The sequence below is a fragment of the Alkanindiges illinoisensis DSM 15370 genome (genome assembly GCF_000619845.1).
Classification (GTDB): domain Bacteria; phylum Pseudomonadota; class Gammaproteobacteria; order Pseudomonadales; family Moraxellaceae; genus Alkanindiges; species Alkanindiges illinoisensis.
In genome coordinates this window covers 1373391-1431061 of the sequence record NZ_JHUX01000003.1, presented here as the reverse complement: position 1 = coordinate 1431061, position 57671 = coordinate 1373391, and the positions used below count along the sequence as shown (strand labels likewise).

The 57671-nt window shown below is 46.9% G+C and carries 53 protein-coding genes (2 of these 53 cut by a window edge); 32 read left to right on the top strand and 21 right to left on the bottom strand.

Features of this window, described 5'->3' with window-relative positions; genetic code table 11:
* Both Q337_RS0107185 and Q337_RS0107180 read left to right on the top strand, forming a co-directional pair.
* Positions 1–216: the 3' portion of an RnfH family protein gene (locus Q337_RS0107185; RefSeq protein WP_026471026.1), read on the top strand. 108 nt of this gene lie to the left of the window's left edge; only the last 216 of its 324 coding nucleotides appear in the window; its start codon lies beyond the left edge, outside the window; its stop codon occupies positions 214–216.
* 197 nt (positions 217–413) lie between these two features.
* The gene (locus Q337_RS0107180) at positions 414–1712 is read left to right on the top strand and encodes an FAD-dependent oxidoreductase (protein ID WP_026471025.1); all 1299 of its coding nucleotides are present in this window, start codon (positions 414–416) and stop codon (positions 1710–1712) included.
* Positions 1713–1802: 90 nt separating this feature from the next.
* On the opposite strand, the gene Q337_RS0107175 is transcribed toward Q337_RS0107180, so the two are convergent.
* Positions 1803–2201, bottom strand: a complete 399-nt coding sequence (locus Q337_RS0107175; protein ID WP_026471024.1) for an outer membrane protein assembly factor BamE — start codon at positions 2199–2201, stop codon at positions 1803–1805.
* Positions 2202–2317: 116 nt separating this feature from the next.
* Between Q337_RS0107175 and fur the strand changes: the two genes are divergently transcribed.
* Positions 2318–2755, top strand: a complete 438-nt coding sequence (gene fur / locus Q337_RS0107170; protein WP_026471023.1) for a ferric iron uptake transcriptional regulator — start codon at positions 2318–2320, stop codon at positions 2753–2755.
* A gap of 210 nt (positions 2756–2965) precedes the next feature.
* Here fur and Q337_RS0107165 read toward each other — a convergent pair whose 3' ends face one another.
* Positions 2966–3427: a winged helix-turn-helix transcriptional regulator gene (locus Q337_RS0107165; RefSeq protein ID WP_026471022.1), complete on the bottom strand. Its 462-nt coding sequence runs from the start codon at positions 3425–3427 to the stop codon at positions 2966–2968.
* 193 nt (positions 3428–3620) lie between these two features.
* Here Q337_RS0107165 and Q337_RS0107160 point away from each other — a divergent pair, with 193 nt between their 5' ends.
* Together Q337_RS0107160 and Q337_RS0107155 are read left to right on the top strand one after the other, a co-directional pair.
* On the top strand, positions 3621–4526 hold the full coding sequence (locus tag Q337_RS0107160; protein WP_084494781.1) for a metal-dependent hydrolase: 906 nt from the start codon (positions 3621–3623) through the stop codon (positions 4524–4526).
* 73 nt (positions 4527–4599) lie between these two features.
* A complete protein-coding gene (locus Q337_RS0107155) occupies positions 4600–5031 on the top strand; it encodes a PaaI family thioesterase (protein WP_026471020.1) in 432 nt (143 codons plus the stop codon).
* An 81-nt stretch (positions 5032–5112) separates the two neighbouring features.
* Here Q337_RS0107155 and Q337_RS0107150 read toward each other — a convergent pair whose 3' ends face one another.
* The gene (locus Q337_RS0107150; RefSeq protein WP_026471019.1) at positions 5113–6237 is read right to left on the bottom strand and encodes a PilT/PilU family type 4a pilus ATPase; all 1125 of its coding nucleotides are present in this window, start codon (positions 6235–6237) and stop codon (positions 5113–5115) included.
* A gap of 39 nt (positions 6238–6276) precedes the next feature.
* Complete coding sequence (locus tag Q337_RS0107145; RefSeq protein ID WP_026471018.1) at positions 6277–7314, bottom strand: type IV pilus twitching motility protein PilT; 1038 nt, start codon at positions 7312–7314, stop codon at positions 6277–6279.
* A gap of 123 nt (positions 7315–7437) precedes the next feature.
* On the opposite strand from Q337_RS0107145, the gene Q337_RS0107140 reads away from it, so the two are divergent.
* Positions 7438–8127, top strand: a complete 690-nt coding sequence (locus Q337_RS0107140) for a YggS family pyridoxal phosphate-dependent enzyme (protein WP_026471017.1) — start codon at positions 7438–7440, stop codon at positions 8125–8127.
* Between the two features lie 249 nt (positions 8128–8376).
* The gene (locus Q337_RS0107135; RefSeq protein WP_026471016.1) at positions 8377–8754 is read left to right on the top strand and encodes an endonuclease domain-containing protein; all 378 of its coding nucleotides are present in this window, start codon (positions 8377–8379) and stop codon (positions 8752–8754) included.
* 57 nt (positions 8755–8811) lie between these two features.
* Here Q337_RS0107135 and Q337_RS0107130 read toward each other — a convergent pair whose 3' ends face one another.
* The 4 genes from Q337_RS0107130 to Q337_RS17055 form a co-directional block, all read right to left on the bottom strand.
* Positions 8812–12429, bottom strand: a complete 3618-nt coding sequence (locus tag Q337_RS0107130) for an AAA family ATPase (protein WP_026471015.1) — start codon at positions 12427–12429, stop codon at positions 8812–8814.
* A 10-nt stretch (positions 12430–12439) separates the two neighbouring features.
* Positions 12440–13735 (bottom strand): exonuclease SbcCD subunit D, encoded by a 1296-nt coding sequence (locus Q337_RS0107125; protein WP_026471014.1) that lies wholly within the window; start codon positions 13733–13735, stop codon positions 12440–12442.
* Positions 13736–13978: 243 nt separating this feature from the next.
* The gene (locus tag Q337_RS17060) at positions 13979–14386 is read right to left on the bottom strand and encodes a hypothetical protein (RefSeq protein ID WP_156935720.1); all 408 of its coding nucleotides are present in this window, start codon (positions 14384–14386) and stop codon (positions 13979–13981) included.
* A 235-nt stretch (positions 14387–14621) separates the two neighbouring features.
* Positions 14622–15638, bottom strand: coding sequence for a TIGR04086 family membrane protein (locus Q337_RS17055; protein WP_051526640.1), 1017 nt, complete (start codon positions 15636–15638; stop codon positions 14622–14624).
* A 710-nt stretch (positions 15639–16348) separates the two neighbouring features.
* Here Q337_RS17055 and dsbD point away from each other — a divergent pair.
* Together dsbD and Q337_RS0107105 are read left to right on the top strand one after the other, a co-directional pair.
* On the top strand, positions 16349–18478 hold the full coding sequence (gene dsbD, locus Q337_RS17050) for a protein-disulfide reductase DsbD (RefSeq protein ID WP_169733744.1): 2130 nt from the start codon (positions 16349–16351) through the stop codon (positions 18476–18478).
* Positions 18479–18546: 68 nt separating this feature from the next.
* Entirely contained in the window at positions 18547–19170 is a 624-nt protein-coding gene (locus Q337_RS0107105) for a 2-hydroxychromene-2-carboxylate isomerase (RefSeq protein WP_026471013.1), read from the top strand.
* Between the two features lie 34 nt (positions 19171–19204).
* On the opposite strand, the gene thiO is transcribed toward Q337_RS0107105, so the two are convergent.
* The 3 genes from thiO to Q337_RS18790 form a co-directional block, all read right to left on the bottom strand.
* Complete coding sequence (thiO, locus tag Q337_RS0107100; RefSeq protein WP_026471012.1) at positions 19205–20323, bottom strand: glycine oxidase ThiO; 1119 nt, start codon at positions 20321–20323, stop codon at positions 19205–19207.
* Positions 20323–21348 carry a porphobilinogen synthase gene (gene hemB, locus Q337_RS0107095; RefSeq protein WP_026471011.1) on the bottom strand — a complete coding sequence of 342 codons (1026 nt, stop codon included), beginning with the start codon at positions 21346–21348 and terminating at the stop codon, positions 20323–20325. Before hemB ends, thiO begins: the two co-directional genes overlap by 1 nt.
* 257 nt (positions 21349–21605) lie before the next feature.
* Complete coding sequence (locus tag Q337_RS18790) at positions 21606–21776, bottom strand: hypothetical protein (protein ID WP_156935719.1); 171 nt, start codon at positions 21774–21776, stop codon at positions 21606–21608.
* Positions 21777–22102: 326 nt separating this feature from the next.
* Between Q337_RS18790 and Q337_RS0107085 the strand changes: the two genes are divergently transcribed.
* Positions 22103–22690 carry a BLUF domain-containing protein gene (locus Q337_RS0107085; RefSeq protein WP_026471010.1) on the top strand — a complete coding sequence of 196 codons (588 nt, stop codon included), beginning with the start codon at positions 22103–22105 and terminating at the stop codon, positions 22688–22690.
* 211 nt (positions 22691–22901) lie between these two features.
* On the opposite strand, the gene Q337_RS0107080 is transcribed toward Q337_RS0107085, so the two are convergent.
* Positions 22902–23207, bottom strand: coding sequence for a hypothetical protein (locus Q337_RS0107080; protein WP_026471009.1), 306 nt, complete (start codon positions 23205–23207; stop codon positions 22902–22904).
* 288 nt (positions 23208–23495) lie between these two features.
* Between Q337_RS0107080 and Q337_RS0107075 the strand changes: the two genes are divergently transcribed.
* From Q337_RS0107075 to Q337_RS19200, 3 genes are all read left to right on the top strand, one after another.
* The gene (locus Q337_RS0107075) at positions 23496–24068 is read left to right on the top strand and encodes a thioesterase family protein (protein WP_084494745.1); all 573 of its coding nucleotides are present in this window, start codon (positions 23496–23498) and stop codon (positions 24066–24068) included.
* 51 nt (positions 24069–24119) lie between these two features.
* Positions 24120–24380, top strand: a complete 261-nt coding sequence (locus Q337_RS0107070) for a YkgJ family cysteine cluster protein (RefSeq protein WP_026471007.1) — start codon at positions 24120–24122, stop codon at positions 24378–24380.
* Between the two features lie 194 nt (positions 24381–24574).
* The gene (locus Q337_RS19200) at positions 24575–25567 is read left to right on the top strand and encodes a carboxypeptidase regulatory-like domain-containing protein (RefSeq protein ID WP_228133091.1); all 993 of its coding nucleotides are present in this window, start codon (positions 24575–24577) and stop codon (positions 25565–25567) included.
* 86 nt (positions 25568–25653) lie between these two features.
* On the opposite strand, the gene Q337_RS0107055 is transcribed toward Q337_RS19200, so the two are convergent.
* The 3 genes from Q337_RS0107055 to Q337_RS0107045 all read right to left on the bottom strand — a co-directional run bounded on the left by Q337_RS0107055 (position 25654) and on the right by Q337_RS0107045 (position 27809).
* Positions 25654–26250, bottom strand: a complete 597-nt coding sequence (locus tag Q337_RS0107055; protein ID WP_026471006.1) for a DOMON domain-containing protein — start codon at positions 26248–26250, stop codon at positions 25654–25656.
* A 50-nt stretch (positions 26251–26300) separates the two neighbouring features.
* Positions 26301–26624 carry a ribosome assembly RNA-binding protein YhbY gene (gene yhbY / locus Q337_RS0107050; protein ID WP_026471005.1) on the bottom strand — a complete coding sequence of 108 codons (324 nt, stop codon included), beginning with the start codon at positions 26622–26624 and terminating at the stop codon, positions 26301–26303.
* A 162-nt stretch (positions 26625–26786) separates the two neighbouring features.
* Positions 26787–27809 carry a zinc-binding alcohol dehydrogenase family protein gene (locus Q337_RS0107045; protein WP_026471004.1) on the bottom strand — a complete coding sequence of 341 codons (1023 nt, stop codon included), beginning with the start codon at positions 27807–27809 and terminating at the stop codon, positions 26787–26789.
* A 265-nt stretch (positions 27810–28074) separates the two neighbouring features.
* On the opposite strand from Q337_RS0107045, the gene Q337_RS0107035 reads away from it, so the two are divergent.
* From Q337_RS0107035 to folP, 4 genes are all read left to right on the top strand, one after another.
* Positions 28075–28434 carry a winged helix-turn-helix transcriptional regulator gene (locus tag Q337_RS0107035; protein WP_026471003.1) on the top strand — a complete coding sequence of 120 codons (360 nt, stop codon included), beginning with the start codon at positions 28075–28077 and terminating at the stop codon, positions 28432–28434.
* Between the two features lie 110 nt (positions 28435–28544).
* Positions 28545–29192, top strand: a complete 648-nt coding sequence (gene rlmE / locus Q337_RS0107030) for a 23S rRNA (uridine(2552)-2'-O)-methyltransferase RlmE (protein ID WP_026471002.1) — start codon at positions 28545–28547, stop codon at positions 29190–29192.
* Positions 29193–29364: 172 nt separating this feature from the next.
* Positions 29365–31269: an ATP-dependent zinc metalloprotease FtsH gene (gene ftsH / locus Q337_RS0107025; RefSeq protein ID WP_026471001.1), complete on the top strand. Its 1905-nt coding sequence runs from the start codon at positions 29365–29367 to the stop codon at positions 31267–31269.
* A gap of 139 nt (positions 31270–31408) precedes the next feature.
* Entirely contained in the window at positions 31409–32266 is an 858-nt protein-coding gene (folP, locus tag Q337_RS0107020; RefSeq protein ID WP_026471000.1) for a dihydropteroate synthase, read from the top strand.
* An 11-nt stretch (positions 32267–32277) separates the two neighbouring features.
* Here the strand turns inward: folP and Q337_RS17040 are convergent, their stop codons facing one another.
* Positions 32278–32649 (bottom strand): hypothetical protein, encoded by a 372-nt coding sequence (locus Q337_RS17040; RefSeq protein ID WP_034279250.1) that lies wholly within the window; start codon positions 32647–32649, stop codon positions 32278–32280.
* A gap of 159 nt (positions 32650–32808) precedes the next feature.
* A complete protein-coding gene (gene rsmI / locus Q337_RS0107010; RefSeq protein ID WP_026470999.1) occupies positions 32809–33645 on the bottom strand; it encodes a 16S rRNA (cytidine(1402)-2'-O)-methyltransferase in 837 nt (278 codons plus the stop codon).
* A gap of 15 nt (positions 33646–33660) precedes the next feature.
* Here rsmI and Q337_RS0107005 point away from each other — a divergent pair, with 15 nt between their 5' ends.
* From Q337_RS0107005 to Q337_RS0106985, 5 genes are all read left to right on the top strand, one after another.
* Entirely contained in the window at positions 33661–34716 is a 1056-nt protein-coding gene (locus tag Q337_RS0107005; RefSeq protein ID WP_084494744.1) for a penicillin-binding protein activator, read from the top strand.
* Positions 34717–34770: 54 nt separating this feature from the next.
* A complete protein-coding gene (locus tag Q337_RS0107000) occupies positions 34771–35211 on the top strand; it encodes a YraN family protein (RefSeq protein WP_026470997.1) in 441 nt (146 codons plus the stop codon).
* A gap of 203 nt (positions 35212–35414) precedes the next feature.
* Entirely contained in the window at positions 35415–36203 is a 789-nt protein-coding gene (locus Q337_RS0106995; RefSeq protein ID WP_051526637.1) for a BON domain-containing protein, read from the top strand.
* Positions 36204–36275: 72 nt separating this feature from the next.
* Positions 36276–37295, top strand: coding sequence for an alpha/beta hydrolase (locus Q337_RS17035; RefSeq protein WP_211253594.1), 1020 nt, complete (start codon positions 36276–36278; stop codon positions 37293–37295).
* 279 nt (positions 37296–37574) lie between these two features.
* Positions 37575–38942, top strand: a complete 1368-nt coding sequence (locus Q337_RS0106985) for an erythromycin esterase family protein (RefSeq protein ID WP_034279249.1) — start codon at positions 37575–37577, stop codon at positions 38940–38942.
* A gap of 37 nt (positions 38943–38979) precedes the next feature.
* Here Q337_RS0106985 and nudC read toward each other — a convergent pair whose 3' ends face one another.
* The 3 genes from nudC to dnaQ form a co-directional block, all read right to left on the bottom strand.
* Positions 38980–39828, bottom strand: coding sequence for an NAD(+) diphosphatase (gene nudC, locus Q337_RS0106980; RefSeq protein ID WP_084494743.1), 849 nt, complete (start codon positions 39826–39828; stop codon positions 38980–38982).
* A 49-nt stretch (positions 39829–39877) separates the two neighbouring features.
* Positions 39878–41536, bottom strand: coding sequence for a hypothetical protein (locus Q337_RS0106975; protein ID WP_026470993.1), 1659 nt, complete (start codon positions 41534–41536; stop codon positions 39878–39880).
* 282 nt (positions 41537–41818) lie between these two features.
* Positions 41819–43255, bottom strand: coding sequence for a DNA polymerase III subunit epsilon (gene dnaQ, locus Q337_RS0106970; protein ID WP_026470992.1), 1437 nt, complete (start codon positions 43253–43255; stop codon positions 41819–41821).
* Between the two features lie 356 nt (positions 43256–43611).
* Here dnaQ and Q337_RS0106965 point away from each other — a divergent pair, with 356 nt between their 5' ends.
* The 10 genes from Q337_RS0106965 to dps all read left to right on the top strand — a co-directional run bounded on the left by Q337_RS0106965 (position 43612) and on the right by dps (position 56354).
* The gene (locus tag Q337_RS0106965) at positions 43612–46977 is read left to right on the top strand and encodes a LysM peptidoglycan-binding domain-containing protein (RefSeq protein WP_026470991.1); all 3366 of its coding nucleotides are present in this window, start codon (positions 43612–43614) and stop codon (positions 46975–46977) included.
* A 130-nt stretch (positions 46978–47107) separates the two neighbouring features.
* Positions 47108–48919 (top strand): extracellular solute-binding protein, encoded by a 1812-nt coding sequence (locus Q337_RS0106960; protein WP_156935755.1) that lies wholly within the window; start codon positions 47108–47110, stop codon positions 48917–48919.
* A gap of 41 nt (positions 48920–48960) precedes the next feature.
* Complete coding sequence (locus tag Q337_RS0106955; protein ID WP_026470989.1) at positions 48961–50034, top strand: microcin C ABC transporter permease YejB; 1074 nt, start codon at positions 48961–48963, stop codon at positions 50032–50034.
* The gene (locus Q337_RS0106950; protein WP_026470988.1) at positions 50034–51044 is read left to right on the top strand and encodes an ABC transporter permease; all 1011 of its coding nucleotides are present in this window, start codon (positions 50034–50036) and stop codon (positions 51042–51044) included. Before Q337_RS0106955 ends, Q337_RS0106950 begins: the two co-directional genes overlap by 1 nt.
* Positions 51022–52659: an ABC transporter ATP-binding protein gene (locus Q337_RS0106945; RefSeq protein WP_084494742.1), complete on the top strand. Its 1638-nt coding sequence runs from the start codon at positions 51022–51024 to the stop codon at positions 52657–52659. The genes Q337_RS0106950 and Q337_RS0106945 overlap by 23 nt, the downstream gene beginning before the upstream one ends.
* Positions 52660–52783: 124 nt before the next feature.
* Positions 52784–53335 (top strand): hypothetical protein, encoded by a 552-nt coding sequence (locus tag Q337_RS17030; RefSeq protein ID WP_051526636.1) that lies wholly within the window; start codon positions 52784–52786, stop codon positions 53333–53335.
* Positions 53336–53353: 18 nt separating this feature from the next.
* A complete protein-coding gene (locus tag Q337_RS0106935) occupies positions 53354–54052 on the top strand; it encodes an XAC2610-related protein (RefSeq protein WP_026470986.1) in 699 nt (232 codons plus the stop codon).
* An 82-nt stretch (positions 54053–54134) separates the two neighbouring features.
* On the top strand, positions 54135–54965 hold the full coding sequence (locus tag Q337_RS0106925) for an enoyl-ACP reductase FabI (RefSeq protein WP_051526635.1): 831 nt from the start codon (positions 54135–54137) through the stop codon (positions 54963–54965).
* A 29-nt stretch (positions 54966–54994) separates the two neighbouring features.
* Positions 54995–55558: a hypothetical protein gene (locus Q337_RS0106920; protein WP_026470984.1), complete on the top strand. Its 564-nt coding sequence runs from the start codon at positions 54995–54997 to the stop codon at positions 55556–55558.
* 286 nt (positions 55559–55844) lie between these two features.
* Complete coding sequence (gene dps / locus Q337_RS0106915) at positions 55845–56354, top strand: DNA starvation/stationary phase protection protein Dps (RefSeq protein ID WP_034279247.1); 510 nt, start codon at positions 55845–55847, stop codon at positions 56352–56354.
* Between the two features lie 143 nt (positions 56355–56497).
* On the opposite strand, the gene Q337_RS0106910 is transcribed toward dps, so the two are convergent.
* Positions 56498–57671 carry the 3' portion of an efflux transporter outer membrane subunit gene (locus Q337_RS0106910; protein WP_051526634.1) on the bottom strand. The gene runs 266 nt beyond the window's last position, so only the last 1174 of its 1440 coding nucleotides appear in the window; its start codon lies beyond the right edge, outside the window — the gene reads right to left on this strand; the stop codon is at positions 56498–56500.

Below are 57671 nucleotides of genomic sequence, written 5' to 3'. Positions count from 1 at the left end.
CAGGCGCTTGAGCAATCCGGCCTGCTGGCAAAACTGCCTACCGGACAAGCTTTAGCTGTGGGTGTATTTGGCATGAAAATCGATCAGCCTGAGCAGTATCTGTTGCAAGCGGGTGATCGGCTGGAAATTTACCGTCCGCTCACCCGTGACCCGATGGCAGTGCGGCGCAAGCGGGCGGAAGCACACCCGGTAGGGCGTTTAAAACGCAAGCTGTAATGCCTAAAACAGCATCATATTTAAAATCATTCGCTGGCTTAATATTAACAAAACAGTTGAGTGGCATAAGCGGCAAAAAATGGCAAATCAAACCATAAGTTCAGCCCACTGATCGCTGCATGATTTGCCAGAAACCATAAGGCTTATTCAGCCAGACTTGCTACACTACAACTAAAATAAACTCTGATAACTGAATAATGAAAAAACAGCATATTGCCATTATTGGTGCGGGTACTGCCGGACTGGCGCTAGCGCGTATTCTGGCACAACAGCAGCATGAAATCACAATAATTGAAAAAGCCAGCGAAATGGAAAACGTTGGGGCAGGGATTTTATTGCAACCTGCCGGACTGGCCGTATTTGAACATCTGGGTGTATTGGATGAAGCGCTAAAACTGGGTTGCCGCGTGAATGGACTGGAAGGCAAGCTTGCAAGCGGACATTTGCTGGTCAACAGTCATTATCGCGAAGTAGCACCGCATTGTTTTGGTTTGGGCATGCATCGCGCTAGTCTGTGTCATGTGCTGATGCAAAACCTGCAACACGCCAGTCATGACCGACAAATGATTCATTGTCACATGGGCACGGAAATTAGTGAAATTGTGCCTTCAGGCCAGCGTATGCAGCTCATTGGCCAGACCACCAATCAGCAAGTATTCCAACAAACTTTTGACGCTGTCATCATCGCCAATGGCGCGCGTAGCCAGTTGCGGCCAAAGCAATGGATCAAACTGGACAAGCCTTATCCGTGGGGAGCGGCATGGTGCATTGTGCCTGCTTGTACTACGCTAGATAGCAATATTCTGCATCAGTTTTATGATGGTGCCAGTACCATGATGGGCATTTTGCCAACCGGTGCTGTGCCTCAGCAAGCCGATCAGCCCTTATCCAGTGTGTTCTGGAGTATGCCCACGCCACATATATCCGGCTGGCTAAAAGATAATAGCAACCGTGATATCTGGTTAAAATCTGTAGAACAGCGCTGGCCAGTGGCAGCAGAATGGCTGGCGCAAGTCGTGGTTTCGCATCAGCAATGGCTGCCTGCGCATTATCGCGATGTGATATTAAGCCGCTATGGGGAAGGGCGAATTGGAATTATTGGCGATGCAGCCCATGCCATGAGTCCGCAACTGGGACAAGGCGTCAATATGGCCTTACTGGATGCCTGGGCACTGGGCAAGGCAATTGGGCAGGCCAGTGAGTGGGACAAAGTCTGGGACAATTATCATCAGCAGCGCTTAAGTTCCATCCGTTTTTACCAGTGGCTAAGTCGCACGCTCACTCCATTTTATCAATCGCACCGACGTGATCTGGGCTGGCTGCGTGATGCTGGATTTAGCTGGATGTACCGTATTCCGTGGCTACGCAAGCAAATGGCGCATACCATTGCCGGGATTAAGCATAATCCCTTGCAGGACATGTCACTGCAAGAAATTTCAACACCATTGACTGCGCAACAGCCGATAAGCAGTAATATAACCAGCGTGCAGGTATAACTCAGGTGCAATGACAAAAAGTACAGCCCTAAAAAACGCCAGACTGGATGTTACCCGTCTGGCGCAGAACTGGATGCAGGCGTGCTTATTTTATAGCGGCGGCGCGGTCAGGATGGCATCCTTGCTTTGTGGCAGGCCAGGCTGCTTTTCAGGCAGGGTTTCCAGACCTTCAATCCGGGTAACGATGCCCTGAGCATCAAAATAAACCCGTAAATGCTGGCCGGAAGTGGCAGGCAGTTTGGCCTTGCGTGCATAAGTACCGGGAATGTAATTATACAGGTAGTCCCAGCGATCTGGATTTAACGTGTCCGTAATGGCTGGTGAGCCCAGCAGGAAACGTACCTGTTGCTGGGTCATTCCCACTTTAATCTGTGAGGCCTGTGCTTGCGTCAATGGCGTACCCTGTGGCACATCAATTTTGTAAACACCAAACACAGAACAACCCGAAATGATGGATGAGGCAAATAAAGCCAACATGATTTTTTGCATTTTGCTACACTATCCCGTTAAATAACGATGCACACGGCGTAAAGGTCGATCATACTTTATTTGTGATTTAATTGCCCGTGACGTGTCAACAATAGATTACATTGAGAGACATATTTATGCCAATCACCAATCAGGACTTGCGTAAGGCTGGCCTAAAGGTAACCCTGCCACGCATCAAGATTTTAGAGTTACTGGAAAACTCAAGTGATCATCATTTAAGCGCAGAAGATATTTATAAAACACTGCTGGAACAGGGCGAAGACGTTGGTTTGGCGACCGTTTACCGGGTGCTGACCCAGTTTGAGGCTGCGGGCATTATTGAGCGTCACCACTTTGAAAACAATCATTCCGTGTTTGAAATCATGCAGGAAGATCACCATGACCACATGGTTTGTCAAAGCTGTAACAAGGTCGTGGAATTCACCAATCCGGTGATTGAATCCGAGCAGCATAAGGTCGCTGAAAATCTGGGTTTTACCCTAACCGGGCATTCCCTGAACCTGTACGGCTATTGTAACAAGCCGGAATGTCAGGACGCGGCACGTAAAAAATAAGTGAAAAACCAGACGTTGTTGCTGGGCTTGTAAAAGCATCTCTTGATTTATACAGAGATGCTTTTTTAACTTATGGACTAACCTGACGCCAGATATCCGATCTAAAACCAAACTAGTTACTAAATAATAACAATTTAATTTTCATCATTTCTCTGCATCATCAAAGTAGCCAGCACTGATTTAATTTATAAGAATGCTAGTGCTAGGTACTTAACTACTGTGCTGAATGTCTTCAAATACAGGCAACATGTCGCGAGCATTTAATACTTCACCGCATGCTGAACAACACATTACGGTTTGGGTTTTCTGGCCACAGCTTTTATGAATATAGGAAACTGACGCAAATTCACCCTGGTCATTAAGCCATGAATTGCCCCAGTGACTAATGGCTAAAATAATGGGATACAGCGCCAAACCACGTTCAGTGAGGCGATATTCGTAACGTTTTGGGGCATCCTGATAGGCCACTTTTTCCAGAATTCTGGCGTCTACCAGCCGGTTAAGCCGCTCGGCCAGGACATGGCGTGTTACCCCAAGCTGTTTTTGAAAATCATCAAAGCGCCGGATTTTTAAAAAACAATGTCGGATAATCAGTAATGTCCACCGATCACCAAAAATCGCCAGACTGCGTGCGATAGGGCAATTTAATTCACCTTGTTCTTGCCATTTCATGCCATACCCTCCGTGAGTGGATTCTAGCATAACTCTGCTTTCTGGTATCCCCATGGGCCAGTGCTGTCCTGATTTGATATTGACAGCAATTTACGAAGCATCTACTCTGGCTTATAAGTTCCAAAAAGGAACTTATGTTTTTAATAAATTGCTTTTTGCCAAAAATACCCTTTGTTCCATTGAGGTCATGACCATGTCTCACTCTGTATCAGTACCTGCGAAGAAAAGTATACAAACTAAAATCAGCCGAGCTAAAACCAAGCTAGCGCAAGCTAAGCCATCATTTCCGGTGCGGCGTATGGACTATGAGTTCGCCGCCATGCCACGCTACTGGTTCGCCAATGAACCATCCTTAACCCATCTGTTTACTGGCATGTCGACATTGTTTCCTGAGGGAGAATCATACTTTGTGCGCTCGGTACGCGCCTTGCGTAAGCAGATTAAGGATAATCCGCAACTGGACAAGGATATTGGTGCGTTTATCGGGCAGGAAGCCATGCATTCCAAGGAGCATCATGCTTTTCATCAAAGTGCTGAGCAGTTTGGGCTTGACCCGGCGTCATTGGAAAACGCAACCGGTTTAATCCTGAAAACCCTTGAAAAGTTATTGAGCAAAAAAGCCAATTTATTGCTCACGGTAGGGCTAGAGCACTACACCGCGGTGCTGGTGGTGACCATGATGGACAGTGTCAATGAATTGATGACCGATGACACCGTGCGTAATTTATGGCTGTGGCATAGTGTGGAGGAAACTGAACACAAGGCTGTTGCCTTTGATATGTACCAGCATTTATATGGGTCAGGATTAAATGCCTATTTACCACGAATCATGATATTTAGTTTTGCACTGCTGATGATTACCAGCATGATGATAGGCTACACCACAGTGCTGATGAAACGTGACAAGCAATTGCTGAACCTGAGATCGTGGAAAAAACTGGGCCAGATGATGGTGAGTAGCCACAAAATTTTCATTCCCAAATTTTTGGATTATTACCGGCCTGATTTTCATCCCAATGATACGGATGAAAGTGAGCTGGTTGCCAAGACTAAAGCCAAGCTCGGTTTGCTCAAGCCAGCAGACGCACTTGCTTGTTAATCAGGCTGGCGCGCATATCATCATTAACTATTTTTATTCATCGTTGTTTTATCACTGAACGGGAAATTATTCTATGAATCCAAAAGAAATGACTGGCTTGCAAATTATGCAGGCATTTGCACAAGGCCTGTTTCCAACCCCCGGAATTGCTAAAACCATGCCGATGGCACCTGTGGAAGTAGAGCAGGGCCGTGTTGTTTTTACAGCAACAGCCAATGAAAGTCATACCAATCCACTGGGCGGCGTGCATGGTGGTTTTGCTGCAACCGTGCTGGATTCAGTCACAGGCTGTGCCACGCATACGGTGCTGGCGGCTGGTGAAGGTTATGGCACCATTGACCTGAATATCAAGATGTGCCGTCCCATTCCGTTTAACAAAACCCTGCGCGCTGAAGGCAAGGTGATTAATGTGAGTAAAAGTCTGGTAATTTCCGAAGGCTATATTCGGGATGAAAATGATAAAATTTATGCATTTGCTACCGCAACCAATATGATTATTCGCTAAAAAAGCAGTAAAAATCAGACATGGAAAAAGGCGATACCGGATGATATCGCCTTTTTTTGTCTGATGTGAATGGCTAAAAAGCTATTCGCTATCCTCAATGGCCAGACCTTTGGTGGCCTGATCCAGAAAGCGGGTATCCGCATTTTTGCCCAGCTTGATCATCAGGCGTAAATCGTTGGGCGCATCGGCGTGCTTGATGGCATCGTCATAGGTGATTTCACCGCCCAGATACAGGTCATACAAAGCCTGGTCGAAAGTCTGCATGCCCAGTTCGCGCGAGCGTTTCATCACATTCTTGATTTCATGGATTTCACCCTTGCGGATGTAATCGGATACCAGCGGCGTATTGATCAGTACCTCAATACAGGCACGGCGTGCCTTGCCATCTGGGGTTGGAATCAGTTGCTGGGCCACCAGCGCTTTCAGGTTAAGTGATAAATCCATATAAAGCTGGCCATGACGGTCGGCTTCAAAGAAGTGAATGATGCGATCAAGTGCCTGGTTGGCATTGTTGGCGTGTAGGGTTGCCAGCACCAGGTGACCGGTTTCAGCGAAGGCAATCGCATAGTCCATGACTTCGCGGGTACGGATTTCCCCAATCAGGATGACATCCGGCGCCTGACGCAGCGTATTTTTCAGGGCAATTTCAAAGGATTCGGTATCAATGCCCACTTCGCGCTGGGTAATGATGCAACCAGAATGCTGGTGTACAAATTCAATCGGGTCTTCAATGGTAATGATATGACCGCGTGAATTCTTGTTGCGGTGACCGATCATGGACGCCAGAGAGGTGGATTTACCAGTACCGGTAGCGCCCACAAAAATGATAATGCCGCGCTTGGTCATAGCAAGGTCTTTGATAACCGTGGGCAGCTTGAGGTCTTCCACCGAGGGAATATGAGTTTCGATCCGGCGCAAAATCATGCCCGGAAAATCGCGCTGTACAAAGGCACTCACGCGAAAACGAGCGGTTTCATCCTTGTCGGTAATGGCAAAGTTGCATTCCCGCGTTATGCGGAATTCTTCCCGTTGCTTGTCAGTCATGACACTGTGAATCAGCTGGCCAACCACTTCCGGGGTTAAGGCTGTCTTGGTGACTGGAATAATCTTGCCATTGATTTTCATGGATGGCGCAACACCCGCAGTGATAAACAGGTCTGACCCGTTTTTTTCGACCATCAGTCGCAATAAATCATTAAATTCCATGATACATCCCTGTGATGCTTACGAATAAGGTGAAAAAAATTAGGTAAAACTTTCCGGAACTTTAGCAGCACTGCGCGCAGCTGCCGGGCTAATCACACCCTTGGCGACCAGCGTTTTCAGGCTTTGATCCAGTGTAGTCATGCCATAGCCTGCACCGGTCTGGATTGCAGAATACATCTGGGCGACCTTGTTCTCACGAATGAGGTTACGGATGGCCGGAATACCAATCATGATTTCATGCGCTGCCACACGGCCCCCGCCATTTTTCTTGAGCAGGGTTTGTGAAATTACTGCCTGCAATGATTCAGATAGCATCGAACGAACCATATCTTTTTCTTCGGCAGGGAATACGTCCACCACGCGGTCAATGGTTTTGGCCGCTGAGGTGGTGTGCAGTGTTCCAAATACCAAGTGGCCAGTTTCGGCGGCAGTCAGCGCCAGACGAATGGTTTCAAGGTCACGCATCTCACCCACCAGAATAATATCCGGGTCTTCACGTAGCGCCGAGCGCAGGGCTTCATTAAAGCCATGCGTATCGCGGTGCACTTCACGCTGGTTAATCAAACATTTTTTTGGTGTGTGTACAAATTCAATCGGGTCTTCAACGGTTAAAATATGGTCAAAGCGGGTATTGTTAATATAGTCCAGCATGGCAGCCAGTGTGGTGGATTTGCCAGAACCCGTTGGCCCGGTTACCAGCACAATGCCGCGTGGATAGTCACTGATATCCTTGAAAATCTGGCCGAGTCCCAGATCATCCATGGTCAGGACTTTGGATGGAATCGTCCGGAATACCGCACCTGCACCACGGTTCTGGTTAAAGGCGTTGACACGGAAACGCGCGATGCCGGGAACTTCAAAGGAAAAGTCGGTTTCCAGAAATTCTTCATAGTCACGGCGCTGCTTGTCATTCATGATGTCATAAATCAGCCGGTGAACCTCCTTGTGTTCCATTGCTGGCAAATTAATACGGCGTACTTCGCCATCTACCCGGATCATGGGCGGCAAGCCTGCCGACAAGTGTAAGTCCGATGCACCATTTTTGGCAGAAAACGCAAGTAATTCGGTAATATCCATGTAAACCTCGTAATGCTTAAAGCAAATCGATGGTTAAAATGACTGATGAGGTGGCAGCGCAAAAAATGCGTTATGCTAGGTCACCGGGCACATTCCATCGCGTCTTTTATCTATAGGCAGATCATGACTGATTTTGGGCTAAAACGGCAACAAATACTGAGTAAAATTGAAGCAGCTTGCAAAAAAAATGCAAGAAAATTTGAAGATGTTCAACTTTTGGCCGTCTCTAAAACCCATCCGGCAGATGTGCTACGTGAAATGCATATGGCAGGCCAGCGCCGCTTTGGTGAAAACTACTTGCAAGAAGCCCTGGCCAAGCAGGAGCAATTGCAGGACTTAGACCTTGAATGGCATTTTATTGGCCATGTGCAGCGCAATAAAACCAAACCCCTCGCAGCACATTTTGACTGGATACATGGGGTAGACCGGCTGATTATTGCCGAGCGATTATCAGCCCAGCGCCCGGAAAACCTGAAGCCATTAAATATCTGCATTCAGGTCAATATTGATGGGCAGGACAGCAAGGATGGCTGTGCACCAGCAGAAGTACCAGAACTGGTGCAGCAAATCAGTCAGCTTGCCAACATTCGCCTGCGTGGTCTGATGGTTATTCCAAAACCGGATAATACCGCTGCTTTTGCTGATGCTAAAAAATTGTTTGATGACGTAAAGGCACAGCATGCGCAACCAGATGACTGGGATACCTTAAGCATGGGCATGTCGGGTGACTTAGAGGAGGCGATTGCTGCGGGTTCAACGATGGTCAGGGTAGGGACAGCGTTGTTTGGGGTGCGTCCTATTAAATCCAGCTAGCTTTTCTTAGAAAAATAGGAAATCCAATACATTTTTGTTGAATATAGGTTTAACCACGGCGGCTAGCCCTCCCCCTGATAAGGGGGAGCTGGAGGGGGTTATAAAAATTAGCAACTTTTATTTAAAACACCCTCCCTAACCCTCCCTTAATAAGGGAGGGGAACTGCTAGCCTGATCACATGTTACTGGTACTACTAGAAATTTTTATAATCAATAAAGAAGTGTAAAATAATAAATCGAGAGAATTAAGTGAACCAGAAAATATTTAACCGGACAGAATATAAAGAAAGACGACAAAACTTACGCAACAATGCGACGGTAGCAGAACAACAACTTTGGCAAGTTTTACGCAACAATCAGCTCGGTGTAAAGTTCAGGCGTCAGCATGGAATAGGCCACTACATTACGGATTTTTACTGTCCGGCCTTGAAGCTCGTCATTGAAGTTGACGGTGATAGTCATTTTACACAGGCTGGTCAGCAAAATGATCAAATCCGTGATCAATATTTCCAGTCACTGGATATTGCAGTATTACGTTTTACCAATCACGAAGTCCTGAAAAACTTATTCGGCGTGCATTGGCAAACACAGCAGCTCATTGAAAATAGAAACGTGATTCATCAATAACCTGAATAATTCAACCTCTTTATGTCACTTTCTGATAAAGGAGAAAAATACAGTTAATTAACCAACCACCTCAATTCGACTGGCTCCAGACCCTTGCGGAATCACCTGAATCTTGACCGGAATGCGCTCATGCATTTCAGTAATATGCGAAATTAATACCACCTTGCGACCTTGGCTTTGCAAGCGATCCAAAGCATCCATCACCACATGCAGCGAGCTTTGATCCAGTGTGCCAAAGCCTTCATCAATAAACAGCGATTCCAGTTTGGTATTGCCGGACGCCATATTGGCAATGCCCAATGCCAGCGCCAGTGACACCAGAAAGCTTTCGCCACCGGATAGCGAGAGCACAGGGCGAACTTCATCATTCATATAATGATCAACAATGGTCAGGCCCAGCGAATCTTCAATACAGCGCAGCGAATAACGCGGCGTTAAGGCGACAAGCTGCTGGTTGGCCAGCTCAACCAGCATTTGCAGGTGAAACTGTTGTGCCAGTTTTTTAAAGGTTGCACCTTTGGCATCGCCAATCAGGCTTGAAATCTTGTCCCAGCGGTGATACTCGGCTCTGGCCCTGTTGAGTTCGGCCTGATATTGCACGGCTTGCTGCTGCTGTTGCTCATCCTGCATTTTTTTAAGTTTTAGGGCGGTGTATTGTTCATCCAGTTGTTGCAAGGTCTGAATAATGTCCAGCATACGGACTTGCAAGTCTTGCAGATTCAGCGGTGGGTGACTGGTTGAGTGCTGCTGCTGTTGCTGTTGATAAACACTGAGCGTGTTTTCAGCCTGTTGTCGCTGTTGTTGCAGGTGCTGGCATTGATCCTGAAGCTGCTGTTTATGCAAGTAATCACAGTGCAGCAATTTTTCAATCATTGCGGGCTGTAATTCCGCATGTTGCTGTTGCCACTGCACAATTTTCTGTTGTACTTGCTGTAGGGCAAGCTGGTTTTTTTGCAAATCCTGCTGTAGGTGTTCCAGTTGCTGCTGCACTTTGATGTGCTGTTTTTCTGTCTGTTGTTTAAGCTGGTCAGCCTGATTCAATTGCTGTTGCTGATTTTGCTGTTGCTGCTGTAGCTGTTGTAACCAGTCTTCGCTGGAGCGCACTGTAAAAGGCGCTGCGTATTGCGTAAACACAGCATCGAGTTGCTGCTGGATTTGCTGTTGACTGGCTTGCTGCTGTTTCAGTTGTTGCTGTAATTCAGTGTGTTGTGCCTGTGCATGATAAATGGCAGATTGTAGCTGCAACAATTGGTGCTGCTGTTGCTGCGCCTGTTTTTCCAGTTGCCTGAGTTGTTCCTGGGCTTTGCAGCGTAACTGAATGCTTTGTACAAACTGGCTTGATGCCTCGATACACTGATGGTGCCATGCTTGCACTAAAGACGGAGTTAAAGCTTCAACTGTTTGTTGTTCCAGCGCTACCAGTTCCTGCTGTTTTTCCAGCAGCTTCTGGCTTTGTTCCTGCTGTTTTTCCAGTTGCTGCCAGGTTTTAAGCTGGGCTTGCTGCTGCTGGCATTGTTGCTCAAGCGCGGTTCGGCTGCTGTCGAGTTTATCCTGTATGTCTTTTAGTAACTGCTGGGCAAAAGTGAGTTCTGGTTGCTGTTCCAGCTTTTGATAGAACTTGCTGCTGATCTTGCAGATTTCATCTAGAATGCTTTGCCGATCATCAGTGGCATGCTTTTGACGGTTGCCAAGCTGGTCAAGGCTGGTTTGCAGGCGGGTAATCTGTTGTTGGAGTTGAGTTTCTTGCTGGCGTGCCTGCTGTAGGTCCAACTCTGCCTGTTGCTGCTGGGCATCCAGTTGCTGGTTAAGGGCATTGAGCAGGTTTTGCGGATCATAAAAGGGATGCTCGGTGCTGCCACAAACCATGCAGGGATGTTCTGGCGTTAGTTGCTGCCGCAATTCCTTAACACTTTGCGCCGTAAACAGGCGTTGCTCATTCAGCAATTGCTGGGTGGTTTTAAGCTGTAACTCGGCATTTTGCGTTTTTTGGCTGGTGTGCTGGGCTTCGGCTTGCAGGGTGCCAAGCTGTTGCTGTTCGCTGGTCTGTTGCTGCTGCATGGCCAGAATTTGCTGTTCTACCTTGAGCCAGGATTTAAGCTGGTCGCTAATGCGCTCGCAAGCGGCCTGATGCTTATGCTGCTTTTCCAGTTGTTGCTGGGTTTCGTGCAACTGCTGTTCAAATTGCTCAAGGTTGCCATGCCGGGTAATCAGGTTGCTTAACTGCTGGCTGAGTTGCTCAAGCTGTCGCTGCTGGCTGGCCGTATCCTGTTGAAAAATATTGGGCTGCTGGCGTGTTAATTCTTCACGTAACCGTGCTGCTTTTTGAATGGTTAGAATTGCCGCTTGTGGCTCGGCATCAAAGCAGGCGAATTCCTGCGTTTGTTCCAGAACAGTCTGTTGCTGTAATTTTTGGGTTTGCAAGCGCGTTTGCTGTTGTTCCAGGCTGCTTTGTTCAGCCAGTTGTGGTGCAAGTTTTGCGCTTAACTGTTCCAGTTTATCCTGCTGCTGACCGATATGAACATTCAGGCTGGCCAGTTGGTGTTCACAGTGCTGGGCAGTTTGCAGTTGCGGTTTCAGGATTTGCTGCTGTTGTTGCAGACTATTCAGGGCATCCAGTTGTTGTTGATAATGCTGCTGTTGCTGGCTGAGTTGCTGCGCGAGTACAATCGCCTGTTGCTCAGCCAGTTGCCGGGTTGCTAATAATTCTACCTGTTGCTGTTCAAGTTGCTGTGCCTGCAAAAAGCTGGCGCGTACAGGTTCAAATTGTTCCAGTTGTTGCAAAAACACCATTTGCGGTTGAAAGGCATCAAGTTGTTGCTGGGCAGTGCTTAGGACTTCTTGCTGTTGGGTAATTTGCTGTTGTAATTGCTGCTGCTGGCTATACCATTCCAGTTGTTTTTCAAGCTGCTGTTTTTGTTGCTGCTGTTCATTAAATTGCTGCTGGGCAGTATGCAGTTGTTCATTCAAAACTTGGCGTTCTGCATCACTTAAGGGCAGTTGATCGCCTATTTTTTTCTCAATGCTTTCTACTTTCTCACGGGCATGCTTGGTGGCAGCAAACGACGCTATACCGATGCGTGAATAAATATCCGAATTGGTGAGATACTCCAGCAGGTCGGCGCGCTCGTTGTCTTTGGCCTTTAAAAATGCGGTCACTTCCGACTGGGCCAGCAGCACTGCCCGGGTAAACTGATTAAAGGTTAAACCCAGCAACTGGGTAATTTTGTCGTTGCATTCCTTGGTGCGTTCAGAAATGAGTTGACCATCGGTTATACAGCGCAGGGCACGCTGCACATCCTGCAATTTTCCACTGGCTTTTAGGCGCGCCCGCTTAACTTCCCAGCGTGCCAGATAATGTTTGCCATCCTGTGCAATAAACTCGACTTCGGCAAAGCCCTGTACGCAACCCCGCCGTAAAATATTCTTGCTGGAATTAATGAGCAGTTCCTCACCACTCACATCAGTAATTTTTTTCTGGCTTTCAGCGTGTTGCAAACGTGGAATCTGGTCAAACAGGGCAAGGCAAATGGCATCCAGCAGGGTGGTTTTACCAGCACCTGTAATGCCGGTAATGGCAATCAGCCCGGCATTTTTTAACGGTTCCTGCTCAAAATTAATCACGTGGTCGCCAGCAATTGACGCCAGATTAGCCAGCCGCAAACTTAAAATTTTCATAGGTATTGTGTCATACAGCGTCTGGCGGTGCAGTAGCCGTGCTTGGCTGGGGTTTTACAGGCTGGGCAGTTTCCTGATCATCCTGCTGTTCAGCCTGCATGGATAATTGTTGAAAATCCTTAAGCACTTGTGGGTCTTCGACAAAACCCAGCTTTTGCCAGAGTTGCTGGAATAGTTCTGCTGGCGTAGGCGGCGCTATTGGCGTTGCCATGTCATCGGTATCCGATGCAATTTGCTGCGTCAGTGGTTTGGCCATCCGGCTAAGGCGCACCAGACGGTAATTATCCTGTGGCAAGGCGGCTTCAACTTGCTGCCTAAAATCCGGTGGTGGCGGTGTGTCACTATAATATTCAATATCAACAAACGCCTGTTGCGCCAGTGGCAGGGGATTACGGGCTTCCAGATCTCTGGTTTTTTGCAACACTTCATCCAACGTGCCCTTGATTTTAAATAAGGGCACACGGCGTGGTACGAGTAAGGGCTGGATAGTAGCTGGGCTGTCTGGCTTAAGCTGCACTTTGACAATCTGATGCTTGTAATTCACTTCACTAAACGACAGCGGAATCGGTGAGCCACTGTAGCGGATATGTTCGTGTTCAATGCGTTGTGGCCGATGCAAATGACCCAGCGCAACATATTGGATGTCATCATGGAATAGTTTGGTTGAGAGTGCTTCGGCATTGCCTACCAAAATTGGCCGTTCCGAATCCGAGCTAGTGCCGCCTTGCATGTGGGCATGGGTCATTAGCACCAGCGACTGATCTTTGGTCTTGCGGCGGCGTGCTTCTTCAATGAGTTGCTGATACAGGGCTTCGGTGGCCTGTGCCGTTTGCTGGTAATCCTGCCCGTTGCCTGTAATTTCAGCCGGACGTAAATAAGGCAGGGCAATACACCAGGCGCAAATATCACCTTGTGCATTATGGATGGGACGCAACAGCTTATCAAAATTAAGCGTATTGTCGTCCAGCCATTCAATCAGGCCCACCACATGCGTATTGTATTTGGTCAGCAGGGGTTCAACCTGTTCCAGCCGATGACCTGAGTCATGATTGCCTGCGATCATCAGGATTTGCAAATGGCTCACCTGTGCCTGCGCCTGTGCAATAAACTGGTTCAGTTGCTTTAGTGCAGCGGTTGAAGGATTAACCACATCAAAAATATCACCGGCAATCAGCAGGGCATCTGGCTGGTGCTCACGCAGTTGTTCCAGCAGCCAGTTTAAAAAACAGTCGTGCTCATAATGCCGGGAATGATTATAAAAAAACTGTCCCAGATGCCAGTCAGACGTGTGAAAAAAATGCAGCATATTCCTTGATTCGCATTGGCGGGGTGATCGGGTTTAAGGCTAACAGATTTTAGCAAAACAGGGCTATGGCAAAGCAGTAGAATTTTAACAAGTGGGGGTTTTATACAGTGAACACATTGAGCAGATAAAAACGATAAATAAAATTCAGGCCATGTGCATCAATGTACAACATGGCCTGAATTTACCAGAAGATTGATTAAACTATTCTGGTATTAAATGCTGATTACTTATTATTACTGGGCATTACTGACCAGTTGTACTTGGCATGGTGCCTGTACCTGACATGTCAGGAGACATATTGCCGCTTGGTCCAATGTTTCTAAAGGCCAGCGCACATTTACCAGCCACCTGCTTGCCATCTACAGTCGCATTGACAGAAGAACTGGCTTGGCCACTACAGGCCTGATCGGCTTCCATTGGATCAATGTTGCGCACGTTGCGGGAATTTGGAATATAACGGTATTCACACGTACCGTTAAAAACAACCCCATTCATGGCCAGGGACACAGGAGCACCCTGTGACTTGCCACGGCACACTTGCTGAAGTTTGGCTGGATTGTACTGGAATGCTTCACCCATTGGGGCTGCCTGTGCATTGCTCATGGCAACACTACCTAACATCGCGATACCAACAAGTACTGGTAGTTTCATTGTGTCTTACCTCGTTATTAATATGGTGTAAACAGCCTAAGGGGATAAGGCTGGAGCTTCAAGCTACTAAAGTTTTAAAAAAGTAAACTAATAGGCTGAAATGATTATAATTTGTGAGATCGTGAAAACTTATATATCCAGCGCTGCTGAGCTTATTCCAGATGCACAAAAGCGAAGCCGGATCAGCTTCGCTTTTGGATAGGCTTGCACCTGTTATGAATAAACCGTGCCGTCGTTATACATTACGGGTAGTGGTAACACGGGTGGTTTCTACAGTACGGATTGCCATACGGCCACCAATGGCAGCAGCAATTGCACCCAGCAGTGAGGCAATAAAGGCCCACAGTGCTGCTTTAGCCGCAGCTTCAGCAGCCTGATCTGCTGCCTGACGTGCTTTGGCTTCAGCGGCCTTGATTTGCTGGCGGGCAGTCTGGTAAGTCCCGATCCAGCCATCAACGGTACGTTCAGCTTCAGCCTGAGTCTGACCACGGGCAACCAGTACATTCACCATGGCTTCACGGTCAACCGCCTGTACAGTGTCCTGACCTTCGCGGAACAGGTTTTGCAGTAACTGGTCTACATTGGCATTTTGCTGTGCAGGTGCAGGTGCAGGTGCAGTATTGGCATTGGCCTGAGCAGTAGCAGCCGTGTTGTCTGCTGCATTTTCAGCCTTGGCTTGCAGGTTTTCCGGTTGCAATTCAGGTTTGCCAGTCTGGCGTAACAGGGTTTCAGCTTGCTGGCGGATATTGTCCAGATTAAAACCATTTTTACGCAGGGTATCATTTGAATCATCATCATTGGAAGCAGCCGCAGTTACTGCTGCTGTGGTGCCCAGTGCCAGACCATGACCAATCAGGGTGCCCACGCCAGTCACAACACGACCCATTGCAGTGGTAATCAGCAGGGTAGATAAGGCCCAGACCATGACGCCATGCATCAGGCCATCCTTGGGATTGCCGTTAGACAGGCGGCCACTGACCCAGCCGCCAATAAACATGGCAATAATGGAACTAATGGTCCACCAGACTAAGCCACCAGTTGCAATGCCATCCATTGGATTGGCTTCACTGGCTGGATTAATGGTTGCCATTCCAATCGCTGCACCCAACAGCATTAAAAGTACCTGAACCGCTAATGCAACAGCTGTACCGGCAATAATTGCGCCCCAGGAAACACGGTTGTACCATAATGGCATATCACTGACCGTTACGCGGTCATGATGAATATTGCTATGCTGATTTGAAGTTTCCATAAGTCATCATCCATCGGTCAAATAAATTAAGAAGGTAAAATTAATTTAACGCATTGAATTACGACAACAATGTTTTAGTTTTGGGGCGAAACGTTAAGTAAATGTTTCAAAAAGCTGCGTTGTAACACGTACTTACCTGATTAAGCCCTAGCATTACATTCTGAAATGATTCAGTTAAATATCCAGTAGAAAATACGAACAGTATCAATAGAAGCTTTTAAGAAAAAACTTGGCGAAATAATATTGATTAGGGACTTAAATACAAAATAATAACTCGAATAGACAAGTTGATTAAACACGAGATAATGGTGATGCTTAAAACAATGAGTGTAAAATAAATATTTTTATAGAAAATAATAAAAGGAAAGTAGTAAAAATAACGGCTGGCCCTGCTTGCGCATGTGAGAGTTTCAGGCCAGCCGCCAAGATTTGCTGCCCATTCCAGAAGAATGGATGCTACAACAAATAAAAGAGCCCTATATCAGGATGCCATCGATGACACAGAGCCAAACCAGTAAATATGAAGTGATTCCCTTATATAACGCTACATGCAAATAAAGCGTTGACAGAATTTTTGCAAAAATAAAAATATTTTTTGAAGTAACAAAACCCATTAACAAAATGCGGAAATATTTGTTGGTGGAAAGTCATCATTGTTTTTTATACTGGCAGACTGTTATAAAACAATGAAGTCGCAGGATGTTGGTTTAATGTTGTTAAAATTAGGGTTTGGCGGACTGGGTATCAGGCTATTGATTGGTTTGGGATGTACCGCCGTTTACAGCATCAGCGGCGCAGAAACGTCAGCCAATTCATTCGCTGAAACCAATAATACAGCCCCTGTACAAAGTGTATTTGGCCAGAAAAATACAGGTGCAGCGTTTAATCAGTCCAGAACCTTGTTGGGGCAACAGGGCAGCAAGCCTGCATTTTTATCAGCCACCCAGGCATTCCAGTTTTCAGCCTTGCAAACCGCTGATAAGGTGGTGATTCAGGCCAATATTGTGCCAGGGCATTATTTATACCAGCAGCGTTTTTCAGTGCAGGGTAGTGCGGGTTTAACAGTTGGTAAAATCAGTTTCGATCAGCAACCAGAATTTGAAAATGACCCTGAGTTTGGCCGTGTGCCGGTATTTCATCAGGATATCAATTTGACTGTGCCGGTGCAGGGCAATGGCACATTAACCTTAAACTGGCAGGGCTGTGCAAAAGCAGGGGTATGCTATCCACCAGAGCAATTTCAAACCCGGATTATCAATACCAAACCTGTTAAGGAAAAAGAAAATTCTTCTATAGCTCAGACTGGTAAGAAACAAGAATCTAAACAAAATGGCAATGCCCAGACTGATAATATTCAGACTAGCAACACTCAGAAAACTGATGCTAAAGCACAAACTAGGGTAGACAATAAAACCAGCGTCAAGATCACTGCGCTGGGGGATGCACCGCCGATTGTGGCGACGCCTTTACCGGATGTACAACCAGCCAAAAGCCCCCTTTTCAAAAACAGTCCTCAAAAAGACAGTCCTCAAATTGCTGCGGCACTACCAAGTCAGCCTGCGTCAGTAGCTACCGGCAATAGTATGGTCAGTGATCCATTTGGTTTGGCGGATCATACCTTGCTGGCGCTGGGTTTGTTATTTCTGGCTGGTCTTGGACTGGCTTTTACACCTTGTGTGCTTCCTATGCTGCCGATTGTGGCCAATCTGGTGGCAACCCAGCATCGTCGTTCGGCGGGACATGGCTTTTTGCTGGCTGCGGGCTATGCCATTGGCGTGGCTTGTAGCTATGCCATGTTGGGTGCGCTGATTGCATTATTTGGCCATCAGATTAACCTGATTGCATGGTCGCAGCATCCTGCCATCCTGATTGGTTTTGCGGTTGTTTTTGCGCTGCTGGCTTTGCATAGTTTTGAGATGTTTGAGCTGCGCCTGCCAGCATTTGTCCGAGGCCGTATTGAAAAAGTTGGACAATATGGCCAGTCTAGCAAATGGTCGGGTAGTGTGCTCGGCTGCTGGGTTGCCGGATTTTTTTCTGCACTCATTGTATCGCCCTGTTTGTCTGCGCCTTTGGCAGGGGTCCTGCTGTCAGTATCCACCGTCGGCAATCCGTGGCTGGGCGCCGTGGCATTATTTTGCCTTGGTCTGGGACTTGGTGTGCCACTGATGATTCTGGGTGCAACCGAAGGCCGGTTTTTACCCAAAGCAGGCAACTGGCTCAATTGGGTACGCCGCGGATTTGGCTTGTTACTATTTGCTGTAGCGCTGATTTTGCTAAACCGGGTGTTTATAAGCCCGTGGATGCTGTTGTTATGGGCAGTGCTTAGCCTGTTTTTTGCCTTATGGTTGTGGTACTGGGCAGGTCGCGGCAGTTTGTTCACCAAGGTCTTGGCAATTGTGGTAGGACTCTGGGCGGTAATGCAGGTAATTGGTGCCGGGCTTGGTGCTACTGATCCATTACGGCCTTTGAGCCCATTGTTGCAAAAAAGCAGTACGCCGCAGTCAGTAAAAGTCATTTATACCACTGCGCAATTATCGCAGTATCAGCAACAGCATCCACGCTTGCTGGTTGAGCTAACAGCAGACTGGTGCATAGCCTGCAAAATTGTTGAACGTGAGCTGTTTTTGCAAAATCAGGTGCCTGAATTACAAGGCTGGACACGGGTCAAACTTGATGTCACGCAAACCAATGCAGACAGCCGTGCCGTGCTAAAAACCCTTAACCTGTTTGGCCCACCAGCTATTTTACTGTACCAGAACGGCCAGTTGGTTGAGCAGGTGCTGGGTGAACCCACACGTGATGACTTCCAGCAGGTGTTGCAGCAGTATGCCAATGAATAACGCTCAAGCTGAAATCAGGGTTAACTAAAAATCGTATCCCACTCATCCATCACACAAGGAACTTAGCAATGGAGAAAACACTGGATTTCTGGTTTGAATATGCCAGTCCGTATTCTTATCCTGCTGCCATGCGGGTAGAGCAACTGGCTGCGCAAGCCGGAGTTAAAGTGCGCTGGCGGGTATTTTTACTGGGCGCTGTATTTCAGCAGTATGGCTGGAAAACCACGCCTAACGAGCTTTTTCCAGCCAAGGGCAATTATATGTGGCATGACATGCAGCGTATTTGTGCCAGCCTGAATATGCCGTACCAGAAACCATCTACTTTTCCACGCAATGGCATGCTGGCTGCACGGATTTCTGCCAATTATGCAGAAAGCACATGGATTGGCGATTTTGTCCGTGCAGTCTATACGGCTAACTTTGCCCATGATCAAGACATTGGCAACAGTGAGCTAATTGCTAATATTCTGAACAAACTGGGGCAGGACAGTGCACAGATTATTGCTGAAGCCAACAGTGATGATGGCAAGCAAAAATTAAAGCAGCAAACCCAGCAGGCGCTACAGCAGGATGTATTTGGTGCACCATTTATGATGGTAGGCAATGAACCGTTCTGGGGCAATGACCGACTGGAACAAGCCATTTATTTTGCAGCACATGGCAAATTGCCGACCAGCGTAACTTTGGCTTAGTAACTTTGGCTTAAGCTGTTGAATAAAAATTGAATTAGCTTAGACGGTTGGCAGGCAGATAGGCTGCCTCGTCAACTATTAAGGCTTCGCCCAGCATTTGCTGCTTTAACAATCGTGCAGATGCGGGTGCCATCACCAGACCATTTCTAAAATGTCCGCAATTCAGCCATAAATTGTTAAGCTGCTGTGATTGGCCAAGGGGCGCCTTGCCAATATAAGGCACGCCATCCGGCACGCCAGGCCGTAAACCTGCCCACGCATGGACAATTGGCATATCCTGCAAGCCAGGAGCTAACTGGTAAGCGGTTTGCTGAAGCTTTAAACCAATCTCAGTATTCACATCGGTATTAAAGCCAAGATCATCGGTGCTGGAACCACAAACAATATGACCATCCAGCCGGGGTATCAGGTAAATACCCTGATGCATTACCATGGTCGGTAACCATTGTGCAGGCGCTTTAAACAGGATCATTTGTCCCTGAATCGGCTTCACTGGGATATGCCAGTCAAACTGTTCACTCAGTAAACCAGACCATGCCCCTGTGGCAATTACATACTGATCTGCCTGCCAATGTGTCCCTTTGTCATCCACAACAGCGCAAATCTTATTATTTTTAACTTCAAAACGCTGCACTGTTGTAAAGGGTTGCATACGGACATTGGGTTGCTGCTTTAAAAACGCAATCAGGGTTTTGAGCAGACGTGGATTACGGATATTGGCAAGCTGTGGAAACCATAAACCTTGCGTGATGTGAGGATTTAAACGCGGATTAATGCGGCTAAGTGCTGAATCACTTAACAATTGTGCGCTTTGTTGCGGATCACGGTCATGCGTAGCCCAGCCTAAGCCGGTATTAAAATCGGCTTCATCCAGAATCAGCATGCCGGAAGGATTAATTTCAATATCCAGTCCTGTAGCCTGTTGTAGGAGCGGTTGCCATTGCTGGTAGATGAACTTGCCAAAGCGGGCTAGTTGATTTACCGCATCGGGATAGCGCCACGGATACATGGGCGACAAAATGCCACCACCAGCCCACGAGGCCGCCTGCCCAAAATCCTGCTTGTCCAGAATAGTTACATCGCAGCCAGCCTGTGATAGCTCAAGGGCGCTCAGCAGGCCAATAACACCACCGCCAACAATCAATACCTTCATTAATTAAGGCCTTTAAGCATTCTGGCGGCAGTTTCTGCAAAATAAGTAAGAATGCCATCAGCTCCAGCGCGCCGGAAGCCCAGCAGGGATTCCAGGATCACGGCATCGCTCAGCCAGCCGTTTTGAATCGCAGCCATGTGCATGGCGTATTCACCGCTGACCTGATACACAAAGGTAGGTACGCCAAACGTATCCTTGACTTCACGCACCAGATCCAGATAGGGCTGACCGGGTTTTACCATCACCATGTCGGCGCCTTCCTGCAAGTCCAATGCAACTTCATGCAGGGCTTCGGCGCGGTTACCCGGATTCATCTGGTAGTTTTTCTTGTGACCGCCTTTTAAGTTACTGGCACTGCCCACGGCATCGCGAAATGGCCCATAATAAGCCGAGGCATATTTGGCAGAGTAGGCCATCAGGTTGGTATAAATAAAACCGTTTTGTTCCAGTGCCTGACGGATCGCACCAATCCGGCCATCCATCATGTCACTGGGTGCAATAATATCAGCACCTGCTTCAGCATGGCTTAAGGCCTGTTTGACTAGTGCTTCCACAGTTTCATCATTCAGTACATAGCCCCTATTATCAATGCTGTCATCAATAATGCCATCCTGCCCATGCGTGGTATAAGGGTCAAGCGCCCCATCACTGATCAGTACCATTTCCGGTAGTTCTTTTTTAAGCAGGCGAATCGTGGTTTGTACCAGTCCATCCGCTTGCCACGCAGCACTGGCCTCTAAACTCTTATCTTCCTGCGGCGTTACCGGAAACAGTGCCAGCTTGCTCACCCCCAGATTCAGCAGGGTTTCGGCTTTTTTGAGTAACAAGTCAGCAGACATACGCTGCACACCCGGCATGCTATGCACATCCTGCGTCTGGTTCTGGCCGGGCAATACAAAAACAGGATAAATCAGGTGCTTGGCTAACAGTTCATGTTCAGTCACCATTTCACGGATATGGTCATGTTTTCGGACACGGCGCAAGCGGGTTGCGGGAAAAGGGGCACGATTAAACGAATAGCTCATGGCGGCACTCATGTCACATGAAATTTAACTCAGGCCAAGCATAACACATTGTTTTATTTATTTAATGTTGGCATTAATTACAGTTCTGTGTTACCTAAACCATTCAGGTTTTGCAAGTAACTAAAATTGCTGGCGAATTCTAAGCTAGCGATGAATACTAAAATTAATGATTTTTCTATCAGAGAATAAACAATAAGCAGGATAGTGATAATCCTGGCAAATTGACCCGTAAAAATAAGTTAGTTTAAAGATCAGGCTCAAATCAGAAAAATAAAAATATAAGCCATAATCAGTACGATCAGAATAATATTGCTAATAATGAAAATTCGTCCAGTGCCGCCCACAGTCGCTGTGTCACATTCCTTGCAATAGCCTTCAGAATTGGTTTGCTTGCCGCACTTATTGCACAGGGCTGATTTGATTTTCATACTTAACCTCCCATCAATGCATTCATGAACTAGATTAAGAGCGGCTTAATAATTTCACCTTACGAGGAATATTGAGAGTGCAATAGCATAAAAATGTGATCGAGTATGCAATTCAGTTAATTGGCGTAAGTAGTTGTAGTTTTTTTCAAAATTTGTTGTATCACTATAAAATTTACGAAGGTAAATGAGTTTGAATATCATCTTTAAATATAAGATTTGTTTAATTTATCTAAAAAATAAATAAGTAGTTAATAGGCGTTCAACCTGCAATATAGTAAGATTGCGCCCAGTTAATCCCCTAATCCAGTGATGCATCAAGAGAGAAAATGCAAAAATACCAGCAGGTTGTCTTTGTCAGTTCCATTAATGATGCCAGTCCGCTCGTTAAACGGGATATTTTAAGCCAGTTTAACGAAGATGCGATGACCTATTTTCAGCGTGGCGACATTACGGGATTGCTGTTTTACGGCAATGATCACTTCTTTCATTATTTTGAAAGCCATACCAGAAAAATGGATCAGCTTAAAGCTGATGTACTGGCATATCCATATCATCACAGTCAGAAGTTGATTTATGATCAACACAGTCCTCAAAAACAGTTTAATAGCTGGCAAATGAAGTACACCCAGAACGACCCACTGGTTCAAGCATTTTTTGCCCGTCATGGCTGGGAACGTTTTGAGCCTTACCTGCTTGAAGGAGAGTTGCTAGATGAGTTTATGGCGATTGTCATGACTTATGCTGATGCCAACGTAGCAATTGCAAACCAGCCTATTGGACAGGCACCTGAAAAGCATGCCAGCTTTTTGCATTATATGCTGGGTACAGTGACCTTAATTGCTATGGCATGGCTGGCTTTTATGCTGCTTAGCCATTTTGGTTATATTAACTTTACCCCTGTGTATCAACAATAATACCAAACCTCTGGCAGATGTTATCTTCAATCAGGGTTGAGGTTCTGCCAGAAACAGCAAAGGCTTACTTATTTTATGTAAGCCTTTGGTTTTTATATTACATCAGGTTATGCCAACCTTAGCTAAGTTCGCTGCTAAGGTAGAAAGCTTAGGTTAACTTGCATTACTACCAAAAATATTTAGGGAATGTGGTTAAAGTCTGACTATTGCATTAGCTGGCTTTTTTCATCAGTCGCCGGGTGATATGAATCAGTCGTGCAGTTGCTGGACGAATGGCTGGCAAACCAGACACGTCATTTAAGGCTTCATTTTGATGATTGTTGCTAGCTTCCAGCTTGCCCATTTCACGTGCACGTTCCAGCATATCGACCACCTCCTGAAAAGACAGCATGACCGGGTCATCATCAGAAAATGGATAGCGCACATTCAGGTTACAGTCTGGATCAAATCTGGTTTTATGCAGGCGATTGGGAATAAGACTTGTTGCCAATGTCCTGCCTGACAATTTTTTACCCATAGCTTTACTCCTTCTTGAAGTAAATTAATAAGGCCAATTGCCCTTAAAAACCAGCCTGCTACTCAACCATAACGTCACAGGCTGACGCTAAACTGCTAAACCGGATATTCGAGGAATTTTCTGCTTATAAAATGCGTTGTATTCATAAGCAAAAACGTAAAATGACATTAAGTAGTTATAATAATTCATTGAAATTTAGTAATTTAAAATTTAAACGCGAGAGTTTCAAATTGTGATGAAGTTTACATTACAATACCGCCTCGTGTTAGCCAGCATTGCGGAATTTTTATGTCGGAACAATCCAGTTCTTCATCGATTGCCAAAGCGCATCAGCAAGCCGAAACCATAGCTATTCAGCAGGCGTCCCCAGCGCCCAAGAGTGGCTGGACAGGGGATATTGCCACAAGCGGGGTAATCAAGATCGATGTTGTGTTACAGCAGCTTTGCCGTGCATTCAACACCTCACCATTTTTTCATCACCTGAATATGAAAATGATACTGGAAGGTCAGGACATTAAGTGCATTGTCGACATGGATAGCAGCCTGATTGGCAATGTGGCATTTCAGATCTTACATGGCGGTGTAGCAGCCACATTACTGGACAGTATTGGCGGTATTGTGGCCATGGGTGAGCTTTATAAGCGTGCTGACAAGGATCATATTGCCGATACGGTAAAAAAGGTAACCCGGCTGGCCACGGTGGATATGCGCATTGATTATATCGCACCGGGCCGTGGCAAGCAGTTTATCGGTTCAGCCGAAGTCTTGCGCATGGGGCGTAAGGGCTGTACCACACGCATGAACATGCACAATGACGAAGGCAAGCTGATTGCAACCGGGATTGCTTCGTATGCCTATTAGCGTCAACACAACCAACTCTAAAACAGTCCAGTTTAAAACAGGCCGTCATTCATGAACTGCCGCCTGGGCTGCGGCGCATGCTGCATTGCCCCCAGTATTAGCAGTCCCATTCCAGGGATGCCTCAGGGTAAGCCTGCTGGGGTGCGTTGTATTCAACTGGATGACCAGAATTTGTGCAAAATTTTTGGTCATCCCGAACGGCCAAAGGTGTGTGGTTCATTACAGCCAGAACAATCAATGTGTGGTAGCGATAATGCCGCCGCTTTCAGCTATTTGATTGAGCTGGAAAACCTGACTTCCTCAGCCTCATAAAGTCTTTCCGGCCTTTTGTTGATCAGTGTTTAAACATTAGGCAAACTCATTTTAATTTTATTAAAAATCCTGTTTGACCCCCTTAAACAGGGGATAGTGTTTTTTTAGGCCTTCCTTAATATTTGCGGTAAGTCACATTAATCAGTGCTCGGGGTGCTGATGTCGACGTGCTCACAGCTAAAAAGGATGTCTTTATGAAATCATTAAATTTTAAAGCATTAACACTTGCCGTATGTACTGGCGCGGCGTTAAGTCTGGCTGCCTGTGGTAGCGATCATGATGATAACAATACCACCAATACCGCACCGGCCAGCACTGAAACCATTAAAGGCACTGCAGCCACCGGTAAGCCTTTTGCAGGCAAGGTTATTGTCAAGAATAAGGAAGGCAAGGAATCTAAAGCTGTAGACATCAAGGCGGATGGTAGTTTTGAAGTTGCAGCACCCAAGGGCGGGCCATACCTGATCAAGGCCTATAATGATAAGACTGGCGATCAGGCAGTTACCCTATATTCGTATTCTGCTGATGCCAAAACACAGGTCAATGTAAATCAGCTCACCACCCAAGCTGTATTTGCAGCCAATGGCCAGGCCAATCTGGACACTCTTTATAAAGACTGGGACAAACAAAATACTGTCGTAACCAGCGCCAAGATTGAGGACGCTGCCAAAAAAGTCGCAGCTAATCTAAACAGTGAATTTGCTGCTGTCAGCATTGATGCCAAGAAGCTGAACATTTTTAGCTATGAGTTTAAGGCCAATGGTAGCGGTTTCGATGCGGTACTCGATAAGGTGCAAATTTCAGGCTTTGGCAACTGTAATGTCAGTAGCTGTAGTGTGAAATACGTAATTAATGGCCGTGAATTTGCCTGGAACTACCAGATCAGCACCAATGGTTATTCATGGGTGATTGATAACAATAATGGTGGTGGATTCGGCGGTAATTACAATCTGAAAGTAACGACTTCAGTGAATGGCTTTGGTACCACTGTAGATATTAAGGGAGTTGATAAACCAGCTAACCAGCAAGAGTTTTGCGGTGATGCCGATGTTAAAGAGCAATTGCCATCGGGTTATGTGTTAAATAGTTGTTCATTTAGTGGCAATACAGGCAATATTGCGGCAACAGTGTCAGCCAATGGGTTTAGCGTAAGCTACAGCGTAAAATATGAATATACGCCTGCTTGATAAACCAATCTTAGCAATAGAATAATTTTCACAGCGCATATTATACCCCGATAAAATTCGGGGTTTTTTAATCCTGGCTTATAAAGTTAAAAACTGCCAATCCAGTCCTGCTTGCGATGAAAGTCAGCCTGCACACCTGAGTGTTGTAAGGCAAAGTAAAACTCCCGCTGCTTCTGGGTCTTTATAACGCTGGTCATGCCAAGAATCAGATCATTCCAGCCACATTGATGTGCTTCAAAAAATTGTTGAAAACTTAGCACAGCTTCCAGCTTTTGGGACTGGGTTTTTAGTTCCAGCAATTGAACATCATGGGCTACCACAGGCGGCATTTGGGTAGGTTCACGATAATTCTCAAAGCCATAACAATTCCAGACGCTTGCTGGACTTAAGTTAATTTCCCGATAAACCGTCTGGTTTTTAAGGCCGATAAACAGTTCAAAACAGGTGTGCTGCCATAAGTAATCACGACGCGGGTAGCCCAGCGCATCACCATCAAAGCTGGTAGACGGAGAGTTATTTAGGCAGGAAGCCAGATTATCCGCTGAATCCGGCCACAGCACCTGCTGCTCGGGATCGTTTACCCAAAACAGCACACGTACTGATGACGGCAGCAGGATTTCAGTAGCAGCGACAATGCGGATGCTGCGGTCTGGGGTAAACGGTTCTAACTCATAGCTTGGCAAGATCCGCTACTCCGTAAATTACATAGCATAAAATACTGACTTGATCCTGTTTATTTGGCTAAGTGGGCAAAGCGGATCAGGTTGGATAAATGCTGGTTCTGTTTGTCAGCCTTTTTATACAGCAACACAATCTTGCCAATTTTCTGCACAATTTCAGCACCGGTTTTTTCAACCAGCTCTTGCATCAGCGCAGCACGAAGCTCACGGTCTTCACCGCTTACTTTGACTTTTATCAGCTCATGGTCATTCAGTGCACGGTTGGCTTCTTCAATAACCCCTTCGGTCAGGCCCTGACTGCCTAGCATCACCACAGGATGCAGTGCATGTCCGATTTGACGTAAACGCTTACGTTCCTGATTTGAAAGACTGCTCATACACTGAACTCAAACAACATTAAATAAGATTGGCTATTGTAGCGAAAAACCCTGTCGCACGAAATCATTATCTCAGACACCAGGGTTTATCATGCTATCTGGCTACACCCTAGCTACACCAGCGTTGCTAAAAATTCTGGTGAATACCTTTAGTTTAAAAAATCAACTTGGCTCAAATTCACTGAGTACAATTTTGCCAATACTCTGGTTGCTTTCCAGCAAGGCATGGGCTTTTTTCAGGTTTTGTGCATTGATGGTGCCAAAAGTCTGATTTTGTGTGCTGTGGATTTTGCCGGCATCTACCAGTTGTGCAACCTCATTGAGCAAATTGCCTTGAGCCTGCATGTCTAACGTTTGAAATAGCGAGCGGGTAAACATGAATTCCCAGTGAATCGCCACACTTTTACGCTTGAGCAAGCCAATGTCCAGTTGCTCAGGATCATCAATTAAAACCAGTGCGCCCTGTGGTGCAATGATTTCACTAATTGCCTGCAAATGCTGATCAGTATGGGTAGTTGAAAATACATACTGCGGCGCTTGCAATTGCTGGGCCTGAAACTGCTCAGATAAGGATTGACTGTGATCCAGCACCACATGCGCGCCTAGCTTCTGGCACCAGGCTATGCTTTCTGGTCGTGATGCTGTTGCTATGATGGTTAAACTGGTTAATGCACGCAGTAGCTGAATGGCAATGGAACCTACACCGCCAGCCCCTCCAATAATCAGGATTGTTCCTGTTTCAGTGGAATTATTAGCACTAATCTTTAAACGGTCAAACAGGGCTTCCCAGGCAGTAATACTGGTGAGCGGCAGGGCAGCAGCCTGTTCAAAGGAAAGAGTTTTGGGCTTTAGGCCAACAATACGCTCGTCTACCAGATGAAATTCACTATTGGTTCCGGAGCGACTCAAATCACCGGCGTAAAATACTTCATCACCTACTTTAAACTGGCTTACCCCATCACCCACTGCTTTTACAACTCCAGCAGCATCCCAGCCCAGCACCTTGTACTGGCCAGCCTCAGGCTGCACTCTTTTGCGAATTTTGCTATCGACCGGGTTGACTGAAATGGCTTTAACTTCAACCAGTAAGTCACGCCCACGCGCAATAGGTTCAGGCAGGTTAATGTCAATTAATGATTGTTGTTGATCAATCGCTAGGGAGTTCTGGTAGGCAACTGCACGCATGGTTAAAATCCTGATGCTTGTAAACTAAAAATAAAGACCCATGAACACACACCTTAAGAGTAAAGTTCTATTTCTGCAAGAATGCACATTCATGACACCTAGTATCCTTTTTGATACTATAGGCATGATGTAAGCGCCAGACTTAAGCATCCTGATTCAGGATTAACTGCATGCTATTCCAGATCCAGCAACTTTCGTTCGTAAGTCAAGCCGTTCAGGCTAGCTTATTAAAGCTTGCTGATCTTATGATCTTTTAGGAAACCAAATGCCCAACATTGCGCATCAGCGTCTGGACTGTACAGTAGGCTGCCCGGTAGAGGGTGTGCTTGAGATTATCGGTGGTAAATGGAAAGGTGTCATTCTGTATCATTTACTGGATGAAACCTTGCGTTTTAATGAAATCCGCAGGCGCTTACCCGGCATTACGCAGCGCATGCTAACCAATCAGTTGCGTGAGCTGGAAGCCAGTGGCATTGTATTTCGGCAGGTTTATGCAGAAGTACCGCCCAAGGTTGAGTATTACCTGACCAGCAAGGGTAAAACGTTAGCCCCTATCATTCGTGCCATGGAGCTGTGGGGACGAGAAAATTTGCTGCCACAAGCTGAAGCAGTGACAGGTGGATAGCGGGTTTGTGCACATTTGAGATAAAAACACTGACAAAATCAGTTAATATCTGCACTGTTCTTGCAGCAAGAAAACATATTTAATGAAACTGGTTTTTTACAGGTTGAGCTATGGCCACACGCATTACCAACAATAAGCTATCCAAAAGTAGTCGCGCGTGGATGCGGGAGCACCTGGATGATTTTTACGTTAAGAAGGCCCATAAAGATGGCTACCGGGCGCGTGCCGCCTACAAGCTGCTTGAAATTCAGGAAAAGTACAACCTGATTAAACCCGGCATGACCGTGGTTGATCTGGGTGCAGCACCGGGAAGCTGGTCGCAAATTGCGGGCAAGCTGGTAGGTTCCAAGGGACTGGTGGTAGCTTCTGATATTTTGCATATGGATGCATTACCTGATGTAACCTTCCTGCAAGGGGACTTCCGGGAACAGGCAGTTTTTGATGAATTGTTAAAAATATTAAATGGCCGACAAGTGGATGTTGTAATTTCTGATATGGCCCCCAATACATCTGGTAATACTTCTGTTGATCAGCCGCGCATGATTTATCTGTGTGAGTTGGCCCTTGATTTTGCAAACCGGGTACTGAGTCCCAAAGGACAGTTTCTGGTGAAGGTGTTTCAAGGGGAAGGCTTTGATGAATACCGTAAGTCGATTGTTGACACTTTCGATGTGCTAAAAACTACCAAGCCTGCTGCCTCGCGTGCCCGTTCAAAAGAAGTATATTTGCTGGGTCAAGGACGTAAAAAATCCTTATAACGAATTTAAAAAATTAAGCGACTGTTGAGATTAACTGGAGCTTAAATTAAATCAAAACCTGAGTGAAAGATCACATCTATCAGGTGATCATGTACCGAATATCGACATTAGGTTCATGATTTGAATGCTATAATGCATGCTGTGATCATCATGTATATATGGGAAGAAAGCTTTGAGCGATCTCGTTAAGAATGCCGTGTTGTGGCTTGTCATCATCGGTGTTCTCGTGCTGGTATTTAGCAACTTTGAAAACCGCAACAAGCCGGATCAACTGAACTATTCTGAGTTCGTCGCTGCGGTTAATGCGGGACAAATCAAGCAGGTCAAAATTGATGGCGAGAGAATTGCGGGTGAAAAACGCAATGGCACAGCGTTTGAAAGTATTCGTCCAGCCGTGACTGATGCTGAGCTAATGCCTAACCTGATTAAAAATAATGTAGAAATTGAAGGTACTGCGCCACATCGTCAAGGCCTGCTCATGCAGTTGCTGATTGCCAGCTTCCCGGTATTACTGATTATTCTGCTATTCATGTTCTTTATGCGTAACATGCAAGGCGGTGCAGGTGGTAAAGGCGGGCCAATGAGCTTTGGCAAGTCAAAAGCCAAAATGCTGACTGATGACCAGATCAAGGTCACCTTTAAGGATGTAGCAGGCTGTGATGAAGCCAAGCAGGAAGTGGTTGAAATTGTCGACTTCCTGAAAGACCCTGCCAAGTTCAAGCGTCTGGGTGCCAAGATTCCGCGTGGTGTGCTGATGGTTGGCCCACCGGGAACAGGTAAAACCCTGCTGGCTAAAGCGATTGCTGGTGAAGCGAAAGTACCGTTCTTTTCAATTTCCGGTTCTGACTTTGTTGAAATGTTTGTTGGCGTCGGTGCATCCCGTGTGCGTGACATGTTTGAACAAGCCAAACGTCATGCACCATGTATCATCTTTATTGACGAGATTGATGCGGTAGGCCGCCATCGTGGTTCAGGTACAGGCGGTGGTCACGATGAACGTGAGCAAACCTTGAACCAGATGCTGGTTGAAATGGATGGTTTTGAAGGCAATGAAGGTATTATTGTCATTGCGGCAACCAACCGTGTTGATGTACTGGATAAGGCATTGCTGCGTCCGGGTCGTTTTGACCGTCAGGTTGCTGTGGGCTTGCCGGACATTAAAGGCCGTGAGCAAATCCTGAACGTGCACATGGGTAAATTGCCATCTGTAACCGGTGTGGATACCAAGGTTCTGGCGCGTGGTACACCCGGTTTTAGTGGTGCTGATCTGGCTAATCTGGTAAATGAAGCAGCCTTGTTTGCTGCCCGCCGTAATAAAAACACAGTCGATATGCATGACTTTGAGGACGCCAAGGACAAAATCTTTATGGGTCCTGAGCGTAAATCCATGGTGCTGCGTGAAGAAGAGCGCAAGGCCACGGCTTATCATGAAGCTGGTCATGCCATTGTGGCTGAGTTATTGCCAGAAACTGATCCTGTGCATAAAGTGACCATTATGCCGCGTGGCTGGGCATTGGGTGTGACATGGCAGTTGCCTGAACATGACCGCATTAGCCATTATAAGCACAAAATGCTGAATGAAATTTCCATTTTGTTTGGTGGCCGTATTGCTGAGGAAGTGTTTATCAATCAGCAATCAACTGGCGCGTCTAATGACTTTGAACGTGCAACCAAAATTGCCCGTGCCATGGTTACTAAATATGGCATGTCAGATAAGTTAGGCGTGATGGTTTATGAAGATGACCAGTCCCAGTCTTTCTTTGGTAATGTTGGTAGCCGTACCATTTCAGAAGCTACCCAGCAACAGGTAGATGCTGAGGTACGTCGCATTCTGGATGAGCAATACAAGATTGCCCGTGATCTGATTGAATCCAATCTGGATATTGCACATGCCATGGTAAAAGCTTTGCTGGAATGGGAAACCATTGACCGCGAGCAAATTCTGGACATTATGGCGGGCCGTGATCCAAAACCGCCACGTGTGTATGAGCCAATCAATCCGGTACCAACCCATAGCATTGATAGCGGTGGTTCTTCATCTGGTGGTTCAACACCGCCGCCATTGCCAGCAATCTAAGCAATGGATGCACAATAACAGGTAATAATTACTGTTTAATTGCAAAATCAGCGCTTATTTAGCCTCATTAAAAACCGTGCTTTATTTAAAGCGCGGTTTTTTTATTTAAGATATAGCCTTGCTTGAACTGGAAAAACCTATGCAATTGCGTTCTCTCCCTACAGTGTCACGTCAGTGTCAAAATAAAGAGCTGGATTTATCGCAGCCGCAAGTAATGGGCATTTTGAATGTAACTCCCGATTCTTTTTCGGATGGTGGCCAATATACCCAGCTTGATTATGCGCTAAAACGTGCCAGGGAAATGGTAGAGCAGGGCGCCACTATAATTGATATTGGCGGGGAGTCTACCCGGCCCAATGCCACTAAAGTGAGCAGGGATGAAGAAATACAGCGGGTTGTGCCAGTTGTTACCGCAATTCACCAACAGCTGGATGTGATTATTTCAGTTGATACCAGCAGTCCGGAGGTAATCACAGAAGCTGTTAAGGCAGGTGCACACCTGTGGAATGATGTACGTGCCCTAACCCGGCCAGGCGCTTTACAGGTTGCTGCTGGCCTGAATATTCCTGTCATTCTCATGCACATGCGTGGTGAGCCGGATACCATGAATAGCTTGGCAAACTATGACAATGTGGTACAGGAGGTTATTAGTGAACTTGAGCAGCGTCTTAATGCAGCACTGGATGCAGGAGTTCAGCGTGAAAATATAATTCTGGATCCCGGCTTTGGGTTTGCTAAAACTGCCCAGCACAATCTAAAGCTCTTAAACACGCTTTATGAATTTAATGATTATTTCGGCTTACCTTGGCTGAGCGGTTTATCCCGCAAGCGTTTTTTGGGAGAAGTGCTCAATGGCGCAGCAGTAGATGACCGCTTATATGCTGGACTGGCAGGACACTTGATGTCAGTACAGCAGGGCGCGTCAATTATACGTACTCATGATGTGCTTGCTACAGTTCAGCATATAAAACTATGGCAAGCCACCTTAACTGCTTAATTTCGAGTTTTTTAGGAGCAGGCCACTTGTTTGTACTGGTTTTCCTGTACCTGTTTAAAACCTAGCGATTGGGCTTTTTCCAGCTGGAAGGCAGCAATTTTATAAATACCCAGCTTGCCTTGCACGGCACCACACACCTGTGTGCGCATCATGCCATCATCTGCACAATGTGCGTTTAATACCTGCACCTGATTCTGATCAAGACTTTGCTGGGTTTTGTTGAGGGCATTATTACTCGCTGACTGCTCACATTGCTTCAAGCCCAGGTCTTTGGCGACCCACACCGGTTGGTGGTTGCCTTCCCCGGATTGGGACGGGGAGGACTGGCAGCCAGTGAGCAAGGCAATGCCAAACAGGGCAAAGGTAAAAGTAGTTTTTTTCATGAGTATTAATCCATTAATCTGATAAGGCAACATTGCCAGACTACCAAACCCAAGGAGCAATCCGGCATTAAAAATGTTATACCAGTGTTACTATTTTACCCTGCATATTAAGCTTTACTTACTACCGACTGAGTCCTTTGATTGTATAGGATTTCAGGTTCACTCTGTTTTGAGCTGTAAGGCACGCTGGTAGAGTTCATTTTTTTTCAGGCCAGTTAAATCTGCGGCAAGCTGTGAGGCGGTTTTAACCGGTAAATCCTGTAATAACCGTTTTAATAAAGCATCGACTTTTTGCTGATCCTGCTCGCCAGTTTCCGGAGCACCTGCCACCACCAGAACAATCTCACCCTTTTGCTGATTGGGGTCATTTTTTATCCATTCTACCAAGTGAGCAAATGTAGTCTTTTTAATAGTTTCAAAGGTTTTGGTAATTTCACGAGCCAGAGTAACACCACGCTCTGGGCCAAAGATATCGTGCATGTCCTGCGCGCAATCCAGAATGCGGTGCGGTGCTTCATAGAAAATCAGGGTTTGCGGTGCAGTTTTTAAGGCTTGCAGCTTTTGCTGTCTAGCATGGGCTTTGGCTGGCAAAAACCCTTCAAAACTAAAGCGGTCGCTGGGCAGTCCAGCAGCACTTAAGGCAGCAATGGCTGCACAGGCACCTGGTACCGGGATAACCCGGATATTTTCATCATGGGCAGCACGCACCAGTTTAAAACCCGGATCGCTAATCAGGGGTGTTCCTGCATCGCTGATCAGTGCAACCGACTGGCCTTGTTTAATTTTGTATATAATTTCCGGGATTTTGTGATTTTCGTTATGTTCATGGCAAGCAGTAAGGGCAGTTGTAATATGATAGGCATCCATTAAGCGTGTTGCGTGCCGGGTATCTTCAGCAGCAATAAGTTCTACCTCACGCAGTACTTGAATTGCACGCGCTGAAATATCTTCAAGGTGACCAATTGGCGTTGCCACCACATATAAATAAGCACTCATGCGGAAGGCTTCTCCATGTATAGAAAAATATTAAATCGATTGACGGGATTGGGGCTAACTGCGTTGCCTTTGCTGCTGTCATCAGTACAGGCCCAGCCACAGCCAAAAGTACCATCGCAAGCAAAGCCTCAGCCAGTGGTCAAGGCACCGCTACTTAAGACACCAGTACAGCCATCACAGGCTGAAGTACTCATTATTTTGCCCGCCAGTGGCCCGATGTCAGTGGCAGCCAGTAGTGTACGGGATGGAATAGAAGCCGCCTATTATGCCGGAAATTCCAGACCAGTGCTGCGTTTTGTAGACAATAGCCAGCGTGCCATTACGGATATTTTAAAAACTGAGGTTAAAAAAAACACCCAGCTGATTATTGGCCCATTGGCGCGTAATGAAGTGGAAGCACTGGTACAGGCCAAACCAGCGGTTAAAACACTGGCGCTAAATCAGGTTTATAAAACCGAACCAAATATCTGGCAGTTTGCCCTGTCACCCGATGAAGATGCGCTGGCCATTACCAAGCGAATTCAGACTGATGGGATCAGCCAGCTATTTGTGCTAACACAGGATAACCAAAGCAGCAGTACCAAGCGTTTTCGTGAAGCCATGAATCGTATCTGGGGTGGTAAGCTGGTAGACAGCAATAATGTACCGCGCAAGCTGGAACCGCAACAGGGCATTTTACTGCTGGGTGATTATGACTGGCTGAACCAGCTTAAAAAGCTGCCCAATGAAAAAATTTATACGGTGCCGCTGGCCATCAAGGAAAATGCCAGCCTGCCAGTAGGGCTGCAATTTTGTGATATACCTGCCCTGTATAAAGCAGACTGGCCAGAATTGTTGAAGGCGTATCAGGACAAGCCCACCAGTGTACCCTATCAGCGCTTGCTGGCTTTTGGCGGCGATACCTGGAATATTGCCAGTATCATTTTAAATAATACGTCAGGTAAACAGCCAGACACGCAGCAGGGTCAGACTATTCATGGCCGCACGGGAACGATCCGGATTGTAAAAAATACCATAGACCGCTATCCCCAGTGTATGAAGGTGGAAAATACCGGTCTGAGTTTTAATTAGCCAAAGCCTGTGTTTGCAGCTTGTTTAAATAGCCCAGAAAATGATGATTGATCCATGCCTGTAGGTCGTTCCAGTAGTACCACGCATCAGCAGGGTGCCCAGGCTGAAGATGCAGCCGCCAGTTTCTTGCAGCAGCAGGGTTATCAACTGGTGGCACAGAATTTTAATACTCGGTTTGGCGAAATTGACCTGATTGTGCAGCGCGCTGACCAGTTGGTCTTTGTCGAAGTGCGCCAGCGTAAGGCCAATAGTCTGGTCAGCGCGCTGGAAAGTATAACTTTGGCCAAGCAGCGTAAAATTATCAGGGCAGCGCAGGGATTTCTGCAACAGCACCAGCAATACTATAACAATGATTGCCGTTTTGATGTGATTGCCCTAACTTCAAAGCCTGTACCTTCCTCTAAAAAGCAGCCTGTCTTGGCGAAAGCTGCTGGGCACAGTGCACCTGTGCCTTTTGAGCTGGAATGGATTCAGGCTGCATTTGACAGTGCTTAAAGCGGTCAATATGACTTTTTCAATCCTAATACTTACTTATAGGGCAGAACCCCTGATTTTAATATCGCCCCAGCAACACATTCATAATCCATTCATGGACATAGAGAAAACTGTTAAATAATGCTGATAGTCATTCAAAAGCAGCTTTAAAATTAGTTACACTCGGTCAGTTTGAATTGATCTTGTCTTAAGGAAATGTGTTTATGAATAAGTCTGGCTATCTGGGACTAAAAATGGGTTTGGCAGGCATGATACTGGTGGGATTGTCCGGTTGTGCGAGTTTTCTGGCGCAAAGCACCGGGCCTGCACCTTTGGGGACAGATAGTGGAGTGCGGACATTTAGTCAGGTGTTAAATGATAATTCCATTGAACGCACTGCTAAAATCAACACCTATAAGCTGGATGAACGTTTTAAGTATGCCCGTATCAATATTGCCAGCTTTCATAGCGCTGTATTGCTCACCGGACAAGTGGGTGACCAATATTTAAAACAACTGGCAGAAGACAATGTTAGAGCCATGTCTGATGTAAAAACTGTACATAACTATATTACGATTGGCGAAAAAATTCCGTATAACACGATTGTGCAGGACAGTATTGTCACTGCCAATATTCGCCGCATGCTGGTTACTTCGCCAGATATTTCAGACACCAAGGTTAAGGTGCAAACTGAAGATGGCGTGGTGTATGTGATGGGTAAACTAACGCCCAGTGAAAATCAGGCATTGATCAATATTCTGCAAAGCACACCCAATATTGTCAAAGTGGTATCACTAATTGATTTGTTGAGTGATGCTGGTGTGGCAACTTCAAGCAATGGTTTAACCCAGTCAGCGACACCAGCTACAGCCAGCACCTTAAACACTAATTTGACCCGAACGGCTTCAACCACGCCATTGGCTAGCCCGACCACCACAATTGATCAGACCCCGGTAGCGATTGATCCAGAACAGGCTGCTCCGGATCAAACTGATGAAACGTCAGCGCCCTAACTGCATTTTGAAGTGAATGCAATATTTCAGATTTTGAATAGGGCGCATTTTTAACCAAGGGAAGAATACGGCATGACAGATAAACTAGCCTGCAATTTGCAAAAGCATGGCCTGCAAAAACATGATCTGCAAACAAAGCATGGCCCACAAGCTAAGTGGCTTATGGTTGCTGGTATCGTGCTATTAGGCTGTAGCAGTTGTTCTTCCCTGAATACTTCGCATAACACGACATCCGCTAGTTCATCCAGTTCCCAGAATCATTCATCCATGGCTTCATTAACGCAATTTTTTTCCGGTGTGGGTTTCCTTAATGGGATTACCCGCAAAGATTTTACGGCCCAATACAATATTGCCTATGGTCAGGATTCACGGCAAAAGCTGGACGTTTACCAGCCGTTGCATGTGAGCAACAGCAAGCCACGGCCTGTAGTTTTGTTTGCACATGGTGGTTCGTGGGAAGAAGGCAGCAAGGATGATTACCTGTTTGTGGGTGAAAGTTTTACCCGCGCAGGCTATGTCACTGTGGTGATGAATTACCGGCTGGCACCTGCGCACAAATATCCGGATTACGTGCAGGATACCGCACTGGCCATACAATGGATTAACCAGAATATTGCCCGTTATGGGGGCAATCCGCAGCAAATTGTGGTGATGGGGCATTCTGCCGGGGCATTTAATGTGGTAGAGGCGGTTGATAATTCACGCTGGCTGGCTGAAGTCAATGTGCCGGTATCACATATTAAGGCAGTAGTTGGTATTGCAGGGCCTTATAGTTATGATTTTCGTACTGACAGTACCCGCGATGCGTTTCCGGCCAATGCTTCCCCAGATCAGGTCATGCCGGATCGCCATGTCAGGGTCGATGCACCGCCCCATTTGTTGCTGGTCGGTTCCAAAGACCAGCGCGTCAATCCTGTCAATGCACAGCGTATGCAGGCTGCCTTGCAAGCCAGACAAATTCCGGTACAACTACAAACTGTGCAAGGGGCTAATCATGTTTCCATTATGGCAGCAGTTGCTAGCCGGCTTACATGGTACAAAGATACACGCCAGCAAATTCTGGATTACCTGGCGAAAACCCTGAATTCATAAACCTTGCTTATATAGCTTGGCCAAACGTCTCTGCAATTTGTATTTAAAGTTAGCCTATTATGCAGTCATCTTTTATAGGCTGCATTTCCATAATTTTCATACACTGTGCTTTACAAAGCAGTATTCCTCGTTGCAAAAATTGACTAATCCACGTTAAAACCCTTATTTTGCTGTTTTGTCATATCCCTTATAAAAATAAGTATTACGCTATATCTGGTAGGCAATCCCAATAACCATTCGCCTGATCCGAAAAAAGAACCAGACCCAGGGAGAACACCAATGACCAGCCACCTGCACCAGTTACAGGCCATCACTCATTCACTTTCCGGCAGTGCTGCCGAAGATGACCAGTTATTTGAACAAATTGGTGATGCCCAGCTTGTATTGATTGGCGAGGCATCGCATGGTACGCAGGAGTTTTATCAGGAACGTGCGCGGATTACCCGTCGCCTGATTGAAGAAAAAAACTTTAGCGCTGTGGTGGTAGAAGCAGACTGGCCGGATGCTTACCGGGTTAACCGTTATGTACGCGGGCAGGGGAAAGACCCCAACGCACAAACTGCCTTAAGTGATTTTAAGCGTTTTCCGCGCTGGATGTGGCGTAATGATGTGGTGCTACAGTTTGTTGAGTGGTTGCGCAAATATAACCACAAAGCCCAACTGCAAGGCCAGATTCAGGCTGGGTTTTATGGCATGGATTTATATAGCCTGCATCGTTCCATGGGCGCAGTGATTGAATATCTTGACAGTGTAGACCCGGAAGCTGCCCATCGCGCCCGGGCACGGTATAGCTGTTTTGATTCTTTTGGCAAGGAACCACAGACCTACGGCATGGCAACCGTTTATGGGGTGGCAGAACCCTGTGAGGATGCGGTCATTGCCCAGTTGATGGAGCTTCGCCATCAGGAAGATGCGCTGGTTAACAATGAAGGCATGCTAGCGGAAGATGAGCATTTTTATGCCGAGCAAAATGCACGCTTAGCAGTAGATGCAGAGCGTTATTACCGCGCCATGTTCCGTGGCCGTGATAATTCCTGGAATCTGCGTGATACGCATATGGTGGATACGATTGATGCCCTTGCGGCGCATCAGGTTGAACAGGGACAGCCCGCGAAAATTATAGTCTGGGCGCATAACTCACATTTGGGCGATGCCCGCGCCACTGAAGTGGGCCAGCGTGATCAGGTCAATGTTGGCCAGTTAATGCGTGAACGGTATCCAGACAAAACCTTTATTATTGGGTTTAGTACTTATCAGGGAGAGGTTTTTGCGGCTGATGACTGGGATAGTCCAGGCATTCGTAAAGCAGTTCGCCCCGGTTTGCCTGATAGCCATGAAGCGCTGTTACATCAGGTGTGCCAGCAGGCGGGTGTGGAAAAATTCTGGATTAACTTGCAAGCCCAGCAACAAAAAGAAAAGCCAGATGCAGCGCTATTAAGTAAGGAGCGGCTGGAACGCTACATTGGGGTAATTTATGCACCTGCAACCGAGCGCTGGAGTCATTATTTAAAAACCCGGCTGGATCAGCAATATGATGCACTCATTTATATTGATAAAACCAAGGCATTAAATCCACTGGACCGGCAAAGCGTGACCGATACAGAGCAGGAAGATGATTTACCGGAAACCTATCCAACCGGTGAATAACCTGACAAAAGGTTAAATCTGAATTTTTAAAGTGAAACTAGATGGTAAACGCTTGCTGGGTGACTTGTTCAATCATCCAGTAGGCAATGCTGCCTTTGGGCGGAATGGTTGGCAGCTGATTAAAATCAAAGAAAGCGGCTTCAGCAATTTCCTCATCCTGAAGCAGTAGCTCACCATCGGCATATTCAGCCTTGAATGCCAGCATCAGGTTGCTGGGAAATGGCCATGGCTGGCTCGCCATGTATTGAATATTTTTTAACCGAATTCCAACCTCTTCCAGGGTTTCCCGCGCAACGGCCTGTTCCAGGGTTTCACCCACTTCTACAAAACCGGCAATCAGGCCATACATGCTGGTATGCCGTTGGGCAGAGCGAGCCAGCAAGATCTGTGTGCCCTTGGTAATGGCAATAATGACACAGGGATTAATGCGGGGATACTGTGAATAACCACAGGCAGTACAGGTCATGCAATGTTCTTTGGCATGGGCGACGGCCTTGTGACCACAGCGACTGCAAAACTGATGGTTACGCTTCCATTCCAGTAGCTGCATGGCGCGGCTGGTCTGCTCGAACTGTGCAACGGTCCAGTGGCTAACCAGTTGACGCACTGGCACAAACTGGTAGCCTGCCGGAATTTTATGAGCCTCTTTCACAGGGCGTGCTACCACCCGCTGGCCATTTTGCTCAGACCCTACACTAACCACAATATCTTCTGGATGCGCAGGCAGGCGAGGCAATTCCAGTTGTTCATCAACCAGCAAGGCATTATCTTTTAAGATATAGGCTATGACGGTTGGCAGTCCATGTGTAGCCCCATCTGTAGAAGCCGTCTGCTCAGACACATGGCCAGCAGCAGTCAGATTATCCGGCAAGATGGTGCTTTGCATCACAGTGACCCTATATCATGAGGTTGGTATGGTTAGCTTAAATCTATATTCAGGCAGCTAGTTCCTGAACACTTTTCAGGCCAATCTCAAAAGGACGGATACCCAGCGGTTTTTGCTGTTCCAGACTATCAAGATAATGATCCACACTCACCATGACATTGGCCAGCAAATTGATGTGATGGCTATCCGGAGGCGTACTTTGGTCTGGTGCAAAAGCACGTTCTACATATTGAGCGGCCTGCTTGAGCATATCGCGGCCTGCTGTTGCATTCATAAATAATAAGGCACCGGCAATGGTTTCAAACATTGCAGGTACATTATTCATATGCAACAGGTCTTTGGTTTCAAGATAAGACGTGAGTGCGCGCATGCTCATATTCAGGGCTTCACGGCTTTCCTTGATCAGGGTTTCACCGGCTTCTTCCAGTTGATGCAGGGAAATATGCAGATTATGGAAAGGCAGCTTGCTGGTGCCAGCAATATACGAGCGATCCAGCACAGTCAGGGCATTGCCTGCATAGAGCAGGGCATCCATCAGGTTATTAACATCTTCAAGGTTGGTCAGATCCTGCCAAGCTGCAACCTGATTGGCCTGATAGGCAAGCAGAGTACTGGCTTCACCCAGATTGAGTAGGTTCAGGGCATTGGCCAGTTGGTGCAGTTGTTCGCCAATGGCTGGAAAACTGCTGTCAATGCTGTCGCCATGCTGCATGCTGTCGATCTTGTTTTTGATATCGGTAATTTCCTGCTGCATCAGTTCAGTGGTGACATGAATGGTCGCACTGTCCGGGCCATGCAAATAACGGCCGAGCAAACCGGCCTGCGCATCACTAATCAGATACTCATTGAGGCCCAGTTGCTGGCGCAATTCATCAGCTTCTTCATGGTCACGGCAGGCGCTTAAGGTCAGGGCATCTGCAATATCCTGCTCGGTAGGAACAAAGGCCGCTGTATTGCCAATAAATTTTTGCAGGTTACGTTCAATTAAAATCAGGGTACGCAGACGAACATCATTGAGCTTGCAGCTTTGCAGATCCGTAAAGGCAGTATTAACCGCATGCCAGTAAAGTTCCGAGCTGCTGCCAGCTGCCAGCATGCTGGTAAAATGTCCAACCAGTTTAATGGCCTGAAAATCCAGCGCATTGGCCTGCTTTTTAAGCACACGATTGAGTGAGGTTTTATACAGCGCTAACAGCTGGTTTACCTGTGAAGGACTAATCTCCGGCTTTTGCAGGTTTAGGTTGAGCTTGGGTAGTTGAACAATGCTGAGATAAGGTTGCAGGAAATAACCTTCACGCAATAGCGGCTCACCCAGCTCTGCATAAATGCGGTTAATCGATGGCAGCAGGAAATGTGGCAACAGGTTTTCACGCAGTACCACAAATTCCAGATAACGGGACAGCATCATCAGGCCTTCACTGACTGCACCCAGCTGTTGATCAGTCACTTTGCTGGTATTGGCAACAATGTGATTGATCAGCTTGGAGGTAGCCTGAGCCAATTCAACAGCACCGGTAATTTCCAGCAGGCTAAGGACGCCGTGAATCTGGTTCATGTTTTCACTGGCCTCAGTCAGGCCAAAGGTATTGCTGGTGTCGTCAATGTAGGCGCTTAAGGCATTTTGTACTTGTAATAATGAAGCATCTATTTCCGGTTTAACAATATGAAGTGCAATGGCATCAAAATGTTGAGCGGTAGCAAGGGACATAGTAATAACATCCTTCCTTAGATCTTATTTGAGGTCGATGTATGAACCTGTACTGGGTTGCTAACAGGGCAGTACAGGCGTTGGCTATCTGGTGCGCAAACTCGCGGCAGGTCCCTGTAAACAGGGTCTGCTGGAGTTTTTAGCGTCTGCTATAACATATAGTGTTTGAGGCAGGACAGCCAGTAAAAAATCATGCTTTGCCAAAGTTTTTTAAACCATTTGTGGCAAAATGCACAGTTTATGTGCGGAAAATAGCTTTGCAGTAGTTTGCAACTGAATGGCTTACTCAAATACAGTACACCACAGGGCGGGCATACCGTTTTTCTCGCTAAACTGATCCAGCCACTGGCCATGATTTTGTGATTCTTGATTTGATGCTGCAATGACCGGCAGATTAAAGCGGCCAGCAAACTGACGGTGCTGGGACAGGCCATCAGCGCTGCTCTGGTCACCCCCAATATCCAGTGTGACCTGACCACCTGTCATGGCAAGGTAGACATCAGCTAGAATTTCCGCATCCAGCAATGCACCGTGGAAAGTACGGTCACGCTGTTTGATTTCATAGCGCCGAACCAGTGCATCAAGCGAATTTTTCTGACCCGGATGCTTGCGTTTGGCTAGCGCCAGTGTATCGGTCACTTCCACCCGGCTTTTTAGTGAGGGCAAACCGGCCTTTAAAAATTCACCTTCCAGAAAGTTCATGTCAAAGGTAGCATTATGCGCAATGATTTCCGCGCCATGCAGGTAATCGTTTAGTTCCTGCGCAATTTGTTCAAATAGCAGCTTGTCCTGCAAAAAGGCATCGTTGATGCCGTGGACAGTGACCGAATCACCCACCGGACGCTGCGGGTTAATATAGACATGAAATGAGCTGCCCGTTAGCTTGCGGTTGATCATTTCAATCACGCCAACTTCAATAATACGGTCGCCATCTGCAAAGCTAAAGCCAGTGGTTTCAGTATCCAGAATCAACTGGCGCTTGCCGGACAGCTTCACTTTAGCAGGGGTGCGCTGAATGCCATTTTGCGGATTGGCCTGTTCCAGTTGCTGTTCCTTGTGGTGTTGCTCGACAGCCGTTTTGGGTTCAACCTCATCCACCCATTCTTCATCAGCAGCATAAAGCTCGTCTGGCTCCTGTTCATATACCATGTCCAGCCCCAGTGGATCGTGGCTAAGCCAGTCAGGCTCCGCAGCAGGTGCATCGGCTTCAGGAGCAGCAGAATCTAAAGAAGCTGCTGGCTGGGGAGAGTTAGTTTGACCTGTATTGGTTTTAACCTGATCAGCGCCACGGTTGGCCAGCATGTCCGCGCGTTCATTGCCCGCATGACCGGCATGGCCTTTAATCCAGTGCCATTCAATGCTGCGGTTTTGACAAACCTGATCCAATTGTTGCCAGAGGTCGGCATTGATCACTGCTTTGCCATCAGCCTTGCGCCAGTTTTTCTTTTTCCAGCCAATGATCCATTCGGTAATGCCTTGCTTGACATAGTTGGAGTCAGTCCAGATCACCAGCGGCTGTGATATAGCGCAAGCCTTGATGCCTTCAATGGCCGCCGTCAGTTCCATGCGGTTGTTGGTGGTATCAGGCTCACCGCCGCACAGCTCCTGTTCCTGTCCGTCAGAGTGCTGCATATAAACACCCCAGCCGCCAAGGCCCGGGTTGCCACGACAGGCACCATCGACATACAACACAACTGGCTGGGTTTGGGGGTTATTCATGGCCTGCAACAGCTCCGCATGGATCAAGCCAGCAGTCTACCGAAGCCCGGCACTGAGGTCTAGTACTCAGATAAAGCCATTAAGCATGGCCAAAAGCTAACCAGCTTAGTCAACCAAAAAGCATAAGCTTCGTTAAACATACAAAATAATAGTCAGATTTGAGACTGGATTTTGGCGCGCCTGCTTTCAATATCGTTACGATTGACTATTTTTATTTTCAAACTTTGTAAGTAATATGGCTAAATTGCAACATTCGCTGACATTCTTGCGGATGAACAGGGTTGGAGAGCCAAGACAGTCTTCATACAATGTGGCGCTTTAGTGGATGCGTTTAATCTGGGTGGTAGGAACAAGCTATGCAACATTCTGTAGAAACCGTTGAGCAAAATACGTCTGGCTTTCAGGGTAAGCTCATGGCCCTAACGGTTGCCTTAATGGCTGCCGGGATTGTGAGTGGATGCTCCAGTACACCGCCCAAGAAAACCATGCAGGCCAAAACCAGTAAAACCATAGGCCATAGCAAGTCCGGTCATCAGGAAGCCCTGCTGGATGCCAACAGTGTTGACTCACTGGAAGCCTTGTTGTCAGCAACGGATATGGCGGCTGTAGAAGGCGACCGCCTTGCAATCTTGCGTCATGGTGATGTGTGGAAACGTATGCGGGCAGGTTTCCAGATGAATCTGAATGTGCAAAATAGCCGGATTACTGCACAACGAAGCTGGTTTGCCAGCCGCCAGCCCTATATCGACCGCTTGAGTGCGCGTGCCAGCCGCTATTTGTACCATACAGTGACGGAAGCCGAGCGCCGGGGTATTCCTACAGAACTGGCATTACTGCCTGTTATTGAAAGTTCTTATGATCCGGCTGCAACCAGCAGTGCAGCCGCAGCAGGAATGTGGCAGTTTATTCCCAGTACGGGCACCATTTATGGCCTGCGCCAGAATTCCATTTATGATGGCCGCCGTGACGTGGTGGAATCCACACGCGCCGCTTATGAATTCCTGACCAGCCTGTATAACCAGTTTGGCTCATGGGAGCTGGCACTGGCCGCCTATAATGCGGGTCCGGGTCGTATCCAGCAAGCCATTAACCGCAATATGGCAGCAGGATTACCTACTGATTACTGGTCGCTTCGCCTGCCTGCCGAAACCATGAACTATGTGCCACGCTTTTTGGCGGTCGCACAAATTGTAAAAAGTCCGGAGCAATATGGGGTTTACCTGCCCAGTATTGCCAATCGCCCTCACTTCCGTGAAGTGCAACTGCCTGGTGTGGTGGACCTGACGCTGGCTGCATCGATTGCAGGCTTAAGCTATCAGGAGCTTTATGAATTAAACCCCGGTTTTAGAAGTAGTTATACTGATCCGATGGGGCCAAACCGTTTGTTGATTCCCGCCGCTTTGAATGCGCAGATTGACCAGCGTTTGCGCAGTATGCCAACCCTCGGGCAAACCAATCCCGGCCTGATGGCAAGCCTTGGCCCAGTGGGTGGTGCCGTCATTTTAAGTCAGGGTGGCAATACGGCAAACCGCAGTTTTAGTACCCAGCAGGCTGCTGCGCTGATGAGTGCAGGTACTGTAAACCGTACCAATACGTCATCACTGGGATCGTCAATAACCCAGCCAGTGACAGCCCGCAACTCCAATATAACCAATACTAATACAACCATTACTACCACATTAAGTAATGGTTCAAAATCCATTAGAACCACCACACCAGCGGTAGCGACAGCTCCTGCAATAACGGCATCTGTACCGGTTGCCACAGCCAGCAGTACCGCTGGCATGCTGGCCATGACTACCAAGCGCAATCCGACCCCAGCGTCTGCCAATGCACTGGCAGCCTTTGCCAATCAGGCAGATTTGCCCAGTAGTCCACGAATTCCAGTTGCAGTAATACCAGCCCGCAATATTCAGCCAGTGGGTGAACCGCCGTTAAGCAATGCCGAGCTGCGTGGCCTGACTGCCTCGACAACTGTTGCCAGTGTAACCAATCAGATCGCTGGTGAGCCGCAGCCAACCGTTGAGGAAAAAGCCAAGGTAGTGGCTGAATTGCAGGCACTGGCACCAGCCGGTACGCAGGTGGTTGATCCGCTGGATGGCAAGATCAAGCTGACAGCCATTCAAACCAGCCAGTCGGTGGCTGATGCCAAGGGGCAGGAGCTAAAAATCAAGTATGAACAGCCCGTTTTGGTTGCCCAGAAAAGTACTGCTTCACCAGCCAAGCCTAAAGTTGCACCAGTGATTGTCAATGCCACACAAAAACCACAGGGCGAGCGCTCTGTGCACGTGGTGCAGGCAGGCGATACGCTGGCCAGTATTGCAACCCGTTATGGCGTGAACTGGCGTGATGTGGCCAACTGGAACCAGATTGATCCCAATAAGTCACTTTATGTGGGCACTGCGCTGTATTTGTATAATGCCAAAAAGCCACAGCCCAGCCGTCCAACCAGCTATACGGTTCAGGCGGGCGATACCCTGACTGCGGTAGCAGAAAAGTTTGGTATGACCAACAAGCAGCTGGCCAGCATGAATAACCTGACAGCAACCAGTAACCTGCTGCGTGGTACACGCCTGACCCTGATCGACAATGGAACAAGTCGTACTGATGATAATCAGGCAGACGATGAACCACGTAGTAGTAAAACTACATCAGGCCGTAAAACCGCTGAAAAAGTAGAAACCATCAGCTATAAGGTGAAGCCGGGTGAATCAGTAGGTTCACTGGCCAATCGTTACCAGATTAGCAATGAAGAGCTGGCATCATTTAACAAGTTTTCGGCCAACAGCACCTTATATGTAGGACAAACCATTAAAGTTCCGGCCACAGTGGTTAATGATGCTGATGAAAAAGCGCCAGTTACCAGCGCACGTAATGCCAAGTCTTCTGGTAAAGAGTCTTCCAGTAAAGAACCTTCCAGTAAGGAAACTGCGGCCAAGATTGACATCATCAACTATACGGTTAAATCCGGTGATACCTTAAGCCGGATTGCCAGCCGTTTTAATACCACCAATGATGAACTGGCCAAACTTAACAGGATTTCTGCCAGCAGCATGGTGATTGTGGGCCAAAAGCTGAACGTTCCGGATACTGAAACGCCTAAAGAACCAGCGCGTCCAACCAGCTATACCGTACAGTCTGGTGATACCCTAACGGGTGTGGCAGCAAAGTTTGACCTGACGACGCAAGAACTGGCAGAAATGAATGACTTAAAAGCCAGCAGTAACCTGATACGGGGCGCTACCTTGACGCTGGGGGCCAGTGATGCCAGATCAGATAAAAAATCAGCCAAAGCAGATAAGACTGAAAAATCAGACAGCAAATCTGATAAAAAGTCTACAGGCAAAAAAGCTGAAGCCGATGAGGTTGAAGTTGAAATGGTAAGTGCCAAAGCCAGCCGTTCGGACGACATGGAAAGCTATACGGTAAAGCGTGGTGAATCACTCAACAGTATTGCCGCTAAATATGACCTGACGGCAGCGCAACTGGCAAAGTTAAACCAGATTTCAGCCAAGACCAAAGTCCAGTCCGGCCAAAGCCTGAATGTGCCAAAGCTCACCAGCAATTACACCATCAAGCGGGGTGATACCTTAATCAAGGTTGCCTCAAAACATGGGGTTTCAGTCAATGATCTGGCCAAGATGAACCAGATTTCCCCATCAACCAACGTTAAAATTGGTGATGTGCTGGTGGTGCCCAATAGTGGAAGCCGTAGCCTATAATTTTTTAGTCAGTGACTGTTGTGAGTAATGCTATATGTTACAACGCCGCCAGGATGGAATGGCAAGGTTCAACCCGCACGTTAAAAGCACTTTAAAACAACAATGTTTATTACTGGGTGTGGGATTAATTATGGGGCTGGCCAGCAGTGTTTCGACTGCTGTGCCAGTACGACAAAACTATATCAGTGCGCATGAAAAACCGCTGTACCAGAATGCGCCCTACATGCCGTATGCCAACCCTGATGCCCCCAAGGGCGGGGTACTGTCTATGTCGGCGAATGGCACCTTTGATAATTTCCAAACCTTGAATGGCAAGGGGACGGCTGCTGACGGCACTGGCAGTCTGTACGACACCCTGATGAAACGCTCGCTTAACGAAGCCGCCGTGAATTATCCGTTATTGGCCAGCAGTGTGACGGTCGACCCGGAAGATTTGTCCTATGCCATTTTTCATTTAAATCCCAAGGCGCGTTTTAGTAATGGCACACCAGTCACTGCTGCGGATGTGGCCTTTAGCTTTAATGCATTATTAAAAGATGGCGCGCCGGGACTCAAGGTATATCTGGGCGATATCAAAAGCGTTAAGGTATTGAATACACTGGATGTGCGCTTTGACTATAAAAGCAAGGACAACAGCGAAATCACGTCCATTGTGGCTGAAGTACCGATTTATTCGCAAAAGGATTTTAGCGGGAAACCCTATGACCGGATTATGGCAACTGCACCATTAGGTAGCGGGCCTTATGTGCTGGACCGGGTTGATGCCGGGCGCAGTATTACCTACAAGCGCAATCCCAATTACTGGGGGCAAAATTTGCCCGTCAACCGGGGCCGCAATAATTTTGATACGATTAAGTATGTGTACTACCGCAATCTGGACATTGCCTTTGAAGGCTTTAAAAGTGGCCAGTTTTTGTACCAGACCGAATATAAGGCCAGAACATGGTCGCTCTCCTATGATTTTCCCGCTGCCAAATCCGGTATTGTCCGTAAACAAAATATCGTGACGCAAAATCCGGTGGCAACCCAGATGTTTGTGTTTAACACCCGGCGGCCACTATTTGCGGATATCCGTTTCAGGCAGGCACTGACCTATGCCTATGACTTTGAATGGCTGAACAAGGCATTATTTTTTGGCCAGTATCAGCGGCTGCAAAGCTTTTTTTATAACAGTGATCTGGCGGCTACCGGCAAGCCATCAACTAATGAGTTAAAAATTTTAAAGCCGCTGCTTGGAAAACTGTCCCCATTGGAGCAGCAGGGTATTTTACAGGACTGGCATTATCCGGTGAGTGATGGCAGTGGTTATAACCGTAAAAACCTGTTGATTGCCCGCCAGATTTTATTAAGTGCAGGCTATCGTTATAAGAATGGCAGCTTGCTGGATAAGCAGGGCAGGCCAATCCAGATTGATTTTATGATCAGTCAGGATGGTTTACAGCGCACAATTTTGCCATTCATACGCAATCTGAAACGCCTTGGCATTAAAGTCAATCTACGTCTGGTGGATGTACCGCAATATACTGAGCGCATGCGCCGCTTTGATTATGACATGACCACCCAGGTTATTCCGCAATCCAACTCGCCGGGCAATGAGCAGGTGCAATTCTGGAGCAGTCTGGCTGCAGACCAGCAAGGCAACTACAACTTTGCCGGTATTAAAAATCCGGTGATTGACCAGCTCATTGATGGCTTAATCAAGGCACCCAACCGTCAGGTATTGCAAACCTATACCCATGCGCTGGACCGTACCCTGCGTGCTGGCTACTACGTGATTCCCACCTATGGCAAGGTAGGCAACTGGATTGCCACCTGGGATATGTATGAGCAACCTAAAAATCCGGCTAAATACGATATTGGCCTGGATTACTGGTGGGTCAATCCCAAAAAAGCGCAGCGTGTTAACACTTATTTATCCCGACAAAGCAAGTCTGCGCAGTAAAACCTGCCAGCTTATGAATAATTATATATAAGGAAACCGGAATGTCAGCGTACATCATCAGGCGTCTGTTATTGATCATTCCTACCTTGTTTCTCATCCTGCTGGCCAATTTCGTCATTGTGCAGCTTGCACCCGGTGGCCCGGTTGAAATGGCGATTGAACAGGCAAAGCAGGCACAGGGTCTTGGCGCAGGGCAGGGAGAAGCTGCTTCCACAGCACAGGGTACGCATTATCAGGGCGCGCGTGGCCTTTCACCAGAAATGATTGACCAGATCAAGCAACAGTATGGCTTTGACAAACCTGCGCCAACACGTTTCTGGCTGATGCTTAAAGGTTATTTAAGTCTTGATTTTGGTACCAGCTTTTTTAAGGACAAACCAGTAACTACTCTAATCCTTGAAAAGATGCCAGTGACCATTTCATTGGGGTTATGGAGCACTTTGCTGATTTATCTGGTGTCTATTCCACTAGGTATCCGCAAGGCACGCGAGCATGGGCTGCTGTTTGATAAAAGCACCTCGTTTTTGCTGGCCATTGGCTATGCCGTGCCGACTTTTGTCTTTGCAGTCTTGCTGATAGTCTTTTTTGCGGGTGGCAGTTATTTCCAGTGGTTTCCGCTACAGGGGCTGGTGTCGGAAAATTTTGCTGAATTGTCGCTGATCGACAAAATCAAGGACTACTTCTGGCATCTGGTGTTGCCGCTTACCACCATGACGCTGGGAGGTTTTGCAGGCCTGACCTACCTGACCAAATATTCGTTTATGGAAGAACTGGGCAAGCAATATGTACTGGCAGCACGCTCAAAAGGTTTAACTGAAAACAGGGTGCTGTATGGTCATGTATTTCGCAATGCCATGCTGATTGTGATTGCCGGGCTGCCTGAAGCGCTGGTGGGTATTTTCTTTGCCGGTAACTTTTTTATTGAAATTATTTTTAACCTTGATGGCTTGGGGCTACTGGGCTTTGAAGCGGTGGTGCAACGTGATTATCCGGTAATTTTTGGCACACTGTTTATTTTTACTTTGATTGGCCTGTTGTTGCGCCTGCTGAGTGATGTCATGTATCAGATGATTGATCCACGAATCAGCTTTGAATCGCGGGGGGCTAACCAATGATTACGCCTATTATGGCTGCGCGTTTACGCCGTTTTAAAGCACATCGGCTGGGGTATTTTTCGTTTATTTTATTCATGATCATTTTTATGCTGTCGCTTGGTGCAGAGCTGATTGCCAATGAAAAGCCTTTGGTGGTGTCTTATCAGCATAGCTTGTATTTTCCAGTCATTAAAACCTATCCTGAAACCACTTTTGGTGGCGTCTTTGACACCGAAGCCGAGTACCGTGATCCGGCAGTAAGACAACTCATTGAAAAGGATGGCTGGATGTTGTGGCCACCCATTCCTTTTTCTTACCAGACACCCAATATGGAGCTGGCTGTGCCTGTGCCATCACCACCAAGTGCGCAGAACTGGCTGGGTACAGATGATCAGGGCCGTGATGTGGTGGCGCGGGTGATTTATGGCTTGCGGGTATCCCTGCTGTTTGGCCTGTTTTTAACCGCGGCGGCTGCCGTTATCGGCGTGATTGTGGGCGCGTTGCAGGGCTACTATGGTGGCATGGTTGACCTGATTGGCCAGCGCATTCTGGAAGTGTGGGGCGGTTTGCCCATGCTGTTTATGGTCATTATTCTGGTGAGCCTGTTTACGCCCAGCGTGTACTGGCTGTTTTTAATCATGCTGTTTTTTGGCTGGCCAGCACTGGTGAGTCTGGTGCGGGCTGAATTTTTGCGTGCCCGTAATCTGGATTATGTGCGTGCAGCACGTGCGCTTGGGGTAACAGACCGTGCCATCATGTTCCGGCATATTTTACCGAATGCCTTAAGTTCCAGCCTGTCACAGTTACCCTTTATGCTGACAGCCAACATTACCGCACTCACCGCGCTGGATTTTCTGGGTTATGGCTTGCCTCCGGAATCTGCCTCACTCGGTGAGCTGTTATTGCAGGGCAAAAATAATCTGGATGCTGTGTGGCTGGCGCTAACCGGCTTTTTTACCATGGCAATCGTGCTGTCTTTATTGGTGTATATCGGGGAGGCCGCACGCGATGCATTTGACCCAAGACGTTAATATGAATCATCAGGCAATTAACAATAATAACAATGCGTTACTTGGTAAGGCATTACTTCGTGTTGAGCATTTGTCCATTCGCAGCCATCAGCAAGTGCTGGTGCAGGATTTATGCTTTGACTTACAGCCCGGGAAAACGCTGGCGATTGTAGGCGAAAGCGGTTCTGGCAAGTCCATTTCATCACTGGCCTTACTGGGCTTGCTACCGGACAGCTTGCAGGTCACAGGGCAAGCCCGTTTAAACGATACAAGCCTATTGCAGCTTAACGAGACTCAATGGCAGCAAATTCGTGGCAAGAAAATTGCCATGATTTTTCAGGAACCGATGACGGCGCTTAATCCACTGCATAAGGTGGAAAAGCAGATTGGCGAAATGCTGCGCTTAAATGGCCTAAGCAAGGCACAAGTACGCAGTAAAGTGATTGATTTATTGAATCAGGTGGGTATTCCACAGTCGGAACAAAAGCTGGGGCGTTATCCGCATGAACTCTCCGGTGGTCAGCGTCAGCGTGTGATGATTGCCATGGCACTGGCGCAAGACCCGGATATTTTAATTGCTGATGAGCCAACCACAGCACTGGATGTGACCTTACAGGCACAAGTGTTAAACCTGCTCAAATCGCTACAGACTAGCCGCAATATGGCCATGATCTTAATCAGCCATGACCTCAATCTGGTGCGCCGCTACAGTGATAATGTGATTGTCATGCAACAGGGGCAAGTGAAAGAGCAAGGCAACACGGCACAGATTTTTGCCAATCCGCAGGATGATTACACCCGCCATTTGCTGGATCAGGATTTTGGGCAGGCGTTAGTGCTTAATGCCAATCCGTCCAGTGAAAAACCGATGCTGCATTTAGCGCAAATTGCAGTTCGTTTTCCCATTAAAACTGGCTTGCTCAATAAGGTAACGGATCATGTGGTTGCAGTTGAACCGCTGGATTTAAATGTGATGCGTGGTGAATCGGTGGGGATTGTAGGCGAAAGTGGTTCTGGCAAAACCTCGCTGGCATTGGCATTGGCCCGCCTGATTAAAAGTGATGGCAAGATTATACTGAACCAGAATCGGCTGGATCACTTGAACGAAAACCAGTTAAGGCCACTACGACCACAGTTTCAGATGGTATTTCAGGACCCGTTTGGCAGTTTAAATCCGCGCCTGACCATTGAGCAGATTATTGGTGAAGGCGCTACTCGGCTGATTCCCAATAAAACTGAGCGTCGCAAGGCAGTGGAAGACGTATTGCAAAAGGTAGAGTTGCCTGCCGATTTTGCAGACCGTTATCCGCATGAGCTGTCTGGTGGGCAGCGTCAGCGTGTGGCTTTGGCGCGGGCATTGATTATGAAACCCAAGCTAATGATTCTGGATGAACCTACCTCGGCACTGGATAGAACCACACAGCGCGCCTTGGTAAATCTATTGCGCAAATTGCAGCAGGATGAGCAGATCAGTTATGTGTTTATTAGCCATGATCTGGCGGTAGTTCGTGCCTTGTGCCAGCGGGTATTGGTGCTGCGGCATGGCAAGGTGATGGAGTTACAGGCCACGGAAGACCTGTTTAGCGCACCGCAAACCGACTATACCAGGGCATTAATTGAGGCGGCACTAGGGTAATTTTTCTTTAAACTGGACTGAAAAACATTTAATGTAAATTGCCAGCTTTCAAACAATGAAACTGGCATTTCAGCTTATTGAAGCCCTCTAATAAAATGTAATTTAAAAAAATATTGGAATAAAAATGCGAAATTTTAAATTCTTATCACTTAACATTTTTGCATTAATTGTATTGTCAGGCTGTAACCAGATCGAGTTTGCTACCCGAAATACGCCTTATCTCAATACTTTACTTGAGCAATCACTAGCGCAGCCAAATCTGCAAATTGATCCTGCATTTCGTGACCAGAAATTATTACTGGATCTGAATGGTGATGGCGCACTTGATTTGGTAAGAGTGGTGAAAAGCACTTTAAATCATAAAAATGTGCTGGAAATCATTTTTGGTAATCAGACACGAGTGGAATATCTTCTAGCTGGCAAAACACTGACTGGGCTTAGTGAAGATGATTTATCAATTTTTCAAACTTACAGTATTGCGCCCAAGCATGAAAAATATGTTGATCTGAATGTTTCAATCGGTGAAAACGGAGATATTCCTGCCATGGAAGATGTGCCTGAAAACGAACTAATTTATCTGGAAAATGATGGCATAGATATTGGAATGCTAGAATCTTGTGGCGGTGGTATTATTTACATGAAAAATAATAAGTTCTATTGGATACAAACCAGTTGAGTAGCGGAAAAATTTAAAATGAAAACCATTAAAATGTTTAAACTCTTGTCAGTGTTGGTACTAAGTGTACCAATGTTAGGTCATGCCACCACCTTCCAGATCAAAAATGGTTCTAAACTCTACAATGCCCAGCTTGATGTCGCTGAATGCGAAAAAGACGAATGTTCTGGGCGCGCCAAAATTTTGCTATATAAAAAGGGCAGGCAGCAGGTTTTTCAAATCTTAACTTCCGAAAACCTGAATTTTTATCTGGATAAACAGCAACAGCCCAGCGTCAATGTCATTCAATTATACAATGAACAAAGCCCACTGATTTTTGAGGACTTCAACTTTGACGGCCAGCAGGATTTAGCCATTCGCAATGGCAATGAAAGCAGCTATGGTGGGCCGTCCTATGATGTTTATGTGTTTAATAAAACCCGCCAGAAATTTGTCATCAGTGATGAACTGACTGCTTTGGTAACAGAAAATCTGGGTATGTTTCAAACCGATGCCAAGCGCAAGCGATTAATGACTTTTGCCAAATCCGGTTGCTGTTTTCATGTCACCTCAGAATATGCCGTTATTCCCAATAAAGGCCTAAAGCTGGTGTATGAAGTTACTGAAGATGCAATGGGCGGTGAGCAGGTAAAAGTCACTACCAAAACCTATAACCTGAGCACCAATAAATGGCAGACCACCGTAAAAAAATATCCAATCGATGACTATTATCAATAAGCCTAGGCAGGTACAGCAAAAAAATTTGCTATGATGGCCAGCATGATTTTTAATAAATAATTTTGAACAGATAAGGTTTGATATGACATCCGCAGAACAGGGATCATCGGTGCAAGGCAAATTATTACAAGGGAAACGTTTTCTGGTTGCAGGTATTGCCAGCAAACTGTCGATTGCCTATGGCATCGCGCAGGCATTGCGTCGCGAAGGGGCAGAGCTGGCGTTTACTTATCCCAATGAAAAACTAAAAAAACGCGTGGATGAATTTGCAAGCCAGATGGGTTCTACCCTGGTGTTTGCCTGTGATGTGGCAGATGATGCGCAAATTGAACAAACATTTATTGATTTAAGTCAGCACTGGGATGGTCTGGATGGGGTGGTGCATTCCATTGGCTTTGCTCCAGCCGATCAACTTGATGGTGATTTTACTGATATCACCAGTCGTGAAGGCTTTAAAATTGCCCATGATATTTCGGCTTATAGCTTCATTGCCATGGCACGCGCAGCCAAACCTCTATTGCAGGCACGTCAGGGCTGTTTGCTGACCTTAACCTATCAGGGGTCTGAACGTGTACTACCCAATTATAATGTGATGGGCTTGGCCAAAGCATCGCTGGAAGCCAGTGTACGTTATCTGGCCAGCAGTCTGGGCAAGGACGGAATTCGCGTGAATGCTATTTCTGCCGGGCCAATTCGCACGCTAGCTGCGAGTGGCATTAAAAGTTTTCGTAAAATGCTGGATGTGAATGCGTCCATTGCGCCATTACAACGTAATGTCACGATTGAAGAAGTGGGTAATGCGGCATTATTTTTATGTTCACCGTGGGCATCAGGCATTACTGGTGAAATTATTTATGTCGATGGCGGTTTTAATACAGTGGGCATGAGTGAAAGCCTGCTGAATACCGATTAATGCCAAGCACATAATAAAAGGGAAAAGTTGTGAGCAGTTCGCGCTTTGAAAATGATTACGCATCAGTCAATTATCGTTATATTGCTGCGTCCAATGAATTAAATGCGCGGACTTCACAGCGTCAGCAGGCGCTTACCATTTTTATCAGTTTTTTTATTGGCTTACTGGCCGCACTCATTGCAGCGCACAATGCCAGTAAAAGCAGTACTGCCCACATTGAATGGATTTTACTGGGCTTTCCTGTTGCTTCAGCCTCGTTTGCGTTTTTAAATTTCAAATATGAATTGATTATTACCAATTTAAGGGAATATTTGTCTGAGCTAGAGCAACTGGGCAATGCACATTTGTCTATTCCCAGTTATAACACCACAGCCAAATGGGTGATCAAATCCAACCGTGGACGCCGCTTCCATGATTATGCCTGCGCCATTTTAATTGTGGCGTGCAACAGTATTGGCGTAAGTGCCTTTTATGTGCTGTTTCCAGAGCGGTTCAATGCCTCACACTGGGTGTTGTTAATTGTTTTTTTAATTACGGTGATCACTGCGGCCATGCAATGGTTTTTACCCAAGGCAGGCTATAAAGTGCTTTAAGTTTTGATATGGGGTTTTTAAATTGAACTTCACTGTATGAATCACTTCCTGTTTATAGTGTAATTCCTATAGAAGGACAGGGCAGTTAATAAATCACGATCTTAAAAAACAGAAAATTTCTATATGGAAACTATAATAATCAAAGCCATACAAAAACCTTTAAAATTAGACACACAGCTCAATGCTTCACTGTATTAATTTAAAAGAATACAGAACATGAAGTACATCTTCATTTTAGGTCGTCCTTGTTAAATTCTGCTCAGCAATAAAATCGGTGAACCCTATCATGTCAAAAACATTAAAAGTTTATACCCGTAATAATCTTGACCCTGCTGTAAAATCAGCCACCATTGAGATTCTTAACCAGATTCTGGCCAACCTGATTGATTTATCATTGCTGACCAAACAGGCACACTGGAACATGCGGGGCAGCAACTTTATTGCCGTGCATGAAATGCTGGATACGTTTAGAACTTCCCTGATTACCCATCTGGACAACGTGGCCGAGCGTGCCGTGCAAATTGGTGGCACTGCACTGGGTACAACCCAGACAGTGGCTGCAACCTCTCACCTGAGTCCTTATCCTATAGATGTCCATGATGTACAGGAACATTTAAAGGAGCTGGCTGACCGTTATGGCGTGGTAGCGAACCATCTGCGCGATACCATTGATAAAATTGAAGACCCGATCTCTGAAGATATTATTCATGCCGCGCTGGAAGATCTCGATCAATATCTATGGTTCCTGGAAGCCAATATTGATTCTGAGCATGCATCGTCAAATCAGAATGCTTAAAGAGCCAGTCTTATAGACCAGCAGCCCGGCAGATGTATAAAAGCAACTGCCGGGCTGTTTTTTGCCCTTAAAATTCTTACCTTTAAAATATGAAAAAGCGGTTGGACAATTTAAAGCTAAATTAAAAAATAAAAAGCACTAAATTAACTTCTAACCGGACTGCCACCCAAGCTTTGCATTAATGTCACCATATTGCTCAGTTGATTTAAGCGAATCTGGATCAGTGAGTTCTGGGTATTACGGCGTGCTTCCTGTGCATCAATCCATTGTTTGAGTGCTACAGCACCAGCACGATAGCGCACTTCATTTAAGCGTTCGGTGCGTTGTGCCAGAGTAAGAGTACGTTCCTGAGCACTGGCCTGTACTTGCAACTGGGTTTTATTGGATAGCGCATTTTCCACATCAGCCAGCGCGGTATAAATAGATTGGCGAAACCCGACAATGGCAGCCTGATATTCCAGATCACTAATCGCCAGATTGCGCTGCATATCATTATATTGCAAAAAGGGTAGTGACAACCCCGCACCTAGCGTCAGGGCCGGATTTTTGATGAGTTCAGTCAGCGACGTGCTACTGGAACCTAAGGAACCGGTTAAGCTAATAGAAGGATAATAACTGGCGCGGGTCGCATCTTTATTGGCCAGTACCCGGCGCAAGCGCAGTTCGGCAGCGGTGAGGTCGGGGCGACGGGCAATCAGTTCAGCGGGTAAGCCTGCATCAATGACAGGCAGTTGGAAGTTGGCCAAACGCTGTGGTTCGGTAAAACCCAGTTGGTTTAATACCTGAGTGGGTGCTACATCAAACAAGATCGCCAACGCATTACGCGCTTCAACCCGCTGCTGGATGAGCTGGCTTTGGCTGGCTTCCTGTCCCACGAGCGACTGTTCAGCCTGTGCCAGTTCAAGTCCTGACACTGCACCAGCCCGGTACTGTGCCTGTACCAATTGAAACAGCTTGCGGCTGTTGGCAATGCTGGCTTCGCCCGAGGCAATCCGTTCATTTAAATACGCCAGTTGCCAATACAGGTTGCACACCGTACCCACCAGACTTTGTGCGGTTGCCTGTAAGTCCTGTTCCGTGGCCGCAGCTTCCCAGCGTGCTGCTTGGGTTTGGCTGGCCAGTTTGCCCCATAAATCTACTTCATAGCTCACCGAACCGGAAAGACTCAAACCGCGTGAATTGTCTTCACCGTCCCGCACATCCACCTGATGCGATGCAGATACATTAGCACCCACGCGTGGCAATTGCTGGTTGGCTGTTAGTCCTGCCTGCTCACGCGCTTGTCTTAAACGCAAGCCAGCCACCACCAGATCATTG

Excerpts from the sequence above, each read along its gene's own strand:
- Q337_RS0107180 (WP_026471025.1), top strand. The coding sequence starts at position 414 with ATGAAAAAACAGCATATTGCCATTATTGGTGCGGGTACTGCCGGACTG.
- Q337_RS0107175 (WP_026471024.1), bottom strand. The coding sequence starts at position 2,201 with ATGCAAAAAATCATGTTGGCTTTATTTGCCTCATCCATCATTTCGGGT.
- fur (WP_026471023.1), top strand. The coding sequence starts at position 2,318 with ATGCCAATCACCAATCAGGACTTGCGTAAGGCTGGCCTAAAGGTAACC.
- Q337_RS0107165 (WP_026471022.1), bottom strand. The coding sequence starts at position 3,427 with ATGAAATGGCAAGAACAAGGTGAATTAAATTGCCCTATCGCACGCAGT.
- Q337_RS0107160 (WP_084494781.1), top strand. The coding sequence starts at position 3,621 with ATGTCTCACTCTGTATCAGTACCTGCGAAGAAAAGTATACAAACTAAA.
- Q337_RS0107155 (WP_026471020.1), top strand. The coding sequence starts at position 4,600 with ATGAATCCAAAAGAAATGACTGGCTTGCAAATTATGCAGGCATTTGCA.
- Q337_RS0107150 (WP_026471019.1), bottom strand. The coding sequence starts at position 6,237 with ATGGAATTTAATGATTTATTGCGACTGATGGTCGAAAAAAACGGGTCA.
- Q337_RS0107145 (WP_026471018.1), bottom strand. The coding sequence starts at position 7,314 with ATGGATATTACCGAATTACTTGCGTTTTCTGCCAAAAATGGTGCATCG.
- Q337_RS0107140 (WP_026471017.1), top strand. The coding sequence starts at position 7,438 with ATGACTGATTTTGGGCTAAAACGGCAACAAATACTGAGTAAAATTGAA.
- Q337_RS0107130 (WP_026471015.1), bottom strand. The coding sequence starts at position 12,429 with ATGAAAATTTTAAGTTTGCGGCTGGCTAATCTGGCGTCAATTGCTGGC.
- Q337_RS0107125 (WP_026471014.1), bottom strand. The coding sequence starts at position 13,735 with ATGCTGCATTTTTTTCACACGTCTGACTGGCATCTGGGACAGTTTTTT.
- Q337_RS17060 (WP_156935720.1), bottom strand. The coding sequence starts at position 14,386 with ATGAAACTACCAGTACTTGTTGGTATCGCGATGTTAGGTAGTGTTGCC.
- Q337_RS17055 (WP_051526640.1), bottom strand. The coding sequence starts at position 15,638 with ATGGAAACTTCAAATCAGCATAGCAATATTCATCATGACCGCGTAACG.
- dsbD (WP_169733744.1), top strand. The coding sequence starts at position 16,349 with ATGTTGTTAAAATTAGGGTTTGGCGGACTGGGTATCAGGCTATTGATT.
- Q337_RS0107105 (WP_026471013.1), top strand. The coding sequence starts at position 18,547 with ATGGAGAAAACACTGGATTTCTGGTTTGAATATGCCAGTCCGTATTCT.
- thiO (WP_026471012.1), bottom strand. The coding sequence starts at position 20,323 with ATGAAGGTATTGATTGTTGGCGGTGGTGTTATTGGCCTGCTGAGCGCC.
- hemB (WP_026471011.1), bottom strand. The coding sequence starts at position 21,348 with ATGAGCTATTCGTTTAATCGTGCCCCTTTTCCCGCAACCCGCTTGCGC.
- Q337_RS18790 (WP_156935719.1), bottom strand. The coding sequence starts at position 21,776 with ATGAAAATCAAATCAGCCCTGTGCAATAAGTGCGGCAAGCAAACCAAT.
- Q337_RS0107085 (WP_026471010.1), top strand. The coding sequence starts at position 22,103 with ATGCAAAAATACCAGCAGGTTGTCTTTGTCAGTTCCATTAATGATGCC.
- Q337_RS0107080 (WP_026471009.1), bottom strand. The coding sequence starts at position 23,207 with ATGGGTAAAAAATTGTCAGGCAGGACATTGGCAACAAGTCTTATTCCC.
- Q337_RS0107075 (WP_084494745.1), top strand. The coding sequence starts at position 23,496 with ATGTCGGAACAATCCAGTTCTTCATCGATTGCCAAAGCGCATCAGCAA.
- Q337_RS0107070 (WP_026471007.1), top strand. The coding sequence starts at position 24,120 with ATGAACTGCCGCCTGGGCTGCGGCGCATGCTGCATTGCCCCCAGTATT.
- Q337_RS19200 (WP_228133091.1), top strand. The coding sequence starts at position 24,575 with ATGAAATCATTAAATTTTAAAGCATTAACACTTGCCGTATGTACTGGC.
- yhbY (WP_026471005.1), bottom strand. The coding sequence starts at position 26,624 with ATGAGCAGTCTTTCAAATCAGGAACGTAAGCGTTTACGTCAAATCGGA.
- Q337_RS0107045 (WP_026471004.1), bottom strand. The coding sequence starts at position 27,809 with ATGCGTGCAGTTGCCTACCAGAACTCCCTAGCGATTGATCAACAACAA.
- Q337_RS0107035 (WP_026471003.1), top strand. The coding sequence starts at position 28,075 with ATGCCCAACATTGCGCATCAGCGTCTGGACTGTACAGTAGGCTGCCCG.
- rlmE (WP_026471002.1), top strand. The coding sequence starts at position 28,545 with ATGGCCACACGCATTACCAACAATAAGCTATCCAAAAGTAGTCGCGCG.
- folP (WP_026471000.1), top strand. The coding sequence starts at position 31,409 with ATGCAATTGCGTTCTCTCCCTACAGTGTCACGTCAGTGTCAAAATAAA.
- Q337_RS17040 (WP_034279250.1), bottom strand. The coding sequence starts at position 32,649 with ATGAAAAAAACTACTTTTACCTTTGCCCTGTTTGGCATTGCCTTGCTC.
- rsmI (WP_026470999.1), bottom strand. The coding sequence starts at position 33,645 with ATGAGTGCTTATTTATATGTGGTGGCAACGCCAATTGGTCACCTTGAA.
- Q337_RS0107005 (WP_084494744.1), top strand. The coding sequence starts at position 33,661 with ATGTATAGAAAAATATTAAATCGATTGACGGGATTGGGGCTAACTGCG.
- Q337_RS0107000 (WP_026470997.1), top strand. The coding sequence starts at position 34,771 with ATGCCTGTAGGTCGTTCCAGTAGTACCACGCATCAGCAGGGTGCCCAG.
- Q337_RS0106995 (WP_051526637.1), top strand. The coding sequence starts at position 35,415 with ATGAATAAGTCTGGCTATCTGGGACTAAAAATGGGTTTGGCAGGCATG.
- Q337_RS17035 (WP_211253594.1), top strand. The coding sequence starts at position 36,276 with ATGACAGATAAACTAGCCTGCAATTTGCAAAAGCATGGCCTGCAAAAA.
- Q337_RS0106985 (WP_034279249.1), top strand. The coding sequence starts at position 37,575 with ATGACCAGCCACCTGCACCAGTTACAGGCCATCACTCATTCACTTTCC.
- nudC (WP_084494743.1), bottom strand. The coding sequence starts at position 39,828 with ATGCAAAGCACCATCTTGCCGGATAATCTGACTGCTGCTGGCCATGTG.
- Q337_RS0106975 (WP_026470993.1), bottom strand. The coding sequence starts at position 41,536 with ATGTCCCTTGCTACCGCTCAACATTTTGATGCCATTGCACTTCATATT.
- dnaQ (WP_026470992.1), bottom strand. The coding sequence starts at position 43,255 with ATGAATAACCCCCAAACCCAGCCAGTTGTGTTGTATGTCGATGGTGCC.
- Q337_RS0106965 (WP_026470991.1), top strand. The coding sequence starts at position 43,612 with ATGCAACATTCTGTAGAAACCGTTGAGCAAAATACGTCTGGCTTTCAG.
- Q337_RS0106960 (WP_156935755.1), top strand. The coding sequence starts at position 47,108 with ATGGGGCTGGCCAGCAGTGTTTCGACTGCTGTGCCAGTACGACAAAAC.
- Q337_RS0106955 (WP_026470989.1), top strand. The coding sequence starts at position 48,961 with ATGTCAGCGTACATCATCAGGCGTCTGTTATTGATCATTCCTACCTTG.
- Q337_RS0106945 (WP_084494742.1), top strand. The coding sequence starts at position 51,022 with ATGCATTTGACCCAAGACGTTAATATGAATCATCAGGCAATTAACAAT.
- Q337_RS17030 (WP_051526636.1), top strand. The coding sequence starts at position 52,784 with ATGCGAAATTTTAAATTCTTATCACTTAACATTTTTGCATTAATTGTA.
- Q337_RS0106935 (WP_026470986.1), top strand. The coding sequence starts at position 53,354 with ATGAAAACCATTAAAATGTTTAAACTCTTGTCAGTGTTGGTACTAAGT.
- Q337_RS0106925 (WP_051526635.1), top strand. The coding sequence starts at position 54,135 with ATGACATCCGCAGAACAGGGATCATCGGTGCAAGGCAAATTATTACAA.
- dps (WP_034279247.1), top strand. The coding sequence starts at position 55,845 with ATGTCAAAAACATTAAAAGTTTATACCCGTAATAATCTTGACCCTGCT.